This window comes from Streptomyces sp. NPDC057939, from assembly GCF_042887545.1.
Taxonomy (GTDB): Bacteria; Actinomycetota; Actinomycetes; order Streptomycetales; family Streptomycetaceae; genus Streptomyces.
The window spans coordinates 57,672-114,206 of sequence record NZ_JBHVPG010000027.1; the positions used below are offsets into that span (position 1 = coordinate 57,672).

General features: G+C 71.9%; 45 protein-coding genes and 1 tRNA gene (1 of these 46 cut by a window edge). 27 read left to right on the top strand and 19 right to left on the bottom strand.

The window, feature by feature from the left end; translation table 11 throughout:
* Positions 1-1,053, top strand: partial view of a class I SAM-dependent methyltransferase gene (locus tag ACFVS6_RS26255; protein WP_389707461.1) — the 3' portion only. It extends 327 nt beyond the left edge of the window; only the last 1,053 of its 1,380 coding nucleotides appear in the window; its start codon lies off the left edge, out of view; the stop codon is at positions 1,051-1,053.
* Between the two features lie 135 nt (positions 1,054-1,188).
* On the opposite strand, the gene ACFVS6_RS26260 is transcribed toward ACFVS6_RS26255, so the two are convergent.
* Together ACFVS6_RS26260 and ACFVS6_RS26265 are read right to left on the bottom strand one after the other, a co-directional pair.
* Positions 1,189-3,735, bottom strand: coding sequence for an ABC transporter permease (locus ACFVS6_RS26260; protein ID WP_389707463.1), 2,547 nt, complete (start codon positions 3,733-3,735; stop codon positions 1,189-1,191).
* 92 nt (positions 3,736-3,827) lie between these two features.
* Positions 3,828-4,592: an ABC transporter ATP-binding protein gene (locus tag ACFVS6_RS26265; RefSeq protein WP_389707532.1), complete on the bottom strand. Its 765-nt coding sequence runs from the start codon at positions 4,590-4,592 to the stop codon at positions 3,828-3,830.
* Between the two features lie 428 nt (positions 4,593-5,020).
* Between ACFVS6_RS26265 and ACFVS6_RS26270 the strand changes: the two genes are divergently transcribed.
* Positions 5,021-5,102 (top strand) — tRNA-Leu (locus ACFVS6_RS26270).
* 137 nt (positions 5,103-5,239) lie between these two features.
* The gene (locus ACFVS6_RS26275; RefSeq protein WP_389707465.1) at positions 5,240-6,094 is read left to right on the top strand and encodes a Bax inhibitor-1/YccA family protein; all 855 of its coding nucleotides are present in this window, start codon (positions 5,240-5,242) and stop codon (positions 6,092-6,094) included.
* Between the two features lie 175 nt (positions 6,095-6,269).
* Here the strand turns inward: ACFVS6_RS26275 and ACFVS6_RS26280 are convergent, their stop codons facing one another.
* Positions 6,270-6,500: a DUF4287 domain-containing protein gene (locus ACFVS6_RS26280; protein WP_281206443.1), complete on the bottom strand. Its 231-nt coding sequence runs from the start codon at positions 6,498-6,500 to the stop codon at positions 6,270-6,272.
* 101 nt (positions 6,501-6,601) lie between these two features.
* Between ACFVS6_RS26280 and ACFVS6_RS26285 the strand changes: the two genes are divergently transcribed.
* Positions 6,602-6,964 carry a hypothetical protein gene (locus ACFVS6_RS26285; RefSeq protein WP_389707467.1) on the top strand — a complete coding sequence of 121 codons (363 nt, stop codon included), beginning with the start codon at positions 6,602-6,604 and terminating at the stop codon, positions 6,962-6,964.
* On the opposite strand, the gene ACFVS6_RS26290 is transcribed toward ACFVS6_RS26285, so the two are convergent.
* The 3 genes from ACFVS6_RS26290 to ACFVS6_RS26300 form a co-directional block, all read right to left on the bottom strand.
* Positions 6,948-7,751 carry a hypothetical protein gene (locus tag ACFVS6_RS26290; RefSeq protein WP_389707469.1) on the bottom strand — a complete coding sequence of 268 codons (804 nt, stop codon included), beginning with the start codon at positions 7,749-7,751 and terminating at the stop codon, positions 6,948-6,950. The two genes, ACFVS6_RS26285 and ACFVS6_RS26290, sit on opposite strands and share 17 nt — an antisense overlap.
* Before the next feature lie 540 nt (positions 7,752-8,291).
* Positions 8,292-9,512 carry an acetyl-CoA C-acetyltransferase gene (locus tag ACFVS6_RS26295; protein ID WP_389707471.1) on the bottom strand — a complete coding sequence of 407 codons (1,221 nt, stop codon included), beginning with the start codon at positions 9,510-9,512 and terminating at the stop codon, positions 8,292-8,294.
* Between the two features lie 130 nt (positions 9,513-9,642).
* Positions 9,643-10,680: an SGNH/GDSL hydrolase family protein gene (locus ACFVS6_RS26300; RefSeq protein ID WP_389707473.1), complete on the bottom strand. Its 1,038-nt coding sequence runs from the start codon at positions 10,678-10,680 to the stop codon at positions 9,643-9,645.
* A gap of 134 nt (positions 10,681-10,814) precedes the next feature.
* On the opposite strand from ACFVS6_RS26300, the gene ACFVS6_RS26305 reads away from it, so the two are divergent.
* Complete coding sequence (locus tag ACFVS6_RS26305; protein WP_389707534.1) at positions 10,815-12,197, top strand: cystathionine beta-synthase; 1,383 nt, start codon at positions 10,815-10,817, stop codon at positions 12,195-12,197.
* Positions 12,198-12,617: 420 nt separating this feature from the next.
* On the opposite strand, the gene ACFVS6_RS26310 is transcribed toward ACFVS6_RS26305, so the two are convergent.
* Complete coding sequence (locus ACFVS6_RS26310; RefSeq protein WP_389707475.1) at positions 12,618-13,013, bottom strand: hypothetical protein; 396 nt, start codon at positions 13,011-13,013, stop codon at positions 12,618-12,620.
* 161 nt (positions 13,014-13,174) lie between these two features.
* Between ACFVS6_RS26310 and ACFVS6_RS26315 the strand changes: the two genes are divergently transcribed.
* Positions 13,175-14,017: a MurR/RpiR family transcriptional regulator gene (locus ACFVS6_RS26315; RefSeq protein ID WP_389707477.1), complete on the top strand. Its 843-nt coding sequence runs from the start codon at positions 13,175-13,177 to the stop codon at positions 14,015-14,017.
* Positions 14,018-14,027: 10 nt separating this feature from the next.
* Here the strand turns inward: ACFVS6_RS26315 and ACFVS6_RS26320 are convergent, their stop codons facing one another.
* Positions 14,028-15,422, bottom strand: a complete 1,395-nt coding sequence (locus tag ACFVS6_RS26320) for a diaminopimelate decarboxylase (protein ID WP_389707536.1) — start codon at positions 15,420-15,422, stop codon at positions 14,028-14,030.
* Between the two features lie 104 nt (positions 15,423-15,526).
* Between ACFVS6_RS26320 and hutU the strand changes: the two genes are divergently transcribed.
* The 8 genes from hutU to ACFVS6_RS26360 all read left to right on the top strand — a co-directional run bounded on the left by hutU (position 15,527) and on the right by ACFVS6_RS26360 (position 25,496).
* Positions 15,527-17,212: a urocanate hydratase gene (gene hutU, locus ACFVS6_RS26325; protein WP_389707479.1), complete on the top strand. Its 1,686-nt coding sequence runs from the start codon at positions 15,527-15,529 to the stop codon at positions 17,210-17,212.
* 65 nt (positions 17,213-17,277) lie between these two features.
* Complete coding sequence (locus ACFVS6_RS26330; RefSeq protein WP_389707538.1) at positions 17,278-18,468, top strand: allantoate amidohydrolase; 1,191 nt, start codon at positions 17,278-17,280, stop codon at positions 18,466-18,468.
* Complete coding sequence (locus ACFVS6_RS26335; protein ID WP_389707481.1) at positions 18,465-19,808, top strand: formimidoylglutamate deiminase; 1,344 nt, start codon at positions 18,465-18,467, stop codon at positions 19,806-19,808. Before ACFVS6_RS26330 ends, ACFVS6_RS26335 begins: the two co-directional genes overlap by 4 nt.
* A gap of 119 nt (positions 19,809-19,927) precedes the next feature.
* Positions 19,928-21,106 (top strand): imidazolonepropionase, encoded by a 1,179-nt coding sequence (hutI, locus tag ACFVS6_RS26340; protein ID WP_389707483.1) that lies wholly within the window; start codon positions 19,928-19,930, stop codon positions 21,104-21,106.
* 190 nt (positions 21,107-21,296) lie between these two features.
* On the top strand, positions 21,297-22,001 hold the full coding sequence (locus ACFVS6_RS26345; protein WP_389707484.1) for an LPXTG cell wall anchor domain-containing protein: 705 nt from the start codon (positions 21,297-21,299) through the stop codon (positions 21,999-22,001).
* A 17-nt stretch (positions 22,002-22,018) separates the two neighbouring features.
* On the top strand, positions 22,019-23,014 hold the full coding sequence (locus ACFVS6_RS26350) for a hypothetical protein (protein WP_389707486.1): 996 nt from the start codon (positions 22,019-22,021) through the stop codon (positions 23,012-23,014).
* On the top strand, positions 23,011-24,126 hold the full coding sequence (locus ACFVS6_RS26355; RefSeq protein ID WP_389707488.1) for a neocarzinostatin apoprotein domain-containing protein: 1,116 nt from the start codon (positions 23,011-23,013) through the stop codon (positions 24,124-24,126). The genes ACFVS6_RS26350 and ACFVS6_RS26355 overlap by 4 nt, the downstream gene beginning before the upstream one ends.
* 62 nt (positions 24,127-24,188) lie before the next feature.
* The gene (locus ACFVS6_RS26360) at positions 24,189-25,496 is read left to right on the top strand and encodes a hypothetical protein (RefSeq protein WP_389707540.1); all 1,308 of its coding nucleotides are present in this window, start codon (positions 24,189-24,191) and stop codon (positions 25,494-25,496) included.
* Between the two features lie 70 nt (positions 25,497-25,566).
* Here the strand turns inward: ACFVS6_RS26360 and ACFVS6_RS26365 are convergent, their stop codons facing one another.
* Positions 25,567-27,081: a peptide MFS transporter gene (locus ACFVS6_RS26365; RefSeq protein ID WP_389707490.1), complete on the bottom strand. Its 1,515-nt coding sequence runs from the start codon at positions 27,079-27,081 to the stop codon at positions 25,567-25,569.
* A gap of 471 nt (positions 27,082-27,552) precedes the next feature.
* On the opposite strand from ACFVS6_RS26365, the gene ACFVS6_RS26370 reads away from it, so the two are divergent.
* A complete protein-coding gene (locus ACFVS6_RS26370) occupies positions 27,553-28,230 on the top strand; it encodes a response regulator transcription factor (protein WP_361598543.1) in 678 nt (225 codons plus the stop codon).
* A 30-nt stretch (positions 28,231-28,260) separates the two neighbouring features.
* The gene (locus ACFVS6_RS26375; RefSeq protein ID WP_389707492.1) at positions 28,261-29,526 is read left to right on the top strand and encodes an ATP-binding protein; all 1,266 of its coding nucleotides are present in this window, start codon (positions 28,261-28,263) and stop codon (positions 29,524-29,526) included.
* A gap of 46 nt (positions 29,527-29,572) precedes the next feature.
* Here ACFVS6_RS26375 and ACFVS6_RS26380 read toward each other — a convergent pair whose 3' ends face one another.
* Positions 29,573-30,103, bottom strand: coding sequence for a GtrA family protein (locus tag ACFVS6_RS26380; protein WP_389707494.1), 531 nt, complete (start codon positions 30,101-30,103; stop codon positions 29,573-29,575).
* Positions 30,104-30,344: 241 nt separating this feature from the next.
* On the opposite strand from ACFVS6_RS26380, the gene ACFVS6_RS26385 reads away from it, so the two are divergent.
* The 4 genes from ACFVS6_RS26385 to ACFVS6_RS26400 all read left to right on the top strand — a co-directional run bounded on the left by ACFVS6_RS26385 (position 30,345) and on the right by ACFVS6_RS26400 (position 34,488).
* Positions 30,345-31,463, top strand: a complete 1,119-nt coding sequence (locus ACFVS6_RS26385; protein WP_389707542.1) for a 5-(carboxyamino)imidazole ribonucleotide synthase — start codon at positions 30,345-30,347, stop codon at positions 31,461-31,463.
* On the top strand, positions 31,460-31,996 hold the full coding sequence (gene purE / locus ACFVS6_RS26390) for a 5-(carboxyamino)imidazole ribonucleotide mutase (protein ID WP_389707496.1): 537 nt from the start codon (positions 31,460-31,462) through the stop codon (positions 31,994-31,996). The genes ACFVS6_RS26385 and purE overlap by 4 nt, the downstream gene beginning before the upstream one ends.
* Positions 31,993-33,171 carry a dipeptidase gene (locus ACFVS6_RS26395; RefSeq protein WP_389707498.1) on the top strand — a complete coding sequence of 393 codons (1,179 nt, stop codon included), beginning with the start codon at positions 31,993-31,995 and terminating at the stop codon, positions 33,169-33,171. Before purE ends, ACFVS6_RS26395 begins: the two co-directional genes overlap by 4 nt.
* Before the next feature lie 237 nt (positions 33,172-33,408).
* On the top strand, positions 33,409-34,488 hold the full coding sequence (locus ACFVS6_RS26400; protein WP_389707500.1) for a membrane dipeptidase: 1,080 nt from the start codon (positions 33,409-33,411) through the stop codon (positions 34,486-34,488).
* Here ACFVS6_RS26400 and ACFVS6_RS26405 read toward each other — a convergent pair.
* Both ACFVS6_RS26405 and ACFVS6_RS26410 read right to left on the bottom strand, forming a co-directional pair.
* Entirely contained in the window at positions 34,485-35,804 is a 1,320-nt protein-coding gene (locus ACFVS6_RS26405; RefSeq protein ID WP_389707502.1) for a glycosyltransferase family 87 protein, read from the bottom strand. The genes ACFVS6_RS26400 and ACFVS6_RS26405 overlap by 4 nt on opposite strands.
* A gap of 78 nt (positions 35,805-35,882) precedes the next feature.
* Positions 35,883-37,226, bottom strand: coding sequence for a UDP-glucose dehydrogenase family protein (locus ACFVS6_RS26410; RefSeq protein ID WP_389707504.1), 1,344 nt, complete (start codon positions 37,224-37,226; stop codon positions 35,883-35,885).
* A gap of 182 nt (positions 37,227-37,408) precedes the next feature.
* On the opposite strand from ACFVS6_RS26410, the gene ACFVS6_RS26415 reads away from it, so the two are divergent.
* Complete coding sequence (locus ACFVS6_RS26415) at positions 37,409-38,581, top strand: acyl-CoA dehydrogenase (RefSeq protein ID WP_281206420.1); 1,173 nt, start codon at positions 37,409-37,411, stop codon at positions 38,579-38,581.
* A 104-nt stretch (positions 38,582-38,685) separates the two neighbouring features.
* On the opposite strand, the gene ACFVS6_RS26420 is transcribed toward ACFVS6_RS26415, so the two are convergent.
* Positions 38,686-40,212: a glycosyltransferase family 39 protein gene (locus tag ACFVS6_RS26420; RefSeq protein ID WP_389707506.1), complete on the bottom strand. Its 1,527-nt coding sequence runs from the start codon at positions 40,210-40,212 to the stop codon at positions 38,686-38,688.
* 295 nt (positions 40,213-40,507) lie between these two features.
* Here ACFVS6_RS26420 and ACFVS6_RS26425 point away from each other — a divergent pair, with 295 nt between their 5' ends.
* From ACFVS6_RS26425 to ACFVS6_RS26435, 3 genes are all read left to right on the top strand, one after another.
* Positions 40,508-41,857, top strand: coding sequence for an acyltransferase family protein (locus ACFVS6_RS26425; protein WP_389707508.1), 1,350 nt, complete (start codon positions 40,508-40,510; stop codon positions 41,855-41,857).
* A 114-nt stretch (positions 41,858-41,971) separates the two neighbouring features.
* The gene (locus ACFVS6_RS26430) at positions 41,972-43,054 is read left to right on the top strand and encodes a sugar phosphate nucleotidyltransferase (protein WP_389707510.1); all 1,083 of its coding nucleotides are present in this window, start codon (positions 41,972-41,974) and stop codon (positions 43,052-43,054) included.
* 24 nt (positions 43,055-43,078) lie between these two features.
* Entirely contained in the window at positions 43,079-43,885 is an 807-nt protein-coding gene (locus tag ACFVS6_RS26435; RefSeq protein ID WP_385580737.1) for a polyprenol monophosphomannose synthase, read from the top strand.
* 78 nt (positions 43,886-43,963) lie between these two features.
* Here ACFVS6_RS26435 and ACFVS6_RS26440 read toward each other — a convergent pair whose 3' ends face one another.
* Entirely contained in the window at positions 43,964-45,301 is a 1,338-nt protein-coding gene (locus ACFVS6_RS26440) for an LCP family protein (protein ID WP_389707512.1), read from the bottom strand.
* A gap of 106 nt (positions 45,302-45,407) precedes the next feature.
* Between ACFVS6_RS26440 and ACFVS6_RS26445 the strand changes: the two genes are divergently transcribed.
* Entirely contained in the window at positions 45,408-45,944 is a 537-nt protein-coding gene (locus ACFVS6_RS26445; protein ID WP_385580731.1) for an acyl-CoA thioesterase, read from the top strand.
* 24 nt (positions 45,945-45,968) lie between these two features.
* Here the strand turns inward: ACFVS6_RS26445 and ACFVS6_RS26450 are convergent, their stop codons facing one another.
* Positions 45,969-47,462: an LCP family protein gene (locus tag ACFVS6_RS26450; protein ID WP_389707515.1), complete on the bottom strand. Its 1,494-nt coding sequence runs from the start codon at positions 47,460-47,462 to the stop codon at positions 45,969-45,971.
* A gap of 158 nt (positions 47,463-47,620) precedes the next feature.
* On the opposite strand from ACFVS6_RS26450, the gene ACFVS6_RS26455 reads away from it, so the two are divergent.
* Positions 47,621-48,646, top strand: a complete 1,026-nt coding sequence (locus tag ACFVS6_RS26455) for a glycosyltransferase family 2 protein (protein ID WP_389707517.1) — start codon at positions 47,621-47,623, stop codon at positions 48,644-48,646.
* A 71-nt stretch (positions 48,647-48,717) separates the two neighbouring features.
* Here ACFVS6_RS26455 and ACFVS6_RS26460 read toward each other — a convergent pair whose 3' ends face one another.
* The 4 genes from ACFVS6_RS26460 to ACFVS6_RS26475 form a co-directional block, all read right to left on the bottom strand.
* Positions 48,718-50,418, bottom strand: coding sequence for an LCP family protein (locus ACFVS6_RS26460; protein WP_389707519.1), 1,701 nt, complete (start codon positions 50,416-50,418; stop codon positions 48,718-48,720).
* A 168-nt stretch (positions 50,419-50,586) separates the two neighbouring features.
* Positions 50,587-52,320 (bottom strand): LCP family protein, encoded by a 1,734-nt coding sequence (locus ACFVS6_RS26465; RefSeq protein WP_389707521.1) that lies wholly within the window; start codon positions 52,318-52,320, stop codon positions 50,587-50,589.
* Positions 52,321-52,543: 223 nt separating this feature from the next.
* The gene (locus ACFVS6_RS26470) at positions 52,544-53,779 is read right to left on the bottom strand and encodes an LCP family protein (RefSeq protein ID WP_389707523.1); all 1,236 of its coding nucleotides are present in this window, start codon (positions 53,777-53,779) and stop codon (positions 52,544-52,546) included.
* A 199-nt stretch (positions 53,780-53,978) separates the two neighbouring features.
* Positions 53,979-54,722: a TIGR03089 family protein gene (locus ACFVS6_RS26475; RefSeq protein ID WP_389707525.1), complete on the bottom strand. Its 744-nt coding sequence runs from the start codon at positions 54,720-54,722 to the stop codon at positions 53,979-53,981.
* Between the two features lie 139 nt (positions 54,723-54,861).
* Here ACFVS6_RS26475 and ACFVS6_RS26480 point away from each other — a divergent pair, with 139 nt between their 5' ends.
* On the top strand, positions 54,862-56,316 hold the full coding sequence (locus ACFVS6_RS26480; RefSeq protein WP_389707527.1) for a peptidoglycan recognition protein: 1,455 nt from the start codon (positions 54,862-54,864) through the stop codon (positions 56,314-56,316).
* Positions 56,317-56,535: the final 219 nt, after the last annotated feature.

Here is a 56,535-nt window from a genome sequence, read left to right on the forward strand (position 1 = left end):
CTGCGCCCGCTCCTGCCCGCCCGGGCCACCGGCGCGGCCGACACGGCGGTGCTGCTCCGCGACCCGGACGTACGGGCCGCCGTACGCGAGCTGGTGACCCTGGCGCGCCCGTGGGCCGCACCCGCCCCGCCGCCCGAGGAGGCCGCGCGCCGCGGGGGGCCCGCGCACTCCAAGGGCCGTGACCGCCAGGCCATCAGCCACCACTACGACGTGGGCAACGAGTTCTACGAGCGCGTGCTCGGGCCCTCGATGGTCTACTCGTGCGCCTACTGGACCCCCGGCGGCACCCTGGAGGACGCGCAGCGGGACAAGCTCGACCTGGTCTGCCGCAAGCTGGGCCTGACCCCGGACGCCCGGCTCCTCGACGTGGGCTGCGGCTGGGGCTCCATGGCCCTGCACGCGGCCCGCGAGTACGGCGTGCGGGTCACCGGAGTCACCCTCTCCCGGGAACAGGCCGCGTACGCCCGCAAGCGGATCGCGGAGGAGGGCCTGACCGACCGGGTGGAGATCCGCATCCAGGACTACCGGGACGTCAAGGACGGCCCGTACGACGCCATTTCGTCCATCGGGATGGCCGAACACGTCGGCGCCGACCGCTACCGCGAGTACGCCCGCACCCTGCACTCCCTGCTGGCCCCCGGCGGCCGGTTGCTGAACCACCAGATCGCCAGACCCCCGGAGCCCGACGAAGAGGCGCACCGGATCGACGAGTTCATAGACGCCTACGTCTTCCCCGACGGGGAGCTCTCCCCGCTCGGCACCACCGTCGGCGAACTGGAGCGGGCCGGCTTCGAGGTCCGCGACGTGGAATCGCTGCGCGAGCACTACGCGCTCACCCTGCGCGCCTGGGTGACCCGGCTGGAGGACCACTGGGACGAGGCCGTACGGCTGACCTCGCCCGGCCGGGCCCGCGTCTGGCTGCTGTACATGGCGGCCTCCGCACTCGGCTTCGAGCACGCCCGCCTCGGCGTGAACCAGGTCCTCGCGGTCAGGCCGCGCACCGGCGGCGCCGCCGACCTGCCGCTGCGCACGCGGACCTGGGGCACGCCGTAGCCGCTCCCGTCGGACGACGGGAACGACGCCAACGACGCCAACGACGGCTACGCGGCGACGACGGTGACGACGGGAAGGGCCCCGGGGCGAACGCCCCGGGGCCCTTCCGTGTCCCTGGTACCGCCGGTCGGCGGGCTACTCGGTCTTGATGGCGGTCAGCATGTTCAGCCGGGCGGCGCTGCGGGCCGGCCACATGGCGGCCAGGACGCCGACCACCGCGGCGAGGAGGAGGAAGATGCCGATCCGGTCGTAGGGCATGACCAGCTCGTAGTTCGGCACCGACTTGGTGAGCGTGGTGCCCACGGCCCAGGCGAGGAAGACACCGATGGCCACGCCGAGGACCGCGCCGAAGAGGGAGATCACCACGGCCTCCAGGCGGATCATGTTCTTGACCCGGCTCCGGTCGAGGCCGATCGCCCGCAGCATGCCGATCTCCTGGGTCCGCTCGAAGACGGACATCGCCAGGGTGTTGACCACGCCCAGCACCGAGATGATCAGTGCCATGCCGAGCAGGCCGTACATGATGTTCAGCGCGGTGTTGACCATGCCGCCCATCTCGTTGCGCATGTCCTGCTGCGTGGCGACGCTCATTGCCGGGTTCTTGCCGAGCGCGTCCACGACGGCCTGGTGGTTCGCCTTCGTCTCGCCGCCCGCGGTGTTGACGTACACCTCGCGGATGTACTGCTCCTCGCTGTGCTGCGCCAGGATCTTGTTGTCGAGGACGTACGGGGACAGCAGGCCTTCGAGGTCCTTGTAGACCGCGCCGATCTTCAGCGTGCCCTTCTGGCCGTCGTCGAACTTGACGTCCAGGGTGGAGCCGGCCGTCAGCTTCTGGTCCTTCGCGGTGCTCTCGGCGACCGCGACCTCACCCTTGACGAGGCTGTCCAGCGAACCGCTGAGGACCTCGATGTTCAGCAGCCGGCCGATGGTGGCCGGGTTGACGCCCGAGGCCGACCGGTAGGTCTCGCCGACCTTGAAGAAGCCCTCGGCCTGCGCGGAGACGGCTTCGACACCCGGGGTCCTGGCGAGGGTGTCGGCGACCGCCTTGTCCAGGCTGCCGATGCCGCCGGACATGGTGACCTTGTAGTCGGCCTTGAGCTTGTCCGTGCTCATCCGGTCGACGGCCTTGCCCATGGTGACGCCGAGCACCGACATGGTGGTGACCAGGGTCAGTCCGATGGCCAGCGAGGCGGCGGTGACGGCGGTGCGGCGCGGGTTGCGCACCGCGTTCTGCGCGGCCAGCTTGCCGGGGACGCCGAACACCTTCTGCAGCGCGGGGCGGACGGAGGCGATGACCGGCTTCGAGAGCAGCGGCAGCAGCACGATCATGCCGAGGAGCATGAAGAACGCGCCGCCGCCGATGACCATGCGGCCGTCGCTCTTCATGGAGACGCCGAGGAACACGACGCCGATGCCGAGGGCGCTGATGACGCAGCCGAGCACGTTGCGCAGCACGAGCGACTTGGCGCTCGCCGGCAGGTGGGCGCTGCCCATCGCGGCGACGGGGGCGATCCGGCCGGTGCGCCAGGCGGGCAGCAGGGCGGCGAGGGTGGTGACGAGGACGCCGATGACGAGCGCGGCGACGATGGTGACGGGGGCGATCACGAGCTCGCCGCCGGGGATCTTGGCGCCGATCGAGTCCATCAGGGTCCGCATGCCGGCCGCCAGGCCGATGCCGCTGACCAGGCCGATGGCGGCCGAGACGGCGCCGACGACCAGGGCCTCGGCGAGCACCGAGCGCATGACCTGACCGCGGTTGGCGCCGACGGCGCGCAGCAGGGCGAGTTCCTTGGTGCGCTGGGTGACCAGCATGGTGAAGGTGTTGTAGATGAGGAAGACGCCGACGAAGAGGGAGATGCCGGCGAAGGCGAGCAGCATGGTGCTCATGCCGCTCATCTGCTTCTTGATGTTCTCGGCCTCCTCGGCGGCGAGCGCGACGCCGGTCTGCGCCTTCGCGTTCTTGGCGAGGAGGGGCTTGACGTCGGCCAGCAGCTGGTCGGCGGAGGTGCCGGCCTTGGCGGCGATGGAGAGCTCGTCGTAGAAGCCGGGCTGGAGGTAGAGCTCCTGGGCGACCTTGGTGTCGAAGAGGACCAGGCTGCCGCCCGCGTTCACGGCGCCGTCCTCGGTGGTGAAGACGCCGGTGAGGGCGAATTCCCGGACCGGGCCGTTGGTGGCGACGCGGACCTTGTCGCCGACCTCGTACTTGCCCTTGGCGGCGGTCGCCTTGTCGAGGGCGATCTGGTCGTCCTTGGTGGGGCCGGTGCCGCCGGTGAAGGTGTAGCGGGGGTCCTTGCCGTCCTTGACGGGGGCGTAGTTGGAGCCCTTGTTGGCCCAGCCGGAACCGATCAGCTTTCCGTCCTCGTCGCCGACGCCGGCGAAGCCGGACACGCGGCCGGAGACGGTGTCGACGCCCTTGACGGCCTTGACCTTGTCGAGGGTCTCCCGGCTGATGCCCGGGTCGCCCTCCTTCTGGCCCTCCTCGTCGCGGCCCTGACCGTAGGAGGTGACGGAGACGGCGATGCCGTCGTAGCTCTTGGCCGACTGGCCGGACAGGGCCTTGCTGAGCGTGTCGGTGAAGATGAGGGTGCCGGAGACGAAGGCGACGCCGAGGGTGACGGCGAGCACCGTCATCAACAGCCTGGCCTTGTGCGCGAGGACGTTGCGCAGGGCGGTACGGAACATGGGGATATCAGTCCTGGTGGGCTGGAAGTCTGGAGGAGGTCTTCGGGGGCCGCGGGAGGCGCGGAGTGCGTCGGGCGGGGGCGTCCCCGGGGTCAGCTGGTGCGGCCCTTGGCGTCGAAGGCCTTCATCCGGTCGAGCACGCCGTCGGCGGTGGGGTTGGCCATCTCGTCGACGATCCGGCCGTCGGCGAGGAAGATGACGCGGTCCGCGTAGGAGGCGGCCACCGGGTCGTGGGTGACCATGACGACGGTCTGACCGAGCTCGCGGACCGAGTTGCGCAGGAAGCCGAGGACCTCGGCGCCGGAGCGGGAGTCGAGGTTTCCGGTCGGCTCGTCACCGAAGATGATCTCGGGACGGGATGCCAGGGCGCGGGCCACGGCCACGCGCTGCTGCTGGCCGCCGGAGAGCTGGGTCGGCCGGTGCGAGAGCCGCTCGGAGAGGCCGACCATCGCGATCACGGTGTCCAGCCACTGCTTGTCGGGCTTGCGGCCCGCGATGTCCATCGGCAGCGTGATGTTCTCCAGGGCCGTCAGGGTCGGCAGCAGGTTGAAGGCCTGGAAGATGAAGCCGATCTTGTCCCGGCGCAGCTGGGTCAGCTGCTTGTCCTTGAGGGAGCCGAGCTCGGTGTCGCCGATGCGGACCGAGCCGGAGGAGAAGGTGTCCAGTCCGGCGACGCAGTGCATCAGCGTGGACTTGCCGGAGCCCGACGGGCCCATGATCGCGGTGAACTGGCCCTGCGCGAACTCGACGGAGACGTTGTCCAGCGCGACGACCTGGGTCTCGCCCTGGCCGTACACCTTGGACAACTGCGTCGCACGGGCGGCCGAGGCCTGGAGGGTGTGCGGGGCGTAGTTCATGGCGGTCAAGGGGGGACTCCTGTCGGGCGTACTGCGGAACGGCGGGACGGTTCCATCCTCACGGCGACCCCGGGGGTTCCGGATCAGCCGCGGTGCCCGTTCGCAGGCCCACTGGAGTCTGACCGGGCGTCGGCCGGACTCCTCCTTTGGTATGACGGCCACCCTGAGGATGTCCATGTCAGTGCCCGATGGGCGGGGGGTGGCCGGGGGTGGCGGAAGGGGTGGCGGGAGGCAGCGAAATCACGTCAATCACGCCCGGACGACGGGCGTCCCCCGGAACGGTGCCGACCGTGACTTATCGGCCCTGACGCCCCCTCAATCACCAATAAAATCAGACAACATCGGATAGACGGCCGTCTGGGGCGGAGGGCGTTCCGGATAGGCTCGCGTCAGCGTTCAAGGCTTTTAACGGGGGCCCGCGGCGCCTTGCCCGGATGGTGGAATGCAGACACGGCGAGCTTAAACCTCGCTGGCCCTCGGGCCGTGCCGGTTCAAGTCCGGCTCCGGGCACTCAAGCAGCCGTTCCGTTTATCCTCTGCGCCCGACCGCGCCTTCTCCTAAGATCCTCCTCCAGCGGTAGGGTGCTTTTTTTGCGAGCGCATTACTCTTGAAGACAAGGCTGCGCACGGTGGCCATGGAGGAGTGAGATGAGGAGCAGTAACCCGGTCTTCTCGCGACGGGGGTTCAGCCGCGACAACGGCGGCTACGCGGGCTTCGAGGCGCAGCACGCGCAGGCCGGGACCGCGACCAACCCGTACGCGACGAACCCCTACGCCACCGACCCCACCACGGGGATGCCGGCGGCGCCGGTCAACAGCAACGCGATGACCATCGACGACGTCGTGAGCCGTACGGCCATGACGCTCGGCACCCTGGTCGTGACGGCGGCGCTGGCCTGGATCTTCCTCCCGGTCGACGCGGCCAACCTGAACGTGTCGTACGGCATCGCCATCGGCGCGATGCTCGTGGCGTTCGTCTTCGCGATGATCCAGTCCTTCAAGGCCAAGGCCTCGCCGGGTCTCATCCTGGCGTACGCCGCCTTCGAGGGCGTCTTCCTCGGAGTCATCAGCTCGGCCACCAGCACGTACTTCGGTGCCGGTGTGGTCATCCAGGCCGTCATGGGCACGATGTGCGTCTTCGCGGGCGTGCTCTTCGCCTACAAGATGCGCTGGATCCGCGTCACCCGCCGGTTCACCGGCTTCGTGATGGCCGCGGCCGTGGGCTTCATGCTGCTGATGCTGACCAACCTGCTGATCTCGCTCATCGTGGGCGGCGACGGCCTCGGACTCCGCAGCGGCCCCCTGGGCATCCTGTTCGGCGTCATCGGCATCATCCTGGGTGCCTGCTTCCTCGCCCTCGACTTCAAGCAGGTCGAGGACGGCGTCGCCTACGGCGCCCCGCGCGAGGAGGCCTGGCTGGCCGCCTTCGGACTCACCACCACCCTCGTGTGGATCTACATCGAGATGCTCCGCATCTTCCAGATCCTCTCGGGCAACGACTAGCCGGACCGCCACCCGGCACCCCAGTACGGCGAAGGCCCCGCGAGCACACCGCTCGCGGGGCCTTCCCGCGTATCGGGAGGGACGTCGGGGCGGCCGTCGGGGCGGCCGTCAGGACGTGGACGGACAAGGAGTCGGGGAACGGGCTTCGGGGGGCCGGGAGGCCGTGGCGGCGGCCTCAGCCGAACCGGCGGGCGGCTCTGCGCAGGTCGTGCTCGTGGATGATCGCCTTGGCCTGGCCGTGGGACAGCTCGTGCGCGCCGCGCAGCCAACTGACCTTCTCCTCGAACCTGAGGAGGGACGGGCCCTCGTCGACGGCACGGAGCCAGTCGGAGATCTCACGACCGGTGCTCTGCGGGATTCTGTCGATCATGTTGCGGTGGGTCTGCTCGGAGAACTCTACGGACATGGGCGCCTCCGGAGGTGTTGCCGTGCTGTTCCCTTCACGCCACCGTGCCGGCGAGTTCGCCCGTTGGCAATGGCGCCGTAGCGGCGCGTAAGGTCGGCCGGGTGCTCGATACCTCACCCCTGACCGTCGCCGTGGAACGATTCGCCGACCGCCTGAGGGCGGCGCCGCAGAGCCGGCTGCAACGCGGTGCGGCGGCCGAGGGGCTGGCCCTGGCCCGGGAGCTGGCCGTACGGGCGCAGCGGCTGGAGGAAGCGGCGGGACGGGCCCCACGGGGGGCGGCTCCGGCGCCCGCGCGCGAGGTGCCGGACGCGGGGATCTTCGTCGTCGGGGACCAGCTGTCGGTGACCGGCCTGGACCTCGCGGAGGCCCTGCGCACCTGCCCGGACACGGGAACGGCCCCGTCCGTGCTGCTGGACGAGGCCGTGGCGCTGGTGGGGCTGGCGGAAGTCAGAGCGATGCGATGACGCGGTCCGCCAGGATGTAGACGTTGCTGTCGGGGTCCTCGGAGTCACCGCAGGAGAAGGTCAGCGCGTACGCGCCGGAAATGCCGGAGCCGCCCAGCAGGATCGGGGCGGTGCCCGCCCGCAGGGCCTCGGAGAGGCGCTCGGCCGTCTCCCGGTGCCCCGGGGTCATGCAGAGCGTGGTGCCGTCCGTGAAGACGTACACGTCCAGGGTGCCCAGCGGGCCCGGCCGGACGTCCGCGAGGGCCGTACGGGCCTCCGCGAGCTCCTCCAGGCGGCTCACCGTGCGCTCGTGGTCCGCGCCGTGGTGCGACTGGACCGGCACGAAGTCGGGGTGCGAGGGGTGGCGCCGGCGGGCGGCGGCCAGTTCGGCCGAATCCTCCGGGTACTCGTCGGCGAAATCCTCGCCGAGCACCGGCTCCAGCCCGACCAGGTCGGCCTGCCGGGGCAGGAAGACCGGGCTGTCCTCGCCGAGCCCGGGCAGACCGCCCAGCAGCGAAGGGGCGTCGGCGGCGTCACGGGCCTCCTGCGCGGCCCAGAAGGCCCGCGCCTCGGCCAGCTCGCGCTCGCGCTCCTCGGCGAGGGCTTCGGCCACGGCGGCTCGTATCTCGGCGGCGGGGGACTCCACGGCGCTGCGGGCGTGCGGGACGGCCGCGGTGCGCGGACGGGCCGGCAGGGCCAGTTCACCGCGCAGGGCGGTGACCTGCTTGCGCAGCCCGTGTACGGCGTGCAGCGCAGCAGCGCCCACGGCCGTGGCAGCGGCCGTGGTCAGCAGCAGGGCAAGAGACATGGCGCTCACTGACTAACTCCCGATTGATTCGATCCCCCGACTTCCTACATCAGCTTGTCCTCTGCTGGGAATGGCGTGCAGTGCATTACGTCATGAATTGGACAGGTCTTTCGTCCTCGGGGCACCGGGGGGAGGGTGCCTGAGCTGGGCAAATACCGATCCCCCAGGACAAAGGTCACATCCTGGGGGAGATTCGGTCACAGGTCGGCCGCGACGGGGTTAGATCCGAGGTCAGTAGAGCTCACTCATCTGGAGTATCCCTTGCGGCGTCAGGGGTTCCGCCTTGATCACGCCCTGAACGACCCGGATCGTGACGATCCGGACACCCTCCGCCACGGCTCGGCCGGCCGCCGGATTTTCGGTCGCGTTCCGCTTCGCCGTGGCTGCGGGCGGGTGCCGTCCCTCGTTCCTCGGGGCGGCCCCCACCCTCCGCCACGGCTCAGCTCAGCCGCCGTTTTTTCGGTCGCGTTCCGCTTCGCCGTGGCTGCGGGCGGGTGCCGTCCCTCGTTCCTCGGGGCGGCCCCCACCCTCCGCCACGGCTCAGCTCAGCCGCTCGATGACCATGGCCATGCCCTGGCCGCCGCCCACGCACATCGTCTCCAGGCCGAACTGCTTGTCGTGGAACTGGAGGCTGTTGATCAAGGTGCCCGTGATGCGCGCGCCGGTCATCCCGAACGGGTGACCGACGGCGATGGCCCCGCCGTTGACGTTCAGCTTGTCCAGCGGGATCCCCAGGTCCCGGTAGGACGGGATGACCTGGGCCGCGAAGGCCTCGTTGATCTCGAACAGGTCGATGTCGTCGACGGTCAGGCCGGCCCGCTTCAGGGCCTGCTTGGACGCCTCGACCGGGCCCAGGCCCATGATCTCGGGGGAGAGGCCGGTGACGCCGGTGGAGACGATCCGGGCCAGCGGGGTCAGGCCCAGGTCCCGGGCCTTCGTGTCGCTCATGATGACCAGCGCGGCGGCGCCGTCGTTCAGCGGGCAACAGTTGGCCGCGGTGATCCGGCCGTCGGGGCGGAAGACCGGCTTCAGGCCCTGCACGCCCTCCAGGGTGACGCCGGCGCGCGGGCCGTCGTCCTGGGAGACGACCGTGCCGTCGGGCGTGGTGACCGGGGTGATCTCGCGGGCCCAGAAGCCGTTCTTGATGGCTTCCTCGGCCAGGTTCTGGGAGCGGACGCCGAACTCGTCCATGTCCTGGCGGGTCACGCCCTTCAGGCGGGCCAGGTTCTCGGCGGTCTGACCCATGGAGATGTACGCGTCCGGGATCAGGCCGGCCTCGCGCGGGTCGCTCCAGGAGGCGCCCTCGCTCTGCGCGACGGCGGCCGTACGGGCCTCGGCGTCGGCGAAGAACGGGTTGTGGGTGCCCGGCATGCCGTCCGAGGAGCCGTTCGCGAACCGGGAGACGGTCTCGACGCCCGCGGAGATGAAGACGTCGCCCTCGCCCGCCTTGATGGCGTGCAGGGCCATCCGGGAGGTCTGGAGGGACGAGGAGCAGTAACGGGTGACGGTGAGGCCCGGCAGGTGGTCCATGCCCATCTGCACGGCCACGATGCGGCCCAGGTTGTGGCCCTGCTCGCCGCCCGGGAGGCCGCAGCCCAGCATCAGGTCGTCGATCTCGCGCGGGTCCAGACCGGGGACCTTGGCGAGCGCGGCCTGGATGATCTGCGCGGTCAGGTCGTCCGGACGGACGTCCTTGAGCGACCCCTTGCCGGCGCGCCCGATGGGGGAACGGGCGGTGGAAACGATGACGGCTTCGGGCATCGGGACTCCAAGGGGTGCGTCGTTGCGGGACCGCATGCGAAGTTACCGCCCCGTACGGTCGAGGTCACGGGCCTCGGCGTGTGATGCGGGTCGCTCCGCGGGTGGACGGGGTCGGGGACGCCCGCCCGGCCTACCGGGACTCCGCGACCGGGGCCGCGGGAGCCTTGGGGGCCTCGGCCGGTGCCGGCGCGAGTTCCTCGCCCGCGACCCGCCGCCGACGCCGGTGCTTGAGCAGGGCCCAGGGGCCCCGCGCGCCCGTGACCTCGGTGCCGGCCTCGCCCGCCGCCGCGGACGCCGCCTTGGCGACGGGCAGCATGTCCTCGTCCCGCGAGACGTCCAGCCGGTCGGACTCCGGCCACAGGCCCAGCGCCGCGCACATCGTGGGCAGCACGGCCATGGCGGCCGTCGCGTACCCCTCCGCCGACGGGTGGTAGGAGTCCGGCCCGAACATCTCCCGGGGGTTCGCCGCGAACTCGGGCCCCAGCAGGTCGCCCATCGAGATGGTGCGGGCACCCAGGGCCAGCACGCCGATGGTCTGGGCCGCCGCCAGCTGCCGCGAGACCCGTCGGGCCATCCAGCGCAGCGGTTGGTAGACGGGCTCGATGGTGCCCAGGTCGGGGCAGGTGCCCACCACGACCTCGGAGCCCGCCAGCCGCAGCCGCCGGACCGCCGCGGTCAGCAGCCGGACCGACTGGGTCGGCGGCATCCGCCGGGTCACGTCGTTCGCGCCGATCATGATCACGCACACGTCCGGCGGCGGCGCGTCCCCGTCGAGCAGGAGCCCCACCTGCCGGTCGAGGTCGTCCGACATCGCACCGGACAGCGCGACGTTCCGCAGCTCCACCGGCCGCTCCGCCACCGCGGCCAGCCCCGACGCCAGCAAGGCGCCCGGTGTCTGGCGGGCCCGCCGCACCCCGAGCCCGGCCGCCGTGGAGTCGCCCAGCATGCCGAGCCGCAGGGGCCCCGGGCTCAGCTCGGGGCCGCCGAACTCGCTCCCGTACAGCCCGTCGGCCCGCGGCGGGTCCGGCAGGCCCGTGCCCACCGTCCGCTTCGCGAACTGGACCTCGGCCAGCACCAGACCCACCGCGGCGACCCCGACGAGCCCCAGCCCGCCGCCGCCGTACGCCGCTCCCGCCGCGATCCGGCGGGCCGTCCTCGCCCTGGACACCCTTCAAGCCACCTCGCTCCGCGCTCTGGTCCCGATGACCTACCTGCCCCGTAGTGCGGGTCGGCCAATCCCTTTCCGCATACTCTGGCCGGACCTCCCGGAGAACCCGTGGAGTCCCCTCCTTGGAGAACATGGTGCAATTCCACGACTCGATGATCAGCCTCGTCGGCAACACCCCGCTGGTGAAGCTCAACCGTGTGACCGAAGGCCTGCAGGCCACCGTCCTTGCGAAGGTCGAGTACTTCAACCCGGGCGGGTCCGTGAAGGACCGGATCGCCGTCCGGATGATCGAGGCCGCCGAGCAGAGCGGTGCCCTCAAGCCCGGTGGCACCATCGTGGAGCCCACCAGCGGCAACACCGGTGTAGGACTCGCCATCGTGGCCCAGCAGAAGGGCTACAAGTGCATCTTCGTCTGCCCTGACAAGGTGTCCGCGGACAAGATCAACGTGATGCGCGCGTACGGGGCCGAGGTCGTGGTCTGCCCGACCGCGGTCGACCCCGAGCACCCGGACTCGTACTACAACGTCTCGGACCGCCTCGCGCGCGAGCCCGGCGCCTGGAAGCCCGACCAGTACAGCAACCCGAACAACCCCCGTTCGCACTACGAGACCACCGGTCCCGAGCTGTGGGAGCAGACGGACGGGAAGATCACCCACTTCATCGCGGGCGTCGGCACCGGCGGCACGATCTCCGGCACCGGCGGCTACCTCAAGGAGGTGTCCGGCGGCAAGGTGAAGGTCATCGGCGCCGACCCCGAGGGTTCGGTCTACTCCGGCGGCAGCGGCCGTCCGTACCTCGTCGAGGGCGTCGGCGAGGACTTCTGGCCCACCGCCTACGACCGCAACGTCACGGACGAGATCATCGCGGTGTCCGACAAGGACTCCTTCCAGATGACCCGCCGCCTCGCGAAGGAGGAGGGCCTCCTCGTCGGCGGCTCCTGCGGCATGGCCGTCGTCGCCGCGCTGCGCGCCGCCGAGGGCCTCGGCCCCGACGACGTCGTCGTGGTCCTGCTGCCCGACAGCGGCCGCGGCTACCTCAGCAAGATCTTCAGCGACGAGTGGATGGCCGGTCACGGCTTCCTGGAGGAAGCGGGCCCGTCGGCGCGCATCGGCAACGTCCTCGCGGACAAGGAGGGCGGCATTCCCTCCCTGGTGCACATGCACCCCGAGGAGACCGTCGGCCAGGCCATCGAGGTGCTGCGCGAGTACGGCGTCTCCCAGATGCCGATCGTCAAGCCGGGCGCCGGGCACCCCGACGTCATGGCCGCCGAGGTCATCGGCTCCGTCGTCGAGAAGGAGCTCCTCGCGGCGCTCTTCGCGCAGCGCGCCTCCCTCAGCGACCCGCTGGAGAAGCACATGAGCGCGCCGCTGCCGCAGGTCGGCTCCGGCGAGCCCGTCTCCGAGCTGATGGCGGTGCTCGGCGAGGCCGACGCGGCGATCGTGCTGGTCGAGGGCAAGCCCACCGGCGTCGTCAGCCGCCAGGACCTGCTCGCGTTCCTCGCCAAGGGCGCCAAGTAGCCGCCGCGTCCCCCGGCCGGAGCGTTCGCGGCCGGGGGACGCCCGGTTCGCTCCGGGGGCGGGTCCGTCCGCGCCGGGCGCCGTACCGTTTCCGGCCGGTCGCGCAAACGGTACGGGCCCGACACGTCACGGCAGCACCGGCTTAACACGCGTTCGGCACAGTGGTGGTCGTCGGCAGGGAACACCGGGTGACCGGGAACCCGACCGGCACCACGAACGGCGTCGGCGCGCCTCCGGAGCGGCTCCCGGACCACGCGGACGCCCAAGGACGCGGACGGCCCTGACCCGGCCCGTGTCCCACGCGGGGACCGCCGTCGTCCCGCCCCCCGGGCGACCGGGGGTGCGGCGGTCCCCGCGCAAGCTTCCCTCCGGAGCACCGGAGCGGCCCGGAGCGGCCCGCCGGTCAGCCGGCGGGCCCGGTCATTCGGCGGGGCCCTTGCCGCGGCCCCCGAAGCCCTTCCTGGACGCGTGGATGAAGTTCACGCCGAGGATCCCCGCCCAGGCGACGAGCAGCCCGCTCAGGTGGGCCTGCGTCGCGGCGATGGCCGACAGGGGGATGGCCAGCACGAGGGTGATCACGGCGAAGCCGAAGCGTTCCCCGAAGTTGCCGACGGCCGTCACGGCCGGATCCGGGGAGCCGCCGCGGGCCGCGAGCAGGCGTTCCTCCGCGAGTCGACGGCGCACCTGCGTGTCGACCTTCTCCACGAACGATTCCACCAGCGCCGCCTCGTACTCCGGCCCGAGCTCCCGCCGGGCGTCGAGGGTGGCGCCGAGTTCCTTCTTCAGGTCTTCGGCCTGGGGGGAATGGGCTGTCATACCCCCCACGGTAGGAACCGGGACGCGTTCCGGCACTGGGGCTACCCCCCGTATCGGAGGGTCCGGATCGCGGTCGCGGCTTGCCCCGCTGCATAACCACATGCAGAGTGCACCGTGACTGAATATCTCACCGGTGACGGGACGGAACGGAGGGGACGGCGATGAGTGACGGCCCGGCCGCACGGCTGCAGAAGCTGTTCGAGGGGCACCGGCTGACGCCGACCCAGCGGCGGATCGCCCACTGCATGGTGCGCGGGGCGGCCGACGTGCCGTTCCTGTCCAGTGTGGAACTCGCCGAGCTGGCCGGGGTGAGCCAGCCGTCCGTGACCCGGTTCGCGGTGGCCCTCGGGTTCGACGGCTACCCGGCCCTGCGCCGTCACCTGCGCGAGGTGGCGCCCGCCGGGCAGGAGCCGGCGCCACGGGAGGACTCGTACAACGAGTACCAGCAGGCCGTCCGGGGCGAGATCGAGAACCTGACGCGGCTCGCCGAGATGCTGGCCGACCCGACGCCCGTCGAGGAGGCCGGCCGGCTGCTCGCCGCGTCGGCGCCGCTGCCGGTGCTGGGGCTGCGGGCGGCGTCCTCGCAGGCCCGCGGCTTCGCGTACTTCGCCGCCAAGGTGCACCCGGACGTACGGCTCCTCGACGAGGCCGGTTCGATGCTCGCCGACCGCATCGACGCGGCCGCCGGGGCCGGGGCCACGGCCCTGCTGTGCTTCGCGCTGCCCCGCCACCCGCGCGAGGTCGTCGAGGCGTTGGACCACGCGCGGGCCGCCGGGCTGACCGTGGTGACCGTCGCCGATTCGGCGTTCGCGCCCGTCGCCCGGCACTCGGACCTGCTGATCCCGGCGCCCGTCGGCACCGGGCTGGCCTTCGACACCGCGTGCGCGCCGATGCTGCTGGGCCGGGTGCTGCTGGAGGCGATGGCCGACGCCCTGCCCGACGCCCAGGCCCGCCTGGAGGCCTTCGACGCCGGGGCCGCCGCCCGCGGGCTCTTCGTCGAGTAGCCCCGTACGGTCAGGAGCCCGCCGGGGCGTGCCGCGGGTCGCCGCCCGCCTCCGCGACGATGTCGGCGAGGGACTGCGCGGCGCGGAGCGGGGTGAAGCGCACCGACCCGGCCCCGGCGCCCGTGGGGTCGAGCGTGAACGCGTGCACGGCCGGCCGGGGCAGGCTGTTGTAGCCGTAGTGGGCGGTGAAGAAGTACGCGCCGGTGTCCGGTACGGCGATCAGGTCGCCCGGCGCCAACTCCGGCAGCTCGCGGGCGGTGGCCAACAGGTCCCCCGCGAAGCAGGCGGGGCCCGCGACGTCCTGGGCGAGGAGCGGCCCCGACTTCGGGGCGCCCTTGGCGTCGTGGGCGAGGATCCGCAGCGGCCAGTCCTGCGGGGCGTACACGGTGCGGGTCGCCAGTTGGACGCCCGCGTGGGTCAGCGCGACGGGCCGCCCCCCGGTCGTCTTCGTGTACTCGACGCGGGCCAGCACGAGCCCCTGCTTCGCGAGCAGGGACCGACCGAACTCCGTCACCAGCCCGTACGAGCCGTCGAACAGGGCGGGCACGGCACCGCGCAGGGTCGCGACGTACTGCCCGAACGTCGGGGACGTGGCGTCCGAGGTGAAGTCGACCGGCAGGCCGCCGCCGATGTCCAGGGTGTCGACCTGTCGGCGCCCGGCCGCCGCGTTGATCTCCTCGGCGAGCGCGTGCAGCTCCCGTACGCCCCGGGCGATGTGCGCCGTCGGCACGCCCTGCGAACCCGAGTGGACGTGCAGCCGCGTCAGCCACGGCCGGTCCAGGAAGGCCCGCACGAGCCATTCGCGCGCCCCCGGGTCGCGCAGCGGCACCCCGAACTTGGCGGTGGCGGTGGCCGTGGACAGGGCGCCGATGCTGCCCGGACCGGTCTGCGGGTTGATCCGGACGCCGATCGCGGACCCCGCCGGGGCCGCCGGTACGAGCACGTCGAGCCGCTCCAGCTCCTGGCGGTTGTCGGCGTTCACGGCGACCCCGAGGGTAAGCGCCTCCCGCAGCTCGGCCACCGTCTTGGCGGGGGAGTCCAGGACGATCCGGTCGGCCGGGAGCCCCGCGGCGCGGGCCAGGGCCAGCTCGCCCGGCCCGGCCACCTCGCAGCCGATCCCCTCGGCGGCGAGCAGTCGCAGGACCGGGACGAGCGGGGTCGCCTTGACCGCGAAGGTGTGCAGGACGGGCGTGCCGGGGGCCGCGGCGGCCGCGAACGCGGCGGTCAGCGCGGCGGCGGAGGCGCGGATCCCGTCGGCGTCGAGCAGGCACACCAGCGGCTCGTCGTCCTCGCCCCCGCCGATCAGGCCCGCCTCGACGGCGGCCCGTACGACCAGGTCGCGGCGGGCCGCGGGGTCGTCCGTGGGGGGCGGCGTGCGGGTCGGGGGGTGCGTTTCGGCGGCCATGTCAGCCATCCCACCACCGGGCGGCTCCGCCCGCAGCTGTTGACTGGATCTATTCATGACGCGAGGATGTGAATGGATTGACCAACACCGGAGGAGGCACCGCCATGTCAGGACCCCGCCCCGTACGGGCAGCGCGAGGCACCGAGCTCAGCACCCTGGGATGGCAGCAGGAGGCCGCCCTGCGGATGCTGCAGAACAACCTCGACGCCGAGGTCGCCGAGCACCCGGACAAGCTGGTGGTCTACGGCGGCACCGGCAAGGCGGCGCGCGACTGGCGCTCGTACGACGCGATGGTCCGCACCCTGCGCACCCTCAAGCAGGACGAGACGATGCTCGTCCAGTCGGGCCGCCCGGTCGGCGTCATGCAGACCCACGAGTGGGCGCCGCGCGTCCTGCTGGCCAACTCCAACCTGGTCGGCGACTGGGCCAACTGGGAGGAGTTCCGCCGCCTGGAGCACCTCGGCCTCACCATGTACGGGCAGATGACCGCCGGATCGTGGATCTACATCGGCACCCAGGGCATCCTCCAGGGCACCTACGAGACCTTCGCCGCCGTCGCCGCCAAGCTGCATTCGATCGGTAAGGGAGGGGCCGACGGGACCCTCGCCGGCACCATCACCCTCACCGCCGGCCTCGGCGGCATGGGCGGCGCCCAGCCGCTGGCCGTCACGATGAACGACGGCGTCGCGATCTGCATCGACGTCGACCCGCGCGCCATCGACCGCCGCATCGAGCACCGCTACCTCGACGTCAAGGCCGACAACCTGCGCCACGCCCTCCAGCTGGCCGTCGAGGCCCGCGACGCCCGCAAGCCGCTGTCCATCGGCCTCCTCGGCAACGCCGCCGAGCTGCTCCCGCAGATGCTCGCCGAGGGCGCGCCGATCGACATCGTCACCGACCAGACGAGCGCCCACGACCCGCTCGCCTACCTGCCCGTCGGCGTCGCCTTCGACGACATGGCCGACCTGGCCGCCAAGGACCCGGCGGGCTTCACCACCCGCGCCCGCGAGTCCATGGCCAAGCACGTCGAGGCGATGGTCGGCTTCATGGACGCGGGCGCCGAGGTCTTCGACTACGGCAACTCCATCCGCGGCGAGGCCCAGCTGGCCGGCTACGACCGCGCGTTCGCCTTCCCCGGCTTCGTCCCCGCCTACATCCGGCCGCTGTTCTGCGAGGGCAAGGGCCCCTTCCGCTGGGCCGCCCTGTCCGGCGAGGCCTCGGACATCCACAAGACCGACAAGGCGATGCTGGAGCTGTTCCCGGAGAACGAGTCCCTGCACCGCTGGATCAAGATGGCGGGCGAGCGGGTCCACTTCCAGGGCCTGCCCGCGCGCATCTGCTGGCTCGGCTACGGCGAGCGCGACAAGGCCGGCGAGCGCTTCAACGAGATGGTCGCCGACGGCACCCTCGCCGCGCCCCTGGCCATCGGCCGCGACCACCTCGACTGCGGTTCGGTCGCCTCCCCGTACCGCGAGACCGAGGCCATGCTCGACGGCTCCGACGCCATCGCCGACTGGCCGCTGCTCAACGCCATGGTCAACGTCGCCTCCGGCGCCTCCTGGGTCTCCATCCACCACGGCGGCGGCGTCGGCATGGGCCGCTCGATCCACGCCGGCCAGGTCACCGTCGCCGACGGCACGGCGCTCGCCGGCGAGAAGATCCGCCGCGTCCTCACCAACGACCCCGGCATGGGCGTCATCCGGCACGTCGACGCGGGCTACGACATCGCCGAGACCGTCGCCGACGAGCGTGACGTCCGCGTCCCGATGCGGGAGGGCGATTCCGCGTGAGCAACGGTTCCTTCCCCGGCCCCCGGGGCGAGACCCCGGGGGCCGGGGGGGCCGGTTTCCACACCATGTGGGCCGACCTCGCCCCCATCGGCCGCCACCCGGACTCCGGCGGCTACCGCCGCTACGCCTGGACCGGCGCCGACGCCGACTGCCGCACCTGGTTCCAGGAGCAGGCCCAGGCGCGCGGCCTGACGTACGAGACCGACCGCAACGGCAACCAGTGGGCCTGGCTCGGCGACCCCCTCGCGGGCGACGCCGTCGTCACCGGCTCCCACCTGGACTCCGTCCCCGACGGCGGGGCCTTCGACGGCCCGCTCGGCGTGGTGTCCTCCTTCGCCGCCCTCGACGAGCTCCGCGCCCGCGGCGCACGCCCCACCCGGCCGCTGGCCATCACCAACTTCGGTGACGAGGAGGGCGCCCGCTTCGGCCTCGCCTGCGTCGGCTCCCGGCTCGCCGCCGGACAGCTGACCAAGGAGAAGGCGTACGAACTCCGCGACGCGGACGGCATCAGCCTGCCCCAGGCCATGGAACAGGCCGGCTACGACCCGGAGACGATCGGCGCCGACCCCGAACGCCTCGCCCGGATCGGCGCCTTCGTCGAACTCCACGTCGAACAGGGCCGCGCCCTCGACCTCTCCGGCGACCGCGTCGGCATCGCCTCCGCGATCTGGCCCCACGGCCGCTGGCGCTACGACTTCCACGGCGAGGCCAACCACGCGGGCACCACCCGCCTGGTGGACCGCCGCGACCCGATGCTCACGTACGCGGCGACCGTCCTGGCCGCCCGCCAGGAGGCCGTCCTCGCGGGCGCCGTCGCCACCTTCGGGAAGATCTCCGTCGAACCCAACGGGGTCAACGCCATCCCCTCCCTCGTCCGCGGCTGGCTCGACTCCCGGGCCGCCGACCAGGCCACCCTCGACACGGTCGTCACCGCCATCGAGAAGGCCGCACGCGAACGCGCCGACCAGGACGGCATCGACCTGGCCGTCGTCCGCGAGTCCTTCACCCCGGTCGTCGAGTTCGAGCACGCCCTGTGCGACGAGATGAACCGGATCCTCGGCGGTTCCGTCCCCGTCCTGGGCACCGGCGCGGGACACGACGCCGGAATCCTCTCCGCGACCGTCCCGACCGCGATGCTGTTCGTACGCAACCCCACCGGCGTCTCGCACTCCCCGAAGGAGTTCGCCGCCGAGGACGACTGCGAGGCCGGGGTCCTCGCCCTCGCCGACGTACTGGAAGGACTGGCGTGCAGGTGACCGCGCCCACGACGTACTGGCTGGAACACGCCTGGCTCGGCACCCACGTCGAGCCGGGCGTCATCCTGACGACCGGCCCGGACGGCCGGATCACCGACCTGCGGACCGGCGCCGACACCCCGCCCCCCGGGGCGGAGGTACTGCGCGGGCTGACCGTCCCCGGCCTGGCCAACGCGCACTCCCACGCCTTCCACCGGGCCCTGCGCTCCACCGTCCAGGTCGGCTCCGGCACCTTCTGGACCTGGCGCGACTTCATGTACAAGGTCGCCCAGAACCTCACCCCGGACACCTATTACGCGCTCGCCCGCGCCGCTTACGCGGAGATGGCCCTCGCCGGCATCACCAACGTCGGCGAGTTCCACTACGTCCACCACGCCCCCGGCGGCGCGCCCTACGCCGACCCCAACGCCATGGGCGAGGCCCTCATCGAGGCGGCCGCCGCGGCCGGCATCCGCATCACCCTCCTCGACACCGCCTACCTGTCGGCCGGCTTCGGCGAGGCCCCCAACGCGCACCAGTTGCGGTTCTCCGACGGCACCGCCGACGCCTGGGCCGAGCGCGCCTCCGCCCTCAAGAGCGGCGGCCACGCCCGCGTCGGCGCCGCGATCCACTCGGTGCGCGCCGTCCCCGCCGACCAGCTGGCCACCGTCGCCCGCTGGGCCGAGGAGCGGGGGGCACCCCTGCACGTCCACCTCTCCGAGCAGACCGCGGAGAACGACGCCTGCCGGGCCGCCCACGGCCGCACCCCGACCCAGCTCCTCGCCGATCACGGCGTCCTGGGCCCGCGCACCACCGGCGTCCACAACACGCACCTCACCGACGCCGACATCGCCCTGCTCGGCGGCACCACCACCGGCACCTGCATGTGCCCCACCACCGAACGCGACCTCGCCGACGGCATCGGCCCGGCCGCCCGCCTCCAGCACGCGGGCAGCCCGCTGTCGCTCGGCAGCGACAGCCACGCCGTGATCGACCTGCTGGAGGAGGCACGCGCGATGGAGCTGAACGAGCGCCTGCGCAGCCGCACCCGCGGCCACTGGACGGCCAACGCCCTGCTGACCGCCGCCACCGCCGACGGCCACGCCGCCCTCGGCCTGCCCGACGCCGGCCGCCTGGAGGTCGGCGCGCTCGCGGACTTCACCACGATCGCCCTGGACTCCGTCCGGACGGCCGGAGCGGTGCCGCGACTCGGCGCCGAGACGGCGGTGTTCGCGGCGACGGCCTCGGACGTCCGGCACACCGTGGTCGCGGGCCGCCACATCGTCCGCGACGGCGCCCACACCCTCGTCCCGGACGTCCCGTCCGCCCTGTCCGAGTCCATCGCGGCCCTGCGCGCCTGACCCGCCGTCCCGGCCCCGACCCGGTCCGGGCACGCCCGAGCCCCTCCCGGCGCCACGGCGGCCCCGCCCGGGAAACGGCGACAGGGCGGGGCGGCGGGAGGAACCCCCCGAGAGGAACCATGACCACCACCGTCATCACCAACATCGGCAGCCTCGTCACCAACGACCCCGCCGCGGGCGACGGCTCCCCCCTCGGCCTGATCGAGAACGCGGCCGTCGTCATCGAGGGCGACCGGATCGCCTGGACCGGCCCCGCCGCGGACGCCCCCGCCGCGGACACCGCGTTCGACGCGACGGGCCGCGCCGTCATCCCCGGCTTCGTGGACTCCCACTCGCACCTCGTCTTCGCCGGCGACCGCACCGCCGAGTTCAACGCCCGCATGTCCGGCCGCGCGTACTCCGCCGGCGGCATCCGCACCACCGTCGCCGCGACCCGCGCCGCCACCGACGCCGAGCTGGAGGCCAACCTGCTGCGCCACCTCCACGAGGCCCGCCGGCAGGGCACCACCACCTTCGAGACCAAGTCCGGCTACGGCCTGACCGTCGCCGACGAGGCCCGAGCCCTGCGCATCGCCGCAGCGCACACCGAGGAGGTCACCTACCTCGGCGCGCACATCGTCTCCCCCGACTACGCCACCGACCCGGCGGCCTACGTCGACCTCGTCACCGGCGACATGCTGACGGCCTGCGCCCCGTACGCCCGCTGGGTGGACGTCTTCTGCGAGAAGGGCGCCTTCGACGGCGACCAGGCACGCGCCATCCTCACCGCGGGCGCCGCCGCCGGGCTGATCCCGCGCATCCACGCCAACCAGCTCTCGCACGGGCCCGGCGTCCGGCTCGCCGTGGAGCTCGAAGCGGCCTCCGCCGACCACTGCACCCACCTCACCGACGCGGACGTCGACGCTCTCGCCCAGGCTGCCGCGACCACGGTGGCCACGCTGCTGCCCGGTGCCGAGTTCTCCACCCGCGCGCAGTGGCCCGACGCCCGACGGCTGCTGGACGCGGGCGCCACCGTCGCCCTGTCCACGGACTGCAACCCCGGCTCCTCCTACACCAGCTCCATGCCGTTCTGCATCGCCCTCGCCGTGCGGGACATGGGCATGACCCCCGACGAGGCCCTGTGGTCCGCCACCGCCGGCGGCGCCCGCGCCCTGCGCCGGGACGACATCGGGACGCTCACCCCCGGCGCCCGCGCCGACCTGGCCCTCCTGGAGGCCCCCAGCCACGTCCACCTCGCCTACCGCCCGGGCGTCCCGCTCGTCTCCGCGGTGTGGCAGCGCGGGGTCCGCGCCGCCTGAGACGAGGGGGCGCGACCGCCCGGACCGGCCTGCGACCGGCCCGGATCGGCGTTGGACCGGCCGGAAACAGTACGGCCGAAAGACCGCCGATCCGGGCCGTCCCGTGTCTTCCCTCCGTAAGGCCCCGGGCGTACCTTGAGCCACCAATCTGATGTGTCGTCAGTAACTTGTGGCCGAGGGGAAGACGAAGGTGTCCGACCGGAAACGATCCACCGCGCTCGCGCTGGCATCCGCGGCGGCCGCATCGGCGGTCCTGCTCGCCGCCCCAGCGGCCCACGCCGACGTGATCGACGTCGAGTACAACTGCCGGACCCCGATCGGGGACAAGTCGGCGGTCTCGCCCATCGACATCAAGGCCGTCAAGGAGGGCGACGGCTACAAGCTGACGATGTCCTTCCAGAAGGGCGTCTCCTCCAGCCCCATCGAGCTGGGCAAGGGCGCCATGAGCCCCAGCGCCGTCATCCTGGCCGACGGGGCGGAGAAGGCGCAGGTGCCGGTCTCCGGCGCGCCCAACCCCGAGGCCGTGCCCGCCAACACCCCCATCAGGATCACCGACCTCTCGGGCACCTACACCCCGAAGAAGAGCGGCAAGGTCACCTTCACCGCCGGTGTCCTCACCATCAAGGCCATGGGGACCACCACCACCTGCACCCCCGGCAACAGCCCCAAGCCGTCCCTCGAACTGGAGGTCACGGCGGCCGGCGGCGCCAAGGAGCAGCCCGCCCCGCCGCCCGGCGCCGGTCAGGGCTCCACCGCCGACACCCTCCCGCAGACCGGGCCCGCCGAATCCGCCATCGCGCTCGGCACCCTCGGCGCCACCGTCGTGCTCTCCGGCGCCGCCGGCGTGCTCTGGCTGACCCGGCGCGGCCGGCAGGCCCGGCGGACCCGGTCCTGAACGGAGCAGCCCCGGCCATGCCCGTGCTCCCCGTCCCCCGCCGGCCCGGCGCCGCCGCGCGGCTCGGCGTCGTGCTCCTCGCCGCCGCCGCGCTCCTGTGCGGCGCCCCGACCGCCGCCGCCGACGAGCCCGGTTGGACCGTCGAACCGGCGTCCGGCCGGGCCGGCGCCGCCCGTCCGTACTTCTACCTCGCGGGCACCCCCGGAGCCGTACTGGAGGACCGCCTCGCGCTGGCCAACCCCTCCGACCGGGAGCGCACCGTCACCCTGCGCGGGGCCGACGCCGACAACACGGCGGACGGCGCCCTCGCCGTGCGCCCCGCCCGGGAGTCGGTCGACGCCGGTTCCTGGATCAGCTTCGGCGGCTCCGCCACGGTGCGGATACCGCCCCGCACCCGGGCGGTGGTCCCGTTCACGGTGACCGTGCCGCCCGCCTCGTCCCCCGGCGACCACCCGGCCGCCGTCGTCGCGGCCGAGGGCGGCCGGGAGGCGGCCGTACGGGTCCATCTGCGGGTCGGCGGCCCGACGGTGTCGGCCCTCACCGTCGAGGACGTCGCCGTACGCGGCCGGGGCGCGGCCGCCGTCGTCGCGTACACCCTGGTCAACCGGGGCAACGTCGCCCTCGCCCCCGAGCTCGCGATCCGCGCCGACGGCCGCTTCGGCGAGGTGCCCGGTCGCGCCGCGCGCGCCCTGCCGGTGGAGCTGCTGCCCGGCCGGCGGGTCGAGCTGACCGAACCGTGGCCCGGCGCGCCGGTCCTCGACCGGGTCTCCCTCACCGTCACCGTCACCGCGTCCGGCGCCGTCCCGGCCACCGCCACCGCCACCGCGTGGTTCGTGCCGTGGAACCTGGTCGCCCTCACCGGCGGCGGTCTGCTCCTGCTCGGCGCCACCGCGGCGGCCGCGCTGTTCCTCGTCCGCCGCACGCGGGGCGCCCCGGCCGACCCGCCGCCCCCGGAACCCGACGTCGCGCCGGGCCGGTCACCGCACCACGAGCTGACGGGAGCATCCAGGTGAGCCGCACCGCGGGCGCGAAGGCCCGATCCCTCCTCGCGGCGGTCCTGGCGACGCTCGCCCTGGTCCTGCTCCCCGCGGCGGCGCCGGCCGTCGCCGACGAGGGCAGGGCCGCGGCGGCGCTCTCCCTCCAGGAGGCCGCCAAGGGCACCGAGATCACCGTCACCGGCACCGGCTGGCGGGCCAAAACCATGGTCATGCTGCTGGTCTGCGGCCAGAACATGATCGGCGGCACCAACAGCTGCGCCAACGCTGACGGCGCCGCCGTCGCGGTCGCCGCCGACGGGGGCTTCACGGCCCGGCTCCAGGTCGTCGCACCGCCCAAGCCCTGCCCCTGCGTGGTCAACGTGGCCTCCGTCAACGGGGACGGGTCCACCGTCGCCCTCCCGCTGAGGATCACCGACCACGAGAGCGCGCCGCTGCCCGCCGAGTCCGGGACGGCCCGGCTCGCGGTCCTCACCGGGGTCCGGCTCCGGGGCGAGGACGGGGTGCTGACCTGGTTCGGCGCCCCTGCCGGCCGCCGGTTCACCGTCACCGTCGGGAACCTGGGCTCGGCCCCCGTCAAGGACCCCGTCTTCCAACTCGGAACCGCCCGCGGGGTGTTCGCCCCGACCTGGGAGGAAGCCCGGTGGAAGGGCACCATCGCGCCCGGCGGCAAGGCCGAGATCGGCCTGGACGTGACCCTGCCCGCCGGAGCCCATGGCGACCACACCGTCTCCCTCAAGTACGGGGACACGGTGCTCGCGACCCAGCCGTGGGGCGTGGACCGCCCGTACGGGGTCCTGCTGTTCCGGGGCCTGCTCCTGGTGGTGGTCCCGACCGCGCTGTTCCGGGTCGGCATGGCCGTCGTCGACCGGTTCCGACCGCACACCACTACACCCGCCGGCGGCCGCCACCGGGGCGCGAAGGCCCTTGACGCGGCCACCGCGGTGACCGCCCGGCTGCCGAGGATCCCCGCCGGCCGGGGCCCCGCGCCGGCCGCCCCCCAGACCCCCACGGCGGTCCTGCCGTGGTTCACCCCCGAGGAGCAGGTGCCGGCGCGGGACGCGCCGGCGGAGCAACCGCAGACATCCGCACCGTCCGATCAAAGTCCGACAACGAAGGGACATTCGTGAACACCCAACGGAGGGCGAGCGCGGCCCTGGTCGCGCTGCTGCTCGGCGGCGCGGGCATCGCCATGGCGGCTTCCCCCGCCCAGGCCGCCGATGCCACCTACAAGGTCAAGTGCGTACCGCCCGCGGGCGGCGGCGACCCGGTGGAGGGCGAGAGCACCGTCAAGATCACGGCCCCGGCCACGGCCAAGGTGGGCGACGAGGTCGACGTGTCGTGGGAGACCGTCAAACCCGCCTCCAACAACACCGACCTCATGGTGATCCCGAAGGACTCCGTGGTGCCCACCGGCTGGTTCACGGTCGGCGGGGGAGGGGGCGAACTGAAGGTCGTCGGGGAGAAGAAGAACCCGGAGATCCCGAAGAAGGCCCCCATGGTCATGTCGACGATGAAGGGCAAGCTGAAGCTGACCAAGGCGGGCAAGGTCACTCTGACGCCGGGCCGGTACGAGGTCGCCGTCTCCTTTCCCTTCGGCACCTTCGTCACCAAGTGCGCCCCGGTGGGCACCGTCTCGGGAGGCGCCACCATCGACGTCGCCGAGGGCTCCACGGGCGGCGCGACCACGGGCGGCGCGACGACCGGCGGGGCGACGACCGGCGGTGCGACCACCGGTGGTGCGACGACCGGTGGTGCGACGACCGGCGGGGCCACCACAGGCGGCGCGACGACCGGTTCCACGACCGGCGGCGCGACCACGGGCTCCACCACCGGCGGCGGAGGCGGACAGACCGACTTCCCGGGCAAGGCCGTCGAGGTCGCCTTCGACTGCGGTCCGGTCGTCCCCGGCGGCATCAAGACCCCGGTGACGATCAACGCCAAGAAGAGCGGCGGCGACTACCAACTCACGGTGAAGACCGCCAAGGGCGCGATGGCCGCCCCCATGGCACTGCCGGCCGGCGCGCTCAAGCCGTCGATGAACGTCAAGCTGGGCGGCGCCGACTCCGGCACGGTCAAGGTCTCCGGCCCGGCGAACGCCGATCCGATCCCCGACAAGGCCCCGGTCAGCCTCAGCGACATGACCGGCACCTACAAGCCCGGGAAGTCGGGCAAGGTGACGCTGAGCCCCGACCAGCTGACGATCGACGTCACGATGGCCCCGGGGTCCACCCCGATCAACGTGCCCTGCAAGGCGGCCAGCAGCGGCGTCTCGCTGGAACTGGACACCGCCGCCCAGCCGGGCGGCAGCGGCTCCACCACGGCCGGCACCACCGGAGCCACCGGCGGCGGTTCCGCCGCCTCGGGCGGGCTCGCCGAGACCGGCGCGGAGGACGAGGGCGGCATCAAGGCCCTCGCCCTCGTCGCCGGCACGGTGATCCTGCTCGGCGGCGCCGTCTTCGCCTTCACCCCGTGGCGCCGCCTGCGCGGCACGAGGTAGGCACCCCGTACGACGGAACGGCCCGGCACGCCTTGCGGCGTACCGGGCCGTTCTCATGCGCGGGGGTGCGTCAGTGGACGCTGCCCATCAGGGCCTGGACCCGCTTGCGGTACATGTAGACCGCGAAACCGGCGCCCGCGGCGAGCGCCGCCTGCATGCCGATGATCCAGGTCCCGTTCAGGTCCACGCCGGCGAGCGACAGCAGACCCGTGGTGCAGTCACCGGCGGTGACCGCGAGGAACCAGACGCCCATCATCTGGGAGGCGTACTTCTGCGGGGCCATCTTCGTGGTGACCGACAGGCCGACCGGGGAGAGGCACAGCTCGGCGATGGTCTGGATCATGTAGATCGAGACCAGCCACATCGGCGACACCTTGGTGCCGTCGGAGGCCATGCTCATCGGGACGACGAAGACGAAGAACGAGCCACCCACCAGGACGAGGCCCATCGCGAACTTCACGATGGTGTTCGGCTCCTGGTTCTTGCGCGCCAGCCACAGCCACATCCAGGCGAAGACCGGGGCCAATGCCATGACGAACAGCGGGTTCAGCGCCTGGTACCAGGTGGTGGACGGGTCCCAGCCGAAGAGCGTGCCGGTCTTGGAATCGGCGAACAGCGACAGGGTCGAACCACCCTGGTCGTAGATCATCCAGAAGACGGCGGCGGCGATGAAGAACCAGATGTACGCGGACATCTTCGACTGCTCGGGGGCCGAGAGGTCCTTGTCGCGCTTGATGCGGGCCAGGACGACGACCGGGATGATCAGACCGGCGATGGTGATCGGGTACAGCGCCCAGTTGATCGTGAACATGCCCATGGCGGTCACGGTGCCGTAGAAGGCGGCGACGATCGCGATGGCGATGACGGCCTTGACGACGATGCCGTTGCGCTCGGTGGCGGACAGCGGGTTCGGGACGACGCTGCTCTGCGGGCTCAGGGTGCGGCCGAAGACCAGGAACACCACCAGGCCGAGGCCCATGCCGATCGCGGCGAGCAGGAAGCCGAGGTGCCAGTTGACGACCTCGCCGACGGTGCCGATCAGGAACGGCGCACCGAAGGCACCCAGGTTGATGCCGACGTAGAACAGCGTGAAGCCACCGTCACGACGCGGGTCGTCCGCACCCTTGTACAGGTGGCCGACCATCGTGGAGATGTTGGCCTTCAGCAGACCGGAACCTATGGCCACCAGCAACAGACCGACGAAGAACGCGATCTGGCCGGGCAGCGCCAGCGCCACGTGACCGGCCATGATCACGAAGCCGGCGATGGCGACGGTCTTGCGGGCGCCCCAGACGCGGTCGCCGAACCAGCCGCCGGGCATGGCCATGAGGTAGACCATCGCCACGTACACGGAGTAGATCGCCGTGGCCGCGCCCATCTTGAAGCCCAGGCCACCGCCCTGGCTACCGGTCGCGGCGTCCGTACCGCCGGAGACCAGGTACAGGACGAGGAGCGCACGCATGCCGTAGTAGGAGAAGCGCTCCCACATCTCGGTCATGAACAGCGTGGCCAGGCCGATCGGGTGGCCGAAGAGGGTCTTCTCGTGAGCTGGGCTCGGAGAAGCCGTCGTCAGGCTGGAAGCCATGGTCGATCCTTGCTTGCTCGGGACGCTCGGCTTCGTGAGCCGAACAGCGCCCGGTGGGGGGTGGCCGGCACCGGCGACGGATGTCCCACCCCACGCCCGGGGTCTCGACCTCCGGGATGCCGGAGGCGAAGGGTCAGTCGTAACCGGGATCCACGCCCAGCACGCAGCGTCGCGCGCGGGGCCCGGCCCACAGGTCATTCACTGTCATCTGGGTCGGAGCAATCCGACCAGAGCAGAATTTGAGGTCCTTGACTCGCTTTTCGGCACAAGGATCCCCGGAGTAGTGCATGAGGCGTCTCGCCACCATACGACACGACACTGCGGCATATGGAAGGACTTGAGAGATGGATCACAGGTTCCGAGGGAACCGTTTGACCATATTCGAAGGCGTCGGGTCGTACACAAGCACAGATAGCGAGGGGCCCGCATGAGGGCCTCTCCTTTGACCCGCCGCGGACTAACATCACCCACATGACGCGTGTACTGCTCGCCGAGGACGACGCTTCCATCTCGGAACCCCTGGCCCGCGCCCTGCGCCGGGAGGGCTACGAGGTCGAGGTCCGGGAGGACGGCCCCACCGCCCTGGACGCCGGACTCCAGGGCGGCATCGACCTCGTCGTCCTGGACCTCGGCCTGCCCGGAATGGACGGCCTGGAGGTCGCCCGCCGGCTGCGCGCCGAAGGCCACGGCTTCCCGATCCTGGTCCTGACCGCCCGTGCCGACGAGGTCGACACCGTCGTCGGCCTCGACGCCGGCGCCGACGACTACGTCACCAAGCCCTTCCGACTCGCCGAGCTGCTCGCCCGCGTCCGGGCCCTGCTGCGGCGCGGCGCCGCCGAGACCGCCCAGCCCCCCGCCACCCACGGCGTGCGGATCGACGTCGAGTCGCACCGCGCCTGGATGGGGGAGGAGGAGCTCCAGCTCACCGCCAAGGAGTTCGACCTCCTGCGCGTCCTCGTCCGCGACGCCGGCCGGGTCGTCACCCGCGACCAGCTGATGCGCGAGGTCTGGGACACCACCTGGTGGTCCTCCACCAAGACCCTCGACATGCACATCTCCTGGCTCCGCAAGAAGCTCGGCGACGACGCGGCCAACCCCCGCTACATCGCCACCGTCCGCGGCGTCGGCTTCCGCTTCGAGAAGAGCTGACCCCACGCCTTCCTAGGGCATCCTCTAAGGATGCGCCGCCGCCTGATCAACTCCACGCTCGCCGTGGTGCTCGTCGTGATCGCCGTGTTCGGGGTCTCCCTGGTCATCGTGGAGACCCGGACCATCACCAGCAGTGCCCAGGACCGGATCGGGTCCGAGGCCCTGCGGCTGCTCGGCATCGTCGAGGCGGACGCACTGGAGCGCAAACCCATCGACGCCGCGGCCCTCGCCGAACAACTGGACCTCGGTACGTACGCCCGCATCACCGTCCCCGGACAGCAGGTCGTGGAGGTCGGGCAGCGCATCGACGGCAGCGTCATCCGCGGCACCGCGAGCGGGGAGCAGGGCGAGAGCGTCATCGTGGAGGAGACCCGCTCCACGGTCACCAAGGAGGTCGGGCGGACCCTGGCCGTGGTCGGCGCGGTGGCCCTGCTCGCCGTCGTGGCGGCCGTCCTGCTCGCCGTGCGCCAGGCCAACCGGCTGGCCTCCCCGCTCACCGACCTCGCCGAGACCGCCGAGCGCCTGGGATCGGGCGACCCACGACCCCGCCACAAGCGGTACGGAGTACCCGAACTGGACCGGGTCGCGGACGTGCTGGACGCCAGCGCCGAACGGATCGGACGGATGCTCACGGCTGAACGGCGCCTCGCCGCCGACGCCTCCCACCAGCTGCGCACCCCGCTGACGGCCCTGTCGATGCGGCTGGAGGAGATCACGGTCACCGACGACCTGGAGACCGTGCGGGAGGAGGCGACGATCGCCCTCACCCAGGTGGAGCGGCTCACCGACGTCGTCCAGCGGCTGCTCACGAACTCGCGGGACCCGCGGACCGGCTCGGCGGTCCCCTTCGACCTCGACGAGGTCGTCAAACAGCAGGTGGAGGAGTGGCGGCCGGCCTACCGCAGCGCCGGGCGGGCCATCGTGCGCTCGGGAAGGACGGGCATGCGCGCCGTGGGCACGCCCGGGGCGGTCTCCCAGGTCCTGGCGACCCTCGTGGAGAACGCGCTGATGCACGGGGGCGGCACGGTCGCGCTGCGCACCAGGGTCACGGGCAACCAGGCCGTTCTGGAGGTCACCGACGAGGGTCCCGGCGTCCCGCCGGACCTCGGCAACCGGATCTTCGAGCGGGCCATCAGCGGCCGCAACTCCACGGGCATCGGCCTGGCCGTCGCCCGGGACCTCGCCGAAGCGGACGGCGGCCGGCTGGAACTGCTCCAGACCCAGCCGCCGGTCTTCGCCCTCTTCCTCAGCACCACCGCTCCGGAAGGGACGGAACCGGCGCGGACGGTGCGGTGAGGTCGGGAGGAGCCGTACGAGGCGGAGCCGTACGGGAGGAGCCGTACTAGTTGGTGGCCGCCGGCTCCGGGGCGAGCGCGGTCACCGGCGCCTCGTGGCCGTCACGCTGCTCGACGACCAGCGAGGGCGCGGCCGGGGTGGGCAGGGCCTTGAAGACCCAGGTCCGGTAGGACCAGAAGCGGAAGACGGTCGCCACGCCCATGCCGAGGAACTTGAACACGTTGTTCTGCAGCGAGCTGTCCCAGCCGAACCCGTACGTCGCCGCGTACAGCACACCGCTCTCGATGACCATGCCGATGCCGCTGAACAGCACGAACAGGAACATCTCGCGCCGCCGACCGCCGAGGTCGCGGTCGCGGTAGGTGAAGTAGCGGAAGCCGATGTAGTTGGTGACGATCGCCACCACGATGGCTATGACGTTCGCGCGCACGGTCTGGAGGTCGGTCGTGCTCCGGAGCAGGTTGAACACACCGAAATTGACCAGGACACCCAGGCCACCGACCGCGCCGAACTTGATGACCTCCCGGGCGAGGCCGCGGAAGCGCTCGGTCAGCGGTGCTGCTTTCGGCGTGCTCATGTGATGGTTCAGTCCCTGTCCGTCGTCGTCGCCACTCGTTGAGGCGTCACTCGATCTCGTCAACCCGTTCATGGTAAGTGTCGCCCGCGGGCTCCGTCCGTGCGTTGGCACCCCTTGCGACGCACGGCACACGGCCCCTCGGGCGGAACCGACGGGTCCGCCCGGGGGCCGGCGACGATGCGGGTCCGGATGGCGGAATACCGACGGATACCCTGGAGTGGTGACGTTCCCGGTAGTCGGCATGGTCGGCGGCGGACAGCTCGCCCGCATGACCCACGAGGCGGGCATCCCCCTCGGCATCAAATTCAAGATCCTCAGTGACACCCCACAGGACTCGGCGGCCCAGGTCGTGAGCGACGTCGTCATCGGCGACTATCGCGACCTGGAGACGCTCCGTGCCTTCGCGCGCGGCTGCGACGTGATCACCTTCGACCACGAGCACGTGCCCATCGCACACCTGCGGGCCCTGGAAGCGGACGGCATCCCCGTCCGACCGGGGCCCGACGCGTTGGTGCACGCCGCGGACAAGGGGGTGATGCGCGCCCGCCTCGACGAGATCGGCGCGCCCAGCCCCCGCCACCGGATCGTGAGCGATCCGGCGGACGCGGTCGCCTTCGCGGACGAGGGCGGCGGCTTCCCCATCATCCTCAAGACGGTGCGCGGCGGATACGACGGCAAGGGCGTGTGGTTCGTCCGCACCCCCCAGGACGCGGAGGCCCCGTTCAAGGCGGGCGTCCCGGTCCTCGCGGAGGAGAAGGTCGAGTACGTCCGCGAACTCGCGGCGAACATCGTCCGTTCCCCGCACGGCCAGGCCGTCGCCTATCCCGTCGTCGAATCCGTCCAGGTCGACGGGGTCTGCGACACGGTGATCGCCCCCGCCCCGAACCTCTCGGAGGAGCTGGCGGGCGAGGCCCAGGCGCTCGCCCTGCGCATCGCCAAGGAACTCGACGTGACCGGCCACCTGGCCGTGGAACTGTTCGAGACCACCGACGGCCGCATCCTCGTCAACGAACTGGCCATGCGCCCGCACAACAGCGGGCACTGGACCCAGGACGGCGCGGTCACCTCGCAGTTCGCCAACCACGTCCGAGCCGTCCTGGACCTCCCCTTGGGCGACCCGCGCCCGCGGGCCCGCTGGACGGTCATGACCAACGTGCTCGGCGGGGACTACCCCGACATGTACGCGGCGTACCTGCACTGCATGGCCCACGACCCCCAGCTGAAGATCCACATGTACGGCAAGGACGTGAAACACGGCCGCAAGGTCGGCCACGTCAACACCTACGGCGACGACCTGGACGATGTGCTGGAGCGCGCACGTCACGCAGCCGGCTACCTCAGAGGAACGATCACGGAATGAGCATCCCCACCGCCGGCCCCGTCATCGGCATCGTCATGGGCTCGGACTCCGACTGGCCGGTCATGGAGGCCGCCGCCAAGGCACTGGACGAGTTCGAGATCCGCTACGAGGTCGACGTCGTCTCCGCCCACCGGATGCCGCGCGAGATGGTCGCGTACGGCGAGCAGGCCGCCGACCGCGGCCTCAAGGCGATCATCGCCGGGGCGGGCGGCGCCGCCCACCTGCCCGGCATGCTGGCCTCGGTCACCCCGCTGCCGGTCATCGGCGTCCCCGTGCCGCTGAAGTACCTCGACGGCATGGACTCCCTGCTGTCGATCGTCCAGATGCCCGCCGGGGTCCCCGTCGCCACCGTCTCCGTCGCCGGAGCGCGCAACGCCGGGCTGCTCGCCGTCCGCATGCTCGCGGCCCACGACCCCGAGCTGCTCGCGCGGATGCGCGACTTCCAGCAGGAGCTCAACGACCAGGCCACCGAAAAGGGCAAGCGGCTCCGTACGAAGGTCGCCGGCGCGGACTCCTTCGGATTCGGCAAGTGAGCGCGGCGGACCTGCTCGGGCAGGCCCGGGAGCTGCTCGCCGCGCACCCGGTGGTCGACGGGCACAACGACCTGCCGTGGGCGCTGCGCGAGCAGGTCCGCTACGACCTCGACCGACGGGACATCGCCGCCGACCAGAGCGCCCACCTGCACACCGACATCCCCCGGCTGCGGGCCGGCGGCGTCGGCGCGCAGTTCTGGTCCGTCTACGTCCGCTCCGACTACACCGGTGACCGGGCGGTCAGCGCCACGCTGGAACAGATCGACGCGGTCGAGCAGCTGATCGCGCGTTACCCGCGGGACCTGCGGCTCGCGCTGACGGCGGACGACATGGAGGCGGCCCGCGCCGAGGGTCGGATCGCCTCGCTGATGGGGGCCGAGGGCGGCCACTCCATCAACAACTCCCTCGCCACCCTGCGGGCCCTGCACCAGCTCGGCGTGCGGTACATGACGCTGACCCACAACGACACCATCGACTGGGCGGACTCGGCTACCGACGAGCCCCGGCACGGCGGCCTGAGCGACTTCGGCCGCGAGGTCGTCCGCGAGATGAACCGCGTCGGCATGCTGGTGGACCTCTCGCACGTCGCCGCGACGACGATGCGCGACGCCCTCGCGGTCTCGGCCGCGCCGGTGATCTTCTCGCACTCCTCGGCGCGGGCCGTCTGCGACCACCCGCGCAACGTCCCCGACGACGTCCTGGAACTGCTGCCGGCCAACGGCGGCGTCGCGATGGCCACCTTCGTGCCGAAGTTCGTCCTCCAGGCGGCCGTCGACTGGACGCTGGCCGCCGACGAGAACCTGCGCGCGCACGGTTTCCACCACCTCGACACCACGCCGGAGGCGATGGCCCTGCACCGGGCCTTCGAGGAGACGCACCCGCGTCCCGTCGCCACGCCCGCCACGGTCGCCGACCACCTGGACCACATGCGCGAGGTCGCCGGCGTCGACCACATCGGCATCGGCGGCGACTACGACGGCACGGCCTTCACCCCGGCCGGCCTGGACGACGTGTCGGGCTACCCGAACCTGATCGCGGAGCTCCTCTCCCGCGGCTGGTCGACCCCCGACCTGGCGAAGCTGACCTGGTCGAACGCGGTACGGGCACTGCGCGACGCGGAATCGGTGGCCGCCGACCTGTCGGCGACCCGGGGCCCGTCGAACGCCCACCTCTGACCCGGCCCCCCGGCGCCGGGGGGCCGGGCCCGGCCCGGGGGCCGGGGGAACCCGCGCCCCGGGCCGGCCCGACCGGCCGGGCGACGGGGTGGGCCGGGCGACCGGGCGGGCCGGGCGACCGGGTGGTCGGGGCGACGGGGAACACCCGAACGCCACATCCGCCGGGCGGCTCACACGCCCCACGTGTCACGGTGGCACCAGCCTCCCCCTGCTGCCGCCGAGACCGGAGCCAAAGCCATGGCCGACCTGCAGGAAGAACCCCACACCGTGGGCATCGGTACCCAGGACCCACCCGCCCCCGCCCCCGCCCCGGCGAGGCCGGTCGGAGCCCTGGACCGGGCAGCCGCGCTGCTCGCCGTCCATCCCGTCGCGGACGGCTGCAACACCCTCGTGTGGACCCTGCGCCAGAGCCCGTACCACGACATCGAAACCCCCGACACGGGCGTCGACACCGACATCCCCCGCCTCCGCTCCGGCGGCGTCGGCGCGCAGTTCTGGTCGCTGCTCGTGCCCCCGGACCCGGCGGCCGCGGACACCGACCCCGACCAGGTCGTGTCCGACACCCTCGAACAGATCGACGCGGCACTGGCCCTGATGCGCCGCTACCCCGACGGCCTGTGCCTCGCGCTCGGCGCCGACGACATGGCCGACGCCCGCAACCGCGGCCGGATCGCCTCGTTCCTCGGCCCCGTCCCCGGCCGCACGCTCACGGACTCACTGGGCGCGCTGCGCGCCTTCCACGCCCTGGGCGTACGCATCGTCGCGCCGGCCGGAGCCCCCTGGGCGGAGGACGAGCTGACGGCCTTCGGCCACGAGGTGGTCAGGGAGGCGAACCGGCTGGCGGTGCTGCTGGACCTGACGGGCTGCGCACCGGCCGTGGCCTGCCGCGTCACGGCGGCCTCGAAGGCCCCGGTGGTGGTGTCGAACACCGGCGCGCACTCCCTCAACCCGCATCCGGCCAACGTCACCGACGAGGTGCTGCTCGCCCTGCGGGCCGCGAACGGGCTGGCGATGGTCACCTTCGACACGGAACGCACGGGCGACTCCCTGCACGCGGTCGCCGACCACGTCGAGCACGTACGGGCACTGGCCGGCCCGGAGGGCGTCGGCCTCGGCGCCGCCTTCGGCTCGGAGCGGGGACGCCCCCGCCCCGCCGGCCTGACCGACCCCTCGGGCTACCCGAGGCTGATCGCGGAACTCCTGGACCGCGGCTGGTCGGAGGCCGACCTGGCGCTGCTGACCTGGGGCAACGCCCAGCGGGTGCTGCGCGGCGTGGAGTTCACGGCCCGCGCCGCCCAGCACCGCAGAACGGCCTAGAAGGCGCCCCGGGAAGCGGCCGGGAGCGCGGGCTCGGCAACGACGGTCGCCCTCCACAGCCGCAGGCCGGACCACACGGTCGCGTACAGCAGGATGCCGTTGCGGGCGCACAGCAGGAACGTGCCGAGCCCGGTGGTCCCCAGGATGTCCGGGCCGTACCAGACCGGGAAGATCAGCGAGGTGAGCGCGGTGGCGACCGCGAGCAGCCACGCGATCGGGCGCTGGGTGGTGTGACGCGAGCTCAGGCAGACGGCCGCGAGGCCGAGCAGCCAGATCATGTACTGGGGGCTGATGACGCGGCTGGTGACCGTGAACATCATGATGGCGAACAGCGCGGCGTCGGACGGGGTCGACGGCGACCAGCGGTTGGCCCTGACGCGCCACAGCAGGAGCAGCAGGAAGCCGATCAGGGTCAGCGCGAGTGAGGCCCGCGCGATCTCCGGCACGTACGGGCCGACGTACTCGTAGGCGCCGTACTGGAAGCGGATCCAGCCGGGCCACACGTCGGCGAGGCGGGCGGCCATCAGCACGGAACCGCCGAGGGACTCGATCTGGACGCCGCGGTCGCCCTGGTTGCCCAGGAAGCCGAGGGAGTCGCGGAACAGCGCGGCGAAGACGGCCAGCAGTGCGACGCACGACAGGGCTGCCGCGGTGACGGCCTCGCGGGTGGACCTGCCGCGCGGGGTGCCGAGCAGGGTCAGCAGGGGCCAGACCTTGACCATGCCGCCGATGCCCGCGATGACGCCGCCGAGCCGGGGCCGGTGGCGCAGGCAGAGCAGCGAGCCGACGGCGAGCAGGGTGACCTGGACGTCGTAGCGGGCGAACGGGGTCGCCATCAGCAGCGGCAGCGAGACCACCCACAGGACCGCGCCGGCCATGCTGCCGTCGTCGCGGCGGGCGGCCCGCACGAGTCCGAGGAGGATCAGGCCGTCGCACAGCACGGTCAGGGCGACGAAGGCCTGGAAGTAGGTGAGGAAGGGCAGCAGGTCGGGGGAGAGGAAGACGGCCGCCGCCGCGGGCGGGTACTGCCACATGATGTCGTCCTGCGGCACGGTCCACGTGACGAGGATGTGGTACCAGTCGTAGTACGTCTCGGTGACCTCGACCCGGACGATGCTCGACGCGTGGAAGTCGTTGACGAGCATCCAGAGCATCGCCGCCCGAGCGGCCACCCACAGGCCCGCGATGCCGAGAAGGGCCCCGGGACCCCGGAGGGCCGCTTCGAAGGACCGCCGCCGATCACGGGTGCCGGGTGCCGTCGTCGCGTACGCGGTCGCCTCGGGCGCCCTGGTCGGTGGGGTGCTGGTCGTGGTCATCGGCCCGCAGTCTACTCAGTCAATTTGTCCGCATTTTGTACTGAACGCCGTTGAAATGGCGGGGCGTCCCGGCCGGGATCACGCGTGCGGTCGCCCCATGGCGCGGTACGTCCAGCCCGCCGCGCGCCAGCGCAGCGGGTCGAGGGCGTTGCGGCCGTCCAGCAGGAGCCGGTCTGTGACGACCTCGCCGAGCGCGGCGGGGTCGAGGTCGCGGAACTCGCGCCACTCGGTGAGGTGCAGGACGACCTTGGCGCCGCGGGCGGCCCCGACCGCGGAGTCCGCGTACCCGAGGGTGGGGAAGACGCGGCGGGCGTTGTCCATGCCCTTGGGGTCGTAGACGGTGACCTGGCCGCCCTGGAGGTGGATCTGACCGGCGACGTTGAGGGCGGGGGAGTCGCGGACGTCGTCGGAGTCGGGCTTGAAGGTGGCGCCGAGGACGGCGACCCGCTTGCCGAGGAAGGAACCGCCGACCGCCTCGCGGGCCAGCTCGACCATGTGGCCGCGGCGCCGCATGTTGATGGAGTCGACCTCGCGCAGGAACGTCAGGGCCTGGTCGGCGCCGAGCTCGCCGGCGCGGGCCATGAAGGCGCGGATGTCCTTGGGCAGGCAACCGCCGCCGAAGCCGATGCCGGCACGCAGGAACTTCGCGCCGATGCGGTCGTCGTGCCCGATGGCCTCGGCGAGCTTGGCGACGTCGCCGCCCGCGGCCTCGCAGACCTCCGCCATGGCGTTGATGAAGGAGATTTTCGTCGCGAGGAAGGAGTTCGCGGCCGTCTTGACCAGTTCGGCGGTCGGGAAGTCGGTGACCACCATCGGGCTGCCCTCGGCCATGGGCGTCCCGTACACCTCGCGCAGCAGCTTCTCGCCCCGGTCGCCGCGGACGCCGATGACGATCCGGTCCGGGTGGAGGGTGTCCTGGACGGCGAAGCCCTCGCGCAGGAACTCCGGGTTCCAGGCCAGTTCGACGTCCTCGCCCGCCGGGGCCAGCGCGGTCAGCTTCGCGGCGAGGCGTTCCGCTGAGCCGACGGGAACCGTGGACTTGCCGACGACGAGCACGGGCCGGGTCAGGTGCGGGGCCAGCGACTCCATCGCGGCGTCGACGTACGACATGTCGCAGGCGTACTCGCCGTGCTTCTGCGGGGTGTTCACGCAGACGAAGTGGACGTCGCCGAACTCGCCCACCTCCTCCCAGGAGGTGGTGAAGCGCAGCCGCCCGCTGGAGCCGGGCAGACCGGCGACGTGCGCGGCGAGCAGGTCCTCCAGCCCCGGTTCGTACATGGGCACCCGGCCGGCCGCGAGCATCTCGATCTTCTCCGGGACCACGTCCAGCCCCAGCACCTCGAAGCCCAGCTCGGCCATCGCGGCCGCGTGCGTCGCGCCGAGGTAGCCGGTGCCGATCACAGTGATCTTGAGGGGGGCCATGAGTGCTCCAGAGGTGCGGGGCCGTTTGCGGCAACCGAGCATAGTCGCGCCCCGGGCGGGGGACGCTCCCGCTGTCACGCAGCTCACGTGCGCCGTACATATCGCTGCCGGGGCGCCGGACATTAAGATTTGGGTTACTTAACGGTAGTTAGCATCGTGCACACCTTGGGGAGTGAGAGATCTTGGCGGGTTCTGCCGACTTCGACCTGTACCGCCCGGCGGAGGAGCACGACATGCTCCGCGAGTCCGTCCGCTCGCTCGCCGAGGCGAAGATCCTGCCGTTCGCGGCGGCGGTCGACGAGGAGTCCCGCTTCCCGCAGGAGGCCCTCGACGCCCTGGTCGCCAGCGACCTGCACGCCGTCCACGTCCCCGAGAACTACGGCGGCGCCGGCGCGGACGCGCTCGCCACCGTGATCGTGATCGAGGAAGTGGCCCGCGTCTGCGCGTCCTCCTCCCTCATCCCGGCCGTGAACAAGCTCGGCTCGCTCCCCGTGATCCTCTCCGGATCCGAGGAGCTCAAGGCCAAGTACCTCGGCCCGCTGGCCAAGGGCGACGCGATGTTCTCGTACGCCCTCTCCGAGCCCGACGCGGGCTCCGACGCCGCCGGCATGAAGACCCGCGCCGTGCGCGACGGGGACTTCTGGGTGCTCAACGGCGTCAAGCGCTGGATCACCAACGCGGGCGTCTCCGAGTACTACACGGTGATGGCCGTGACCGACCCCGAGAAGCGCTCCAAGGGCATCAGCGCCTTCGTCGTGGAGAAGGGCGACGAGGGCGTCTCCTTCGGCGCCCCGGAGAAGAAGCTCGGCATCAAGGGCTCCCCGACGCGCGAGGTCTACCTCGACAACGTCCGCATCCCCGCGGACCGCATGATCGGCGCCGAGGGCACCGGCTTCGCCACGGCGATGAAGACCCTCGACCACACCCGCATCACCATCGCGGCCCAGGCGCTCGGCATCGCCCAGGGCGCCCTGGACTACGCCAAGGGCTACGTCCAGGAGCGCAAGCAGTTCGGCAAGCCGATCGGCGACTTCCAGGGCGTGCAGTTCATGCTCGCGGACATGGCCATGAAGATCGAGGCCGCCCGCCAGCTGACGTACTCGGCCGCCGCCAAGTCGGAGCGCGTCTCCGCCGGGGGCGACAAGGAGGACCTCACCTTCTTCGGCGCCGCGGCCAAGTGCTTCGCCTCCGACGTGGCCATGGAGGTCACCACGGACGCCGTCCAGCTCCTCGGCGGCTACGGCTACACGCGCGACTACCCGGTGGAGCGCATGATGCGCGACGCGAAGATCACCCAGATCTACGAGGGCACCAACCAGGTCCAGCGCATCGTCATGGCGCGCAACCTGCCGTAATCCCGTACCCGCAGGTCGACGTACGCGAGAAGGCCCCCGGCGAAACACGCCGGGGGCCTTCTCGTGCTGTTCGCGTGGGACGCCGCGCGGGGGTTCCCGGCCGCTCAGCGTTCCAGCAGGGTGACGGTCATGCCGGGCACCTTGGTCACCGTCCGGCGGGGGAAGGCCTGGTCGAGCGCCTTCACCTCGGCCGGCTCCAGACCCTTGAGCGGTTGGCCCTGGGGGGTGTCCTGCGTCACGGCCCACACCCGGCGCGTCGTACCGAGGCAGGTGGCCGGATCGGCGCACATCCGCGCGTACAGGTCGCCCAGCTCGACGGAGCTCTCGGCGACGAGGACGTCCTTGAGACGGACGTCGGAAGGGAGGTAGTAGTCGAGGGCGATGTTGAACTGGAGGTACCGCAGCTCGCCGCGGAGCGTCACGAGGCCGTCCCCGGGCTTGTGGTTCTCGGCGATCACGGCGGCCGCCGCCCGGGCGTCGAACTGCTCGCGGGAGAACGGCTTGCGGATCTGGTACTGGCCCGCCATGCCGACGACCAGGACCCCGGCCAGGCCCACGGCGGCCAGCGCGCGGGGCCGCAGGGCTGCCAGGCCCGCGCCCGCGAGAACCGCCCAGGCGGGCAGCGTGAAGAGCAGGTAGCGGTCCAGGAAGTAGGCCGTCGAACCCTGGGAGGCGATCCACAGGGCGAGGATCGGCAGGACGGCGGTCGCGCCCACCTCGAAGGCCGGGCGGCGTCCCTGTCGCCACGCCAGGGGCAGGACGGCCATCGCCAGGACGCACAGGCTGACCCAGGCCGAACCGTAGAGCCCGCGCCAGAAGACGTCGCCGACGTACTGGAGGCTCGGCCTCCCCAGCCAGTTCAGTTGCCTGCCCACCTGGCGCTGGCCCAGGACCACGAGCGGCAGGACGGGAAGCAGGGCGACGACCACCGACAGCACGAACCCGGTGAGGATCCGACGCTCGCGCCCGTCCCACCACCGACCCAGGGCGATGAGCGCGTGAGCGGCGAGGAACACGAGCGCCACCATGTGGAAGACGCCGGCCGCGGCGACGCCCACGGCGTAGAGCGCCCAGCGCCCGAACGTCGGTCGTTCGAGGGCGCGCAGCAGCAGGTAGGTCGCGGCAGCGGCCGCGAGCACGACGAACGCGTACCCGCGCGCCTCCTGCGCGTAGCGGGAGACGGACGGGATCAGGGCGAACAGCACACCCGCCACCAGGGCGGTGCGGGTGTCGAACAGCTTCCTGGCGGTCAGCGCGACGAAGGCGGCCGCACCGGCCATCGCGAGGGCGGACGGCAGCCTGAGCACCGGCAGGGAGTGGCCCAGCAGCGAGGTCCACTGCTGGATGAAGAGGTAGTAGACGCCGGTGACCGCGTCGACGTTGTCCAGGAGGTGCAGGAGTTCGCCCGGCGTGCGGTCGATGGCGTTCCAGGTGGCCAGCTCGTCACGCCAGAGTTCGACGCGGCCGCTCCCGCGGACGCCGAGCGCGAGGGTGAGCAGGGCCGGCCACAGCCAGACCGGGCCCAGGACGCGGGCGACGACGCCCTTCGCCCCGCGGCGGCGTCCGGAGTGCCGTTGCCCGTCGGCCGGATCACCGGCCGGGGGAGCACTGCTGGTTATGCTCACGCTCATTGCGGCAAAGCCCCTGACATCTCTCGCCGGGACCTGGCCGATCCCTGTGGGTACGAACTGCGCGGATGACGCTCCCGCCGGGCCCCGGAAGGCCCGCGGCGGCGACGGCGGCCGTGCCGCGTGTGCCGGCGCACCCTGCCAAGTATGGCCGCCCCCGAAGCCGATTCTCCCTGTCCCGATCGCGCCCGCGGAACCATGGAGAAAGGTAACAAGTGGACTACGGTTGGTCCTCAGACCCTGGACGGGGCCGCCGATACGAAGGGCCGCCCGATCTTCTGGGCTAGCCTGCACTGCTGTGACCGTGATTGAACAGCAGTCGGAGAGCCGGCCGACCAGTACAGGCGCCGTGATCGCCGACCGGCCCGCGGTGCGACTGGGATGGCTCGACGCCCTGCGCGGAATAGCGGCGCTGCTGGTGGCCGTGCACCACTTCAGGGTGCTGGAGCTCATACCCGGCGGGAAGTTCGTCAGCACGAACTTCGACCTCGGCATCTACTCCGTGATGCTGTTCTTCCTCGTCAGCGGATACATCGTGCCGGCCTCGCTGGAACGACGCGGTGACGTACGGGGATTCTGGATCGGCCGGATCTTCCGGATCTACCCGCTGCTGATCGTCGTCATCGCCGTGTCCCTGATCGTCCTGCCCGCGAACCACGCCGCGGTGCCGGACGTCGTGGTGGACCACCCGGTCAGGTCGACCCTCGCCAACACGCTGCTGCTGCACGAGATGCTCAACATCCCCAGCGCGATCGGCGTGATGTGGACCCTCTCCTACGAGATGGTCTTCTACTTCTTCGTCACCGCCCTCTTCGTGATCGGCCGCCACCGCCTGAGCGCCCAGATCTCCCTGGTCTTCGCCACGTTGGGGCTGCTCTTCGGGGCCGCCGTCGGTTCGCAGCTGATCAGCACCGACAAGGGCTCGACGCGCAACCTGATCCTCGCCTGCTGCATCGTCACGGTCATGGGCATGGTGTGCGTGCTGAGCGGCCGCAAGGAACTCACGCGGATCGGCGCCCTGCTGCTCGGCGGGCTCGGCCTGCTGCTGATCCTCGGCAACGCCCGGGCGCCGTTCTTCGAAACCATGATCATCTTCGCGACGATGTTCGCGGGCACGGCCGTCTACCGGATCCAGAACCATCAGGGCGACCGCCTGCTCGGTGCCGTGTGCTGCGGGTTCGTCCTGGTCGCCGGCCTCGCCGCCGGCTACATGTACAACCGCGGCCCGGCCAGGTACCAGACGTGGACCGAGGGCTGGAAGGGCTTCGTACTGCCCTACCTCGCCGCGTGGCTGACGTTCGGCATCGGCATGCTGCTGCGCCGGGCGAAGTGGCCGAAGGTGCTCACCTGGCTCGGTGCGATCAGCTATTCCGTGTACGTCACCCACGTTCCCGTGCTCCACGGGGTCCGCTGGATGGTGGAGGGCATGGACATTCCCAAGTCCGGGCCCGGCAAGTTCATCCCGACCGCCATCTTCATGGCGTTGGTCTTCGTCGTGAGCCACCTGACCTACAAGCTCGTGGAACTGCCCGGACAGCGCCTCGGCAAGCGTCTGCTCAAGAAGCTGGACCGCGGGCGTCGGGACGAAACGGCGAATGTGTCGAAGAACTCCCCGGCCGACGGGCAACCGTCGACCCCCCGGTACTGATCCCTGTAGGAGCGGGGACCGGGACCGGCCGCAGGGCTTCGGCCCGGCCTTCGCAAGCCCTCCGATGGGCTAAATTTGACGCTTCGTACGCCTGAACCGTTTGGGGAGAAAATAATGACGGAAGCGATCCTGCTGGTCGGTGGGCAGGGGACGCGACTGCGCCCCGTGACGGTGAACACCCCCAAGCCGATGGTTCCGGCCGCAGGCGTCCCCTTCCTCGCCCACCAGATAGCCAGGGCCGCCGCCGCCGGTGTCACGCACATCGTGATGGCCACCTGCTACCTCGCCGAGGTCTTCGAGCCCTACTTCGGTGACGGCTCCGACTTCGGCATCACCCTCGAGTACGTCGTCGAGGACGAGCCCCTCGGCACCGGCGGCGCCATCCGCAACGCCGCGCAGCGCCTGACCGGCGGCCCGGACTCCCCCGTACTCGTCTTCAACGGTGACATCCTCACCGGCCTCGACATCGCCGGCCTCGTCGAGTCCCACCGGACCGCCGACGCGGACGTCTCCCTGCACCTGGTGCGGGTCGAAGACCCGCGCGCCTTCGGCCTGGTGCCCACGGACTCCGAGGGCCGCGTGCTCGCCTTCACCGAGAAGCCGCAGACCCCCGCGGAGATCGTCACCGACCAGATCAACGCCGGCTGCTACGTGTTCCGCCGCAGCGTGATCGACTCCATTCCGGCCGGCCGATCGGTATCCGTCGAGCGCGAGACCTTCCCGGGGCTGCTCGCCTCCGGTGCCAAGCTGCACGGCGTGACCGAGGACACCTACTGGCTGGACCTCGGCAAGCCCGAGTCCTTCGTCCAGGCCTCGGCCGACCTCGTCCGCGGCATCGTGGCCTCGCCCGCGGTGCCCGGCCCGCGCGGTGAGGCCCTCGTCCTCCCGGGTGCGCACGTGGCCGACGGCGCCAAGCTGTCCGGCGGCACGGTGGTCGGCGCCGGTGCCCGGATCGAGGCGGGCGCGACCGTCAAGGGCTCGATCGTGCTGGACGGCGCGATCCTCGGCGCGGACACGGTGGTGAACGCCAGCCTCATCGGCGCGGGCGCCTCCGTGGGGTCGCGCACGGTGCTGAACGGCGCGGTCATCGGTGACGGTGCCGTCGTGGGGGCCGACAACGAACTTCGCGCGGGGGTGCGGGTGTGGTGCGAGGCGGAACTTCCCGCTGCCGCCGTCCGCTTCTCCTCGGACCGGTGACCAACTCCAGTGAGGCATAACCCTGTGATAGGCGAGCAGCAGACCCCCCGCGCGACCGACGTCGCGAGCACGAAGCTTCCGGACACCTGGGCGCACACGCCGCTCACCGTCGTCATGCCCACGTACAACGAGGCCGGCAACCTGCCGGGCATGGTCGAGCTGATCATGGGCCTCGACCAGCCGGGCCTGCGCCTGCTGATCGTCGACGACTCCTCGCCCGACGGCACCGGCAAGATCGCCGACGAACTCGCGGAGGGCTTCCTCACCGAGGACGGCAAGCCGCGCATGTCGGTCCTGCACCGCACCGCGAAGGACGGCCTCGGCCGCGCCTACGCCGCCGGCATGGCCAAGGCCGTCGAGGACGGCGCCGAGTACGTGCTCCAGATGGACGCGGACGGCTCCCACCCGGCCGGCAAGATCGCCGAGATGCTGGGCGTCGCCCGCTCCACCGGCGCCGGTCTCGTCGTCGGCAGCCGCTACGTTCCGGGCGGCACCCTGTCCGACGCCTGGGGCGCGCACCGCAAGCTGCTGTCCCGTTGGGCCAACGCCTACGCGAGCACCATCCTGGGCACCCGCGTCCGCGACATCACGGGCGGCTTCAACCTGTGGAGCGCCGACGCCCTCAAGGCCATCGACCTGGCGTCGATCGGCAGCGCGGGCTACAGCTTCCAGGTGGAGATGAAGTTCAAGGCGCTGCGCCGCAACTTCCAGGTCATGGAGGTCCCGATCCACTTCGAGGACCGCACCGTCGGCGAGTCCAAGATGAACCTCGCGGTCCAGTTGGAGTCCATCGCCATGCCGTGGAAGCTCCGCGCCCGCGCCGGCAAGTAACCGCGCGCGGTAGGCCCGTCGTACGAAAGGGGCACCCCCTCGGGGGTGCCCCTTCTCGTCGTGTCCGTCCCGGACCGCTCACTGGCTCCGGACGGTGACCTTCTCGTCGTTCTGGATCTCCTTGACGAGCTGCTGCACCTTCGCCTTGTCCCACACGAGGTTGCCGCCCCGCTGGCCGGAGATCGGCATGTTCATCGACACGCCGTCACCGCTGTTGACGCCCTTCATCGCGAAGAACATCTGGCCCAGGTCCCACAGGCCCATCTCCTTGTCCACGATCAGGGTATCCAGGCCCGCCCCCATCACCGGGTAGAGCGAGAAGGGGTTGAGGACGGTGCTCGGCGTGGCCGCCTGGCTCGCCAGCGCCGCCAGGAACTTCTGCTGGTTCTTGGTGCGCTGGAGGTCCGACTCCGCGAAGGCGTAGCGGGTCCGTACGAAGGCCAGCGACTGCTCGCCGTTGAGGGTCTGGCGGCCCGCCTTGAAGTCGGCGCCCGACTTCTCGTCCTTGAACGCCTTCTCGATGTCCAGCTCGACCCCGCCGAGCGCGTCCACGATGTTCGCGAAGCCGGCGAAGCCGATCTCGGCGTAGTGGTCGATGCGCAGGCCGGTGTTGAACTCCACCGTCCGCACCAGCAGCTCCGGGCCGTCCTCCGCGTAGGCGGCGTTCAGCTTGACCCGGCGGCCCTGGGAGGGGAACTTCTTGCCGGACTGGGACCCGACGAAGGAGGGGATCTCCACGTCCGAGTCGCGCGGCAGCGAGATCATGGTGTTCCCGCCGGAGCACTTCGCCAGGATCATCATGGAGTCCGTGCGCTTGCCCTCGGCGGAGCCGGTGTGGAGCTTCTTCTTCTCCTCGGCCGACATGCCCTCGCGGCTGTCGGAGCCGACGATCAGGTAGGTCGTGCAGTCGCCCTCCTTGGGGCGCTCGATCACCTTGGAGAGGTCGACCTCGCGGCGCACCTTGGAGTCGGCCCAGAAGTAGGTGCCGATGGTGGTCACCACGAGCACGGAGGCCACGACGATCGAGCCGACCTTGATCCGTCGACGCCAGTCGACGGCCCCGCGGGCCGGGCCGGGCCCTCCTGTGCCGCCGCCGCCCGGCGGCCGCTGCCCCGGGCCGCCCGGGCCCGACGGCGAACCGTAGACCTGGCCGGTGTTGTAGCCGCTGTCGTAGCCGCCGTCGCCGGGGCCGCGGGTCTGCTGCGGCGGGACCCCGTACGCGGGCGGACCCGCAGGGGGCGCCGACTGCGGGGGGACCGGCGGTCGGGCCGGGCGCTGCGGGGGCTGCGGCTGCCGCTGGACGTGACGCATCCGCTGCGCGCCCTCCGGCTGGGCCTGCCCGCTGCCGTGTCCGTACCCGTCATCGCGGCGGCCGCGCCCGTCGCGCTCGCCGCTCCACCCGTCCCAGTCACTCATGCGGACAAGAATGCCTGCCCGGGCGTGTCGGACGACACCCCGGTGGGGGGTTCGTACCGGTGCTGTTGCACACCTGATGCCTGCGGTACCGATTTAAGGTGGCTGTATGACAGACATACCGGCCGAACCGCAGGGCAAGCCCGTCTCGGCCTCCCGCACGACCCTCAGCCACATCATGACCGCGAGCGACACCAACCTCCTCGGCACCGTGCACGGCGGTGTGATCATGAAGCTGGTGGACGACGCGGCGGGCGCCGTGGCCGGTCGGCATTCCGGCGGTCCCGCCGTCACCGCCTCCATGGACGAGATGGCCTTCCTGGCCCCGGTCCGGGTCGGCGACCTGGTCCACGTCCGGGCGCAGTGCAACTGGACCGGCCGCTCCTCCATGGAGATCGGCGTGCGGGTCCTGGCCGAGCGGTGGAACGAGTCCACCCCCGCCACCCAGGTCGGCAGCGCCTACCTCGTGTTCACGGCGGTGGACTCCGAGGGCAAGCCCCGCCAGGTCCCGCCGGTGCTCCCGGAGACCGAGCAGGACGAGCGCCGCAACCAGGAGGCCCAGATCCGCCGCACGCACCGGCTCGCCCGTCGCCGGGCGATCACCGAGCTGCGCGAGCGACGGTCCGCCGAGGGCCTGGACGACTGACCCGCCCCGCCCGGCCGGGCGGGGTCACTTCCCGCACACCACCTGGTCGCCGGTGACCACCCCGAACGCGCCCTGGTACGGGTCCTCCGCCCGTACCGGCACGACCTTCCGGTAGTCGGTGCCCGCGATCACCAGCACCGTCCGGCCCTGGCGCGGCACCGCCCGCAGCTCGCTGCCGGGCAGGGCCGTCGCGACCGTGCGCGCGGAGCGGTCCCAGCGGGGGTCGTAGGCGATCACCGTGCGCCGCACGTCCCGACCGGCGCCGTTGCCCGGGGCCCCGGTGGTGTTGAAGCCGGTGGCGCGCAGCGCCGAGTCCACCCGGCCGCCGAGCCCGTCGATCCGGGTCCCGTTCTCCACCTGCACCTTGATCTGGTTCGGCGGCACGTCGACCGGCACCGCGGCGGGCCGGGCCGTCCCCCCGGTGCGGGCGGGGGCCAGCGGCCGGTCCTGACGGACCGACTCGAACAGCTTGGCGGCCTTCGCCGCGTCCCACTTCACCGTCGACCCGATGCCCTTGACGGCGTACGAGGCGTCGCCGACCGGGACCGAGGCGAACTCGGAGGACGAGGGGGTGAAGTCCCGCATGGCCTGGCCCAGGGCCAGCATCTGCTCCGAGCCGAAGTCCTTGTCGGCCCGGACCGAGCCCAGCAGCGTGGAGCTGACCTCCTTGAACTTCACCGGGTTCAGCAGCACCCCGCCCCCGGTGGCCTGCTTGATCAGCGCGGCGACGAACCGTTGCTGGCGCTGCATCCGGCCCAGGTCGGAGGCCCCGTCGATGTGGCGGGAGCGGACGTACTGGAGGGCCTGGCCGCCCGTCAGCCGGTGCGTGCCGGGCAGCAGGTCGAGGCCGGTGTAGGTGTCGCGCATCGGCTTGGCCGTGCAGATCTCGACGCCGCCCATGGCGTCGACGGTCTTCATGAAGCTGGTGAAGTCGACCTCCAGGTAGTGGTCGATCTTCACCCGGGTCATGTTCTCGACCGTGCGCACGGTCAGGTTCGGCCCGCCCTCGGCGTAGGCGGCGTTGAGCTTCACAGGGTGGGCCTTGTGCGGTTTTCCGGTCACCAGGTCGTGGTGTGCGGGGACCTCGGCGTAGCTGTCGCGGGGCAGGCTGATCACGCTCGCCCGCTCCTTGTCGGCGGACAGGTGCACCAGCATGATCGTGTCGGTGCAGCGGCAGGGCGCGCCGCCGAGCCGGTACTCCCGCTTCTCCTCCTTGGAGATCCTGTCCCGGCCGTCGGTGCCGACGAGGAGGAAGTTCAGGCCGTGTCCGGCCTGAGGACGGTTCTTCATGTCCTTGAAGGGGTCCACCCGCTGGATCCCGGTGTCCAGGCCGGTCATCACCGCGTGCCCGACGGCCCCGGACCCCAGCACCACGATCGACACCCCGGCCGCGATCCGCACCCCCCACCGCGGCTTGTCGCCCCGGCGCCGGGCCTGGGGGCCGCCCCGCCGCGCACGCTGTGGCTGGGGCGGCCTGGCGGGTCGGGTGGGACGGTGCGGCTGGGGCACGAGGGACACCTCCGCGGGGGAACAGCAGGGCAACGGTCGGCTGATCTTCGGATTCGTCAGAACAGTAGGCCCATACGATCAGCGTCTGTCCGTACCGGCCGTCCGGCGCGCACCCGGTTCCCCCGTACGCGGTAACGTGACACCGATACCCGACCTTGAAGGACCACATGCCCGCGCAGCAGCCCGCAGTCTCGGTGATCATGCCGGTGCTCAATGAGGAGCGCCATCTGCGCGACTCCGTCCGCCACATCCTCGGACAGGAGTACGCAGGCGAGATGGAGGTGGTGATCGCGCTCGGGCCGTCCACGGACCGCACCGACGAGATCGCCGCCGAGCTCGTACGCGAGGACCCGCGTGTCCACACCGTCCCGAACCCCACCGGCCGTACGCCCGCCGCCCTCAACGCCGCGATCGAGGCCTCCCGCCACCCGATCGTCGTCCGCGTCGACGGCCACGGCATGCTCTCCCCGAACTACATCGCCACCGCCGTCCGCCTCCTGGAGGAGACCGGCGCGCAGAACGTCGGCGGCATCATGCACGCCGAGGGCGAGAACGCGTGGGAGGAAGCCGTCGCCGCCGCGATGACCTCGAAGATCGGCGTCGGGAACGCGGCCTTCCACACGGGCGGACAGGCCGGCCCGGCCGAGACCGTCTACCTCGGCGTGTTCCGCCGCGAGGCCCTGGAGCAGCAGGGCGGCTACAACGAGGAGTTCATCCGCGCCCAGGACTGGGAGCTGAACTTCCGCATCCGTGAGGCCGGCGGTCTCATCTGGTTCTCGCCCGAGCTGAAGGTCCAGTACCGCCCCCGCCCGTCCGTACGGGCGCTGGCGAAGCAGTACAAGGACTACGGCCGCTGGCGGCACGTGGTGGCCCGCTACCACTCCGGCTCGATCAACCTGCGCTACCTGGCCCCGCCCACCGCCGTCTGCGCCATCGCGGCCGGCCTGGTGGCGGGCGCGACACTCACCCCGTGGGCGCTCGTGGTCCCGGCCGGCTACCTCGCGGCGATCACCGCCGGCTCCGTGCCCGCCGGCAAGGGGCTCCCGCTCAAGGCCCGGGCACAGATCCCGGTGGCCCTGGCCACCATGCACATGTGCTGGGGCTTCGGGTTCCTGACGAGCCCGCGCTCGCTGGCGGCGAAGGTCATCGCCAGCCGCCGTCCGTCGGTGCGCCGGGACTCCTCCGAGGTCTGAGCGGTACGCGCAAGGGGTGACCCCCTCCCTCACGGGACGGGGTCACCCCTTTGGGTCACCGACCGCCGGACCTACCAGCGGTACGGCTTGTAGACCTCCATGCAGGCCCCGCTGTCGGAGCCGTTGAGGGCGTCGGCCGTGTCCGGTACCGAACCGGCCTCGGGCGGCGCCTGTTGCGGGTACGCGGAGCCCTCGCGCCAGTCGGCGCCCACGATCAGCGTGATGCGGGAGACCTGCGCCGACTGCTGCGCCGCCGTCGCCGGGATGCCCAGCGCGGCCGCGACGCTCTGCGCCTCGTCGGCGAGGTCCGCGGTCGGGTAGCGCACGACGGTGGTCTTCTCGGGGGTCAGCGCGCTGTCCGCGCGGGCCGAGGTGAAGCCCTTCGCGACCAGGGCCTCCGTGACGGCGCTCGCCCGCTGGGGCGCCAACGGCATTCCGGCCGCGGTGCCGTTGACCACGTGGACGGCGATCTTGTCGTTGGCGGTGACGGGCGCCTTGGACTGGTCCTGGACGGGCGTCCCGGGCTGCGAGGCGCTCGCGGCGGGCTGCGGGGAGCCCGCGGACGGCTGCGGGCTCGGGGAGGCTTCGGGGGCCTTCGGTGCGCCGTTCTTGTCGAAGGCGATGTCCTTGCGGAGCATCGTCCACATCTTCTCGGCGTCCGCCGTGTTGACCACGAGCCGGTTCTGGTCCCGCGGGTCCGGGAAGGTCGGCATCGTCGTCATGGTGATGCGGTTGGTCGGTACGTGCTTGAGCTCCATGGTCAGGTTGAAGAGCTTCTTGACCGACCCGATCTCCTCGGAGACCTCCAGCGCCTTGGTGCCCGCCTCGGCCAGGGCCGTGATCCGGCCGACGTCGGTGAAGGCGTTCTGGCCCTTGAGCTCGCGCATCATCGAGTTCATGTACATGTGCTGGGCCTGGGCCCGGCCCAGGTCGCTGCTGAAGGCGTGGCGGGTGCGCAGCCATTGGAGGGCCTGCTCGCCCTTGACCTTGGTGGTGCCGGCGGGGAGCTTGAGGCCGGAGCCGCCGCCGTCGGTGCCGAGCGCACGGTCCCAGACGTTGTCCTTGACGCAGACCGGGACCCCGCCTATCGCGTCCGCCATCTGCACCACGCCGGTGAAGTCGATCGTCATCCAGTGGTCGATGTAGACGTTGGTCAGCTTCTCCCACGTGGCCAGGGTGCAGCCGGGGCCCCCGCGACCGAGGGTCTCGTTGATCATCGCGGTGGTCTTCTTGAACTTCTCGCCGGTCTTCGGGTCCGTGCACTCGGGTATCTCGACCCGGGTGTCGCGCGGGATGCTCACCACGGAGGCGTTCTCCCGGTCGGCCGACACATGGAGCAGCATCTGCACGTCCGCGAGGGGCGGCGCCCCGACGCTGTCGTGGCTGCCGCCGAGCTCCAGGTTCTCCGGCTTGTTCCGGCTGTCGGAGCCGAGCAGCAGGATGTTCAGCGGGCGCTGGCCCTTGGCGTTGGCGCGGGACTTCTCGACGCTGCTGTCGCCGCTCAGGCGCTGGCCGCTGCGGATGTTCCCGTCGAGGTGCCGGTAGTAGAGGTACCCGGCCGCGGAGGTTCCCAGGATCAGGAACGCCATGACGGACGCCACCCAGAACAGGGTGCGGCGTCTGCGCCGCCGCACCGGCCCCCCGCCGCCCGCGGCCCCGGAGCCGGAACCCCGTCTCTGCGGGGGCACCGTGCCGGCTGCCTCCGCATCGCCGGATATGCCGCCGGCGGCCCGGTCGGGCGCCCCCTCCCCCCGCACGCTGCTGTGCCTCACGCGTACCCCCCTCAAGATCACTGTCGTCGGTGTGGTGCCGGTCCTACCGGCTACCGCCCGTTATTTTCGGCGGTCTTCCTGTGCGCGCCGTCGGCGGGCGCCGCTGTTCGGTCGGGGCCCGGCGACGGCCCCGGTCCGGCGCCGTCGCCGAACCGGTCGGTCGACCGGTCACTTCGCGCAGACGGCCTTGTCCGCCTCCAGCCGCTGGAGCCCCTCGGGCGCCTGCGGAGTGGCCGCGGCCGGGTTCAGCGGGGCGCCGGGCTCCTTGAAGTCGGCGCCGAGCGTCAACTTCATCGGGGCCTTCGGTGCGGCGTCCGTCGTACCGATCTTCAGTGCGGACGCGGACAGGCCCATCATGTCCGCCAGCGCCCGGGCCTGGTCCGCCTGGTTGGGGGCGTACTCCAGCTGGGTGCTGCCGAGCTTGACCGAGGCGTTGCCGTGGTTGCTCGCCCGGTAGACGCCCTTGCTCTGCTGGAGCCAGGTCAAGGTGGTGGAGGCGGACCCCGAGGGCCCGCCGCCGTTGTAGACCTCCACGCGGACGTCCCCGGCGGGCGCGCGGTTGCCCTGGAGCAGTGCGTCCTGCTTGTTCTTCGCCTCGGTGTCGGCCGCCTCCTTGGCGGCCTCCTTCTGCTTCTCCACCTCGGTGAGCGAGACGTCGCCGCGGATCATCTCCAGCAGCGGATCGGCCTGGGCGGAGTTGACGACGACGGTCAGGTTCTGGTTCGGGGGATCGTTCGGGTTGTCGATCACCGGAAGCGTCGTGAAGGTGACGTTCTTGAGGTCGATGTCCTTCAACTCGCCGGCCAGATCGGTGAGCTTGCCGATGGAGCCGAGCCCCTGGTCCACGGTCAGCGACTTGGTGGCGGCCTCGGCCAGCGAGAAGAACTTCTTCGGACTGGTCAGGGTCTCCTTGGACTTCATCTCGCGCATCATCGAACCCAGGAACTGCTGCTGGGTCTTGATCCGGTCGAGGTCGCTCTTCAGACCGAACGCGTGCCGGGTCCGTACGAAGGCCAGCGCCTGCTCGCCCTCCAGCCGGTGCTCGCCGGCCTTCAGGTCGAGTTTGGAGGCCTCGTCCTTGACGTCCTTCTCCACGCACACCGGAACCCCGCCGACCGCGGTGCTCAGGCTCTTCACGGCGTTGAAGTCGACCATCATGAAGTTGTCGACGGGGACGCCGGTGAGCTCCTCGACCGTGCGCATCGTGCAGCCCGGGTCCCGCCCCTCCTGGCCCAGGCTGTTGTTGAAGCGGGTGTTCTTGCTGCCGGGGATGTCCTTGGTCGACCCGTCCACCTTCGTCGGGCAGGCCGGGATGTCGGTGATCAGGTCGCGGGGGATGGACAGCGCCGTGGCGTTGGAGCGGTCCTTCGACACGTGGAACAGGATCGTGGTGTCGGCGTGGCCGACGCTGTCCGTGTCCCCGTAGCCCTGGTTGCCCGCGCCGCTGCGCTTGTCGGTGCCGATGACCAGGATGTTGATCGGCTGGTCCTTCTTGAAGCTGCCCGCCTTGCGCCCCGTGTCGATGACGTTCAGGTTGCTGTTCAGGTGCTCGAAGTACAGGTACGCCCCCGCCGCGCCGCCGACCAGCAGGAACGCCAGGGTTCCGCCGGTGACCGCCAAGCGCTTGCGGCGTCGGTCCGAGGCGCCGCCGGCCTTGCGCGAGCGTCCGCCGCCGCGCCGCCCTCCGGGCGGTCCGTCGCCCCGACGGGGCTTGGGAACGGCGGGGGAGGGAGCCTCGGGGGCGACAGGGGTTCTGCGGCGGGATCTGCGCGGTGGCGCGACGGTGGGCGGCTGCGCAGGGGAATGGCCCAGTTGCAGTTCGTAGTTGCCAGTGCGGGGATTGAGGACCCACTGGTCTGCGGGGTCGATCTCGTCCGCCCGCCCACGGCTTTGCGCATCCACGGTTGCTCGAATCCTCCGTCGGTGCTTCGCGACGCGCCTCCCCCCAGGCACGCGGTCAACGATCCGGCTGCTGGTGCACGGCCTCTTGGCCGGCCGGTGCACCGGATCGCTCACCTTATCCGGCCGGGTCGCCACCAAACCATGCCGGGGACAAAATCCACTCCCCTTATAACGGCCCAAAACCCCCATGCGGCGCGGTCGGATGCCGGCTTTTTGGATTGCTTTACCGGCAATCGGCCTGACCTGCGGTCGTTCCCGTGAAAGTGGGGACGGGCGTGGGGGTGGCGCCGGTTCCGATTTTCCCGTCCGCCTCGGCCGCGCTTTCGTCCTCCGCGCGCGCGTCCGCACGTTCCCGCAGGTCCTGCGCACCCTCCCGGTCCGACTCCGGATCGGGCGGGGTGACCGTCACCGGCCGGTCCTCGCGCAGTTGCCGGAACAGCCGGTGCGCGTCCGGCTCGACCAGTTCGTCCCGGTTGGGGTTGCTCGGGTACGGACGGCGCGGCACCGTCAGGAACTTGACCTGCTCGGTCGGTATGTCCCTTACGCTCCGCACGAGTTCGTACAGCCCGCGCAGCGAGGCCAACCCCGGGTCCGTGGTCACCGAGGAGGTCGCCGCGTCCAACACCGGATACAGCCGGGCCGGGTTCAGCAGGACCCCGTTGCCCTGCACCTTCTTGACGAGCGAGCCGAGGAACTGCTGCTGACGCTGCATCCGTTGGGTGTCGCTGCCGTTGCCCAGGCTCTGCCGGGCCCGGACGAAGCCGAGGGCCTGCTCGCCCCGCAGCAGGTGGCGCCCCGCCGTGAGCCGCAGCCGCGCCTCCGCGTCGTCCACCGGCTCCTTGAGGCACACCTCCACCCCGCCGACCGCGTCGACCATCCTCTTGAACCCGCCGAAGTCCACCACCATGTGGTGGTCGATCCGGATCCCGGTGAGCTTCTCCACCGTACGGATCGTGCAGGCGGCCCCGCCCCACTCGAAGGCCCAGTTGAATTGGACGAACCGCTCCCCGGTGCGGGTGCCGTCGGGCTTCAGGCAGCTCGGGACGTCCGTCATCAGGTCCCTCGGTATCGACACGGCCGTCGCGCTCCTGCGGTCCTTCGGAAGGTGCAGCAGGATCGTGGTGTCCGAGCGCTGGGTGCCCCGGTCCTGGCCGTAGCCGGAGTTTCCCGCGCCGGCGCGGGAGTCCGAGCCGATCAGCAGGATGTTCTGCGCGCCCGTCCCGAGGTGGGCCGGGCGCTCCCGCTCGTAGCGCTCCAGCTCGGCGGCGGCCGAGGCGTCCGCCGTGATGTTCCCGTCCAGCTTGACGTACAGCCACCACCCCACCGCGGCGCCCGCGAGCACGAGGAGGGCCAGGCCGAGGCCGATCCAGCGCAGCATCCGGCGCCTGCGGCCGGCCGGGGCCTTCGAAGGGCCCCCGGCCGGACCGGCGCCGTCAGGTATGCCCGCGCGGTCCGTCACTCGCGTTCCGTCCCCTCGGCCGCCGTGGAAGAACGGGCCGTGCGGGTGAGCACGACCTGGAGCCGAGTCTCCCCCCGGGCGACGGGACCGGCCCGGGGGCAGGGTGCCGTCAAGGGCCATGTGGGTGACAAATCGCGTGAAGTCGGGCAGATGGGTTGGGGGGAGGGGGTCAGGGACCCCGCCCCGGCCCGCCGGCAGGTCAGGCCCGGTGCGTGACCCGCTCACTCTCCACCCGCTGCGCCAGCCCGGCCTCCGACAGCGCGTCCAGGTTCCGGCACAGCACCACGGACCCGCCGGTGGCCAGCGCCCCGAAGAGCCCCGCCGACAGGCCCTCCCAGGTGTCGTAGCCCAGCCCCGACAGCACCCGTGAGCCGTCCCCGCGCCCGGCCGCGTCGGCGCGCGCCCGCGCGACGAGCTCCGCGTACGAGAACTCCTCGCCGCCGACCACCAGGCCGGGGTCGTCCGCGTCGACCGGGGCGAACGGCGCGAACCGGTCGCCCTGCCCCGGCACCTCCACGGCGTAGTCCGCGAACCCGGCGGGCGGCTGCGGGAAGCGCCCGCCCAGCGGGCGCAGCGCGAGCGCGACCCGCTCGCCCTTGCAGGCGCGGGCCTCCTCCAGGGTGTCCGGCCCGCTCACCACGAGGTCCGCGCCGGCCGGATCACCGCCCACCTCGACGACCACGCCGACCGACGCGCAGGCGAGCAGCCACACGGCGCTCTGCCAGTGCGCGGGCAGCAGCAGCGCGAGCCGGTCGCCCGGCTCGGCGGCCAGGTCGCCCTGGAGCAGATTGGCGGTCTTGGCCACCCAATTGGCGAAGGTGGCGACGGACAATTCCACGCGCTCGCCCGTGGCGTCGTCGTAGAAGGTGACGAGGGGGCGGCCCGGATCCGCGGCCAGAGCGGATCGCAGCAGGTCGGCAGGGGTGCGGTCAGTGGCGTTCACCCGCCCCAGCGTACGCGGGGCCTTCCCCCGTACGGAGGGCAACGGCTCGGCCGTCCAGGGGAGGCGGCCCCGGCCGCCATCGGACGGATCGTCAGTTCTCCGATGGCGGTTCGTGGTGACTGAGTTCAGCATCGCTTCCATGCGTGGATTCCTTGCTTCCTCGATCGGCGTCGCGACGGCTGCCGCACTGGTCCTGCCGCTCGCCCTCACCACTCCGGCCCTGGCCGCTCAGTCCGGCACGGTCGTCCCCGAGACCCCAGCCGGGTCCACCCAGTCGCTGCCGCTCGTCCCCCTGGGACCCTCGGCCGGCCGGATCCCCGGCGTCCCCGGCATGAGCGCCTCGCCCGGCCTCCCCGAAACGCGGGACCTGCCCGAAACGCAGGGCCTCGACGCACCCGAGGTCAAGACGTTCTCCCTGGTCGGCATCGTCTGGGACGACGCCGCCACCCAGCTCCACGGGGTCGTCCAGGTCCGCACCCGCTCCGTCGAAACGGCCTCCTGGTCCGACTGGCAGGACGTGGAGACCCACAACAGCGAACACGCCGCCGACCCCGACACGGCGGAACGCGGATCCGGCCGCGTCCGCGGCAGCACCGCACCCCTGTGGGTCGGACCGTCCGACGGCGTGGAGGTACGGGTCCAGGCGGAGGCCGGCGCGGAGGCCGGTGGGGCGGGGACCCGGGCGGCGTCCCGCCGCCTTCCCTCCGGCATGCGCATCGAACTCGTCGACCCCGGGGCGGACCGGCCGCCCACGGTCGTCGACGGCAAGAACGGCATGCCCGGCGGGGTCGGGGGCCGTCCCGTCGAGGACGACAAGGGCCAGGTGGGCGCCCTGCCCGGCATGACCATGGAGATGACGGAATCCTCCTCCGCCAACCTCCCGCACGCCCCGCTCGGCGCCCACGAGATCGTCGCCCTCGACAAGGCCGACTCCACCGCCGACGCGATCCTCGCCGGGGAGGGCACCATCGGGAAGGCCGCCCCCTACATCGGGCCGCGCCCGCGCATCGTCACCCGACAGGGCTGGGGCGCCGACGAGAGCCTGCGCGAGAAGGGCTTCGTCTACACGAACACCGTCAAGGCCGCCTTCGTCCACCACAGCGCCTCCGGCAACAACTACGCCTGCAAGGACGCCCCCGCGGTGCTGCGCAGCCTGTACCGCTACCACGTGGTCAGCAGCGGCTGGCGGGACGTCGGCTACAACTTCGCCGTCGACAAGTGCGGGACCGTCTACGAGGGACGGGCGGGCGGGGTCGCCAAGGCCGTCCTCGGCGCGCACACCATGGGCTTCAACACGGACAGCATGGGCATCGCGGTGATCGGCTCCTACTCGACGACGGCCCCGCCCGCGGCCGCCGTCAACGCGGTCGCACAGCTCACGGCGTGGAAGCTGGGCCTGTTCGGGGTGGACCCGCGGGCCAAGGCCACCCTGAAGTCGGGCGGCGGCAACCTGTACAAGAAGGGCAGCAACGTCAAGCTGAACGTCATCTCGGGCCACCGCGACGGCTTCGCGACGGAATGCCCGGGCCGACTGCTGTACGGGGAACTGCCGCCGACGCGGACGTCGTCGGCGAAACTCCAGGGCCGCCCTTGACCTGGCCGGTCGGGGGCGGGGTCGGTGCTTCGGCCGGTGCGGGGCGGGTGCTTCGTCCGGTCCGGGGCTGCGGGTGGGGCCGGGCTTCGGCCGGTGCCGGTGCCGGTGCCGGTGCCGGTGCCGGTGCCGGTGCCGGTGGCTGGGGGTGGGGCGGGGTCGGTGCCGGGGTGGGGTGTCGTCCGGGACGGGCATGATTTATGGCGCCCTGTCCGGGTCTCC

Bases quoted from the DNA above. Each gene is read 5' to 3' on its own strand.
- ACFVS6_RS26260 (WP_389707463.1), bottom strand. From the start codon at position 3,735: ATGTTCCGTACCGCCCTGCGCAACGTCCTCGCGCACAAGGCCAGGCTG.
- ACFVS6_RS26265 (WP_389707532.1), bottom strand. From the start codon at position 4,592: ATGAACTACGCCCCGCACACCCTCCAGGCCTCGGCCGCCCGTGCGACG.
- ACFVS6_RS26275 (WP_389707465.1), top strand. From the start codon at position 5,240: ATGAGGAGCAGTAACCCGGTCTTCTCGCGACGGGGGTTCAGCCGCGAC.
- ACFVS6_RS26280 (WP_281206443.1), bottom strand. From the start codon at position 6,500: ATGTCCGTAGAGTTCTCCGAGCAGACCCACCGCAACATGATCGACAGA.
- ACFVS6_RS26290 (WP_389707469.1), bottom strand. From the start codon at position 7,751: ATGTCTCTTGCCCTGCTGCTGACCACGGCCGCTGCCACGGCCGTGGGC.
- ACFVS6_RS26295 (WP_389707471.1), bottom strand. From the start codon at position 9,512: ATGCCCGAAGCCGTCATCGTTTCCACCGCCCGTTCCCCCATCGGGCGC.
- ACFVS6_RS26310 (WP_389707475.1), bottom strand. From the start codon at position 13,013: ATGACAGCCCATTCCCCCCAGGCCGAAGACCTGAAGAAGGAACTCGGC.
- ACFVS6_RS26315 (WP_389707477.1), top strand. From the start codon at position 13,175: ATGAGTGACGGCCCGGCCGCACGGCTGCAGAAGCTGTTCGAGGGGCAC.
- ACFVS6_RS26320 (WP_389707536.1), bottom strand. From the start codon at position 15,422: ATGGCCGCCGAAACGCACCCCCCGACCCGCACGCCGCCCCCCACGGAC.
- hutU (WP_389707479.1), top strand. From the start codon at position 15,527: ATGTCAGGACCCCGCCCCGTACGGGCAGCGCGAGGCACCGAGCTCAGC.
- ACFVS6_RS26330 (WP_389707538.1), top strand. From the start codon at position 17,278: ATGTGGGCCGACCTCGCCCCCATCGGCCGCCACCCGGACTCCGGCGGC.
- hutI (WP_389707483.1), top strand. From the start codon at position 19,928: ATGACCACCACCGTCATCACCAACATCGGCAGCCTCGTCACCAACGAC.
- ACFVS6_RS26350 (WP_389707486.1), top strand. From the start codon at position 22,019: ATGCCCGTGCTCCCCGTCCCCCGCCGGCCCGGCGCCGCCGCGCGGCTC.
- ACFVS6_RS26360 (WP_389707540.1), top strand. From the start codon at position 24,189: ATGGCGGCTTCCCCCGCCCAGGCCGCCGATGCCACCTACAAGGTCAAG.
- ACFVS6_RS26365 (WP_389707490.1), bottom strand. From the start codon at position 27,081: ATGGCTTCCAGCCTGACGACGGCTTCTCCGAGCCCAGCTCACGAGAAG.
- ACFVS6_RS26370 (WP_361598543.1), top strand. From the start codon at position 27,553: ATGACGCGTGTACTGCTCGCCGAGGACGACGCTTCCATCTCGGAACCC.
- ACFVS6_RS26375 (WP_389707492.1), top strand. From the start codon at position 28,261: ATGCGCCGCCGCCTGATCAACTCCACGCTCGCCGTGGTGCTCGTCGTG.
- ACFVS6_RS26380 (WP_389707494.1), bottom strand. From the start codon at position 30,103: ATGAGCACGCCGAAAGCAGCACCGCTGACCGAGCGCTTCCGCGGCCTC.
- ACFVS6_RS26385 (WP_389707542.1), top strand. From the start codon at position 30,345: ATGGTCGGCGGCGGACAGCTCGCCCGCATGACCCACGAGGCGGGCATC.
- purE (WP_389707496.1), top strand. From the start codon at position 31,460: ATGAGCATCCCCACCGCCGGCCCCGTCATCGGCATCGTCATGGGCTCG.
- ACFVS6_RS26400 (WP_389707500.1), top strand. From the start codon at position 33,409: ATGGCCGACCTGCAGGAAGAACCCCACACCGTGGGCATCGGTACCCAG.
- ACFVS6_RS26405 (WP_389707502.1), bottom strand. From the start codon at position 35,804: ATGACCACGACCAGCACCCCACCGACCAGGGCGCCCGAGGCGACCGCG.
- ACFVS6_RS26410 (WP_389707504.1), bottom strand. From the start codon at position 37,226: ATGGCCCCCCTCAAGATCACTGTGATCGGCACCGGCTACCTCGGCGCG.
- ACFVS6_RS26420 (WP_389707506.1), bottom strand. From the start codon at position 40,212: ATGAGCGTGAGCATAACCAGCAGTGCTCCCCCGGCCGGTGATCCGGCC.
- ACFVS6_RS26430 (WP_389707510.1), top strand. From the start codon at position 41,972: ATGACGGAAGCGATCCTGCTGGTCGGTGGGCAGGGGACGCGACTGCGC.
- ACFVS6_RS26440 (WP_389707512.1), bottom strand. From the start codon at position 45,301: ATGAGTGACTGGGACGGGTGGAGCGGCGAGCGCGACGGGCGCGGCCGC.
- ACFVS6_RS26445 (WP_385580731.1), top strand. From the start codon at position 45,408: ATGACAGACATACCGGCCGAACCGCAGGGCAAGCCCGTCTCGGCCTCC.
- ACFVS6_RS26455 (WP_389707517.1), top strand. From the start codon at position 47,621: ATGCCCGCGCAGCAGCCCGCAGTCTCGGTGATCATGCCGGTGCTCAAT.
- ACFVS6_RS26480 (WP_389707527.1), top strand. From the start codon at position 54,862: ATGCGTGGATTCCTTGCTTCCTCGATCGGCGTCGCGACGGCTGCCGCA.